Consider the following 56,097-nt stretch of genomic DNA (forward strand, 5'->3'; position numbering starts at 1 on the left):
AAGCGCGTGGTCGCGGCGGTGGCGCCGACGGCCGTCAGCGCGCTGGTGCTCACCTGCGGCAAGGCGACGTTGAGCGTCTGCGAATCGGTATTCACCGAGCAGGCGATCACGGTGACATTGCCGCCGCTGAAGGTAAGGCTGGAAAGCGGGCCGACGCTGGCGGTCTTGCCGTAGACGTACCAGTAGAACTGCATCAACTGGATCGAGCCCAGCGCGCCGGGCGTGATCGGGCCGGTCTTGACCAGCTTGGCGGTGAAGGTCGCGGTCGCGCTGTTGCTGCTGGGCGGATAGTTGACCGTCACCGGTTCGAAACCGGCGGTGCTGCCGGGGCCGCAGCGCAGGCAGGATTGCGCATCGGCCTGCACCGGCGTTGCGGTGACCAGCAGCGCCACGCCGGGTACGTTGGTGGCGAAGGAGATGCCGGCACCGGTGGTCGCGTCCGAGGCGTCGCGCGGCGCGAGGTTGCCCGCCTGCATGGTCACCACCTTGCCCTGCGTGGTGTTGTCGTAGGGCATCCCGCTGCAGCTGATGGTGATGCCCGCGTTGCCGGAAGTGCCCAGCACCGTGCCCACCGGCGCGCTGGGCGACACGCTGACGTCGCCGATGGTCAAGGTGTTGTTGGTGATGCTGCAGTTCACCGCCGCGCTGGCGCCCAGCGGCAGCAGGCACAGCAGCAGCGCCAGCAGCAACAGGCCGCCGATGCGTCGGGACCATAGGCAGGTGCGCATCACGGGTGACTCCCGTTGCCCGCCGCCGCCGTGCAGGTGGCGTCGAGCTTCTCGTAACTGTCCGCCGCGCCCTTGGCGGTCGCGGGCAACTGATAGGGGAACTGGCAGCGCAGCGCCGTCTCGTCGGCATCCTGCCACTGCACGCTCAGCACGCCGCGGTCACCGCCGACGCGGACCAGCATACGCCCGGCCTGGCCGACCACGCCCACGCTCTTGCCCTGCTCGTCCACCACTTCGGCGCCGAACGGCACCACGCGGCCGTCGGCCTGCTTCACGCGCACGATCATCGAGCGGCCGCTTTCGGTCTTGTAGTGCAGCATCACCACCGCGCCGGCATGCGGCGCCACCTGGGCGCTGGTGCTGTCCATCTGCACCGACAGCGGCAGGCCCTTCGGATCGATCTGCACGGTGTTGAGGTTGTACGGCGTGAGGTAGGGCACCAGCGCGTAACCGGCACCGTTGATGCGCACGCCGGCGGCGTTGAGCACGCGCGCGCCCTTGGCGTCCGGCGCGGAGACGATCGCCACCGTGTCGCCCATCGGCTGGCCGAAGGTCACGCCGCCGGGATGCGCCACCACCGAGCCGGCGACGGTGATCGAGCCCTGCGAATAACCGCTGCCCTTGCCATAGCTGGCGTTGAACTGCGCGAACGGGCTGCGGTAGCCGCCGTACACGGTGCCGGCATTGCTCGAGTCCGCGCCGTTGCCGCCGTTGTCATGCGTGGCGGTGGCGCCGTAGCTGTATTCGTTGTCGACGCCGGCGGTGCCGCTGAGCGTGCCCTGCGCCAGCGAATGCCCGTTGCTGTCGTGGCTCACCGTGGCGCCGAAGGTCGGCGCATGCACGCTGTCGCCCAGCGGCACCGAGATGCTGGCGAAGAACTGGTTGCCGAAGCGGCCGTTGACGTCGCGCACGCGGGTGGCCGATACGTTGTAGCTCAGGCGGCGGAACACGTTGTTGTAGCCCACCTGGAACTGCACGTCGGTGCCGCTGCGGCTCCAGTAATCGACCGCGGAGCCGGTGACGTAGACCGTGCCGCCGGACTGGCCCAGGCGCTGGTTGACGTTGATGTCGAAGCGGCTGCGCTGGCGGTCGAGCTGGCGGGTGAAGTTGCTGAAGTTGTTCGACACGCCCTGCAGCGCCTGGCGCTGCTCGGGCGTGAGCAGGTCGTTGGTGGTTACGCCGTTCACCGTGGTGAGCGTGGTCGGATCGACGTAGCGGTAGCCGCGCGCGATGTCGCGGGTCAGCAGCGCATCGCGCAGGCCCAGGTAGCCGCTGGTCGAATAGCGGTACGTGGCCACGCTGAAGGACGTGTTGCTCTCCGGGATGATCTTGCTGTAGCTCAGCCGCACGCTCTGGCCGTCCTGGCTGGATTGGCCGGGGATCTCGGTGCGCGCCGCGGTGACGTCCAGCGCCACGGCGCCGTAATGCGTGTTGAACGCGCCGCCGACCTGCACCGCGCCGTAGCCGGAGGTGCCGACGATGCCGGCATAACCGGTCAGCAGGTTGGTGAAGCCGTGCTGGACGGTCGCCTGCGCGATCGCCGGCTTGGCATGGATGGAGGTGTCGTGCAGCTCGCCGGCCACCACCGAGAAGCGCGTGACACCAGGGCGCAGCAGCTGCGGCACCGAGGCATACGGCACGGTGAAGTTGCGCATGCGGCCGTCGGCCTCGGTAACGGTGACGTTGAGGTCGCCGCCGTAGCCGGTCGAATACAGGTCCGAGATCACGAACGGGCCGGGCGCCACCGTGGTTTCGTACAGCACGATGCCGTTCTGGCGCACCGTCACCTTGGCGTTGGACTCGGCCACGCCGCGCACGGTCGGCGCGTAGCCGCGCAGCGAGTCGGGCAGCATGCGGTCGTCGGTGGCGATCTGCACGCCGCGGACGCTGACGCTGTCGAACAGCTCGCCGCCGGTGTACGAATCGCCGATGGTCATCTGCGCGCGCAGCGAAGGCAGGTCGCGGCGCAGGTAGGTATCGATGTTCTGCCAGTGGCGGCGCGACGGTGCGCCGGCGGCGCCGGACTGCATCATCAGCGTCGAGTCGTGGCGCAGCTGCCAGCCGCCGAGGTTGATGCCGGTGTTGAGGCCGAGGAACGACGAGGTCTGGCTGACCCCGCCGTTGCGCGTGCGGTAGCTGTTGAAGTTGTAGTTGAGCAGCGCCGCGTTGACGCCGCGGTCCCAGTTTTCCGGGTTCACGTAGCCGCGCGCGCGGGTGCCCAGCCAGGCCTGCGGCACGCTCACGTCCAGGCGCAGGTTCGGCTGGTCGAACGTCATCGTCGCCGCGTCGATCAGGCTGCCGATGTCGAGGCAGCCCTGCGCGTCGGCAAGCTTCGCCTGCTGCTCGGCGGAGAGCTTCTGCAGCGGCAGGCCGAGCCGGTCGAACAGTTCCTTGGACAGGCAGGGGATGGCGTTGGCGTTTGGCGCCGGGGTCGCGAAGCGCACGTCGCCGCGCGCCACCCAGGCGCCATTGAGAAAGATGTCGGTGCGATAGACGCCCGGCACGATCACCGCGCCGCGCTCGAAGCGCGACAGGTCGCCGGTATTGCGGCCGGCGCCGGACAACAGGTTGCGGTCGAAGCTCGCTTCCACCGGCGCGGCGGCTTCGGCACCGGAGGCGGCCGCGCCGTTGGCAGCGGGAGCCGCAGCCCATGCGGCCAGGCTCCAGCCACCGAGCACACCGGCAATCGCCATGCACAGCAACGCACGCCGGGCCGGCTGGCCGGAGGCGGGGCTGCGCTGCATGGCGCGCACGAAGCTCACGGCGCGACCGCGCCCGTGTAGCTGTCGGCGGCGCCGAAGTCGTTGATCGCGGTGAACTTCACCACGCTGCCGGCGGCCGGCTTCGGCGCGCCGTCATGCAGCGGCAGGCGCAGATCCGACAGCGGCGCGACCATGCCCAGCTCCGCCGCGACGGACTTGCCGCCGACGCTGACGCTGAGCTCGGAAATGGTGACGTGGTACGGCGTGGGGTTGTGCGCGACCAGCGCCTTGCCGTCGGCGTCGACCTTCCAGCTCAGCTGCGCCGGCGCCTTCAGCGGATCGCCCTGCAGGCCGGCCGGACGGTAAAACAGCTTTAGCCGCGAGCGCAGCGCGAGCTGCAGCAGGTTCTGGCCTTCGGCCTGTGCACCGGTGGGCTTGGGCGGCACTTCGAGCACGTTGAGCCAGAACAGCGACTCGCGGTCGGCCGGCAACTGCTCGTGCGTGTAGACGATGCGCAGGCTCTGCTCTTTCTTCGCTTCCATGCGGAACAGCGGAGGCGTGAGCAGGAACGGCACATCGACGGATTCGGGGGTGGAATGCGCATCGCCGCGATCGATCCACGACTCGACCAGCACGGGGTGGTCGTTGTCGTTGGTCAGGCGTACGGTGACCTCGCCATCCTTTGCCGGAAAGACCACGCGGGTGCCGCCGATCAGGACATTGGCGTGCGCGGCCGGAGCGCCGAGACACAGGGCCAGCAGGCCCGCGCCCAGGGCGCAGACAAACTTCCTCATGGATTTCCCTCGCTGCGAACTGACTACTGCCGCCTTGCGGCGGAGATGCGCCGGAACCTCATGGGGTTCCGGCGCTGACTTGCCTCTTGCAACACCGCTTATTGCGAGCGGGTCTTACTGGTACATCATGGTGAACTGCACGGTCGTGCTCACGGTGCCGGCGCCAGCGGCGGCGGTCGCGAAGTACTGCGCGTAGTAGTTCAGGTTGCCGGCGCCGCTGGCGAGGGCGATCTGCTGCGAAGCCTGGGTGGAGGCCGTGCCGGCCAGGTTGATCGCGCTGAAGTCGTTGTTGAGCAGCTGCACTTCGACGCCGGTTGCGGTGCCCGACGAGTTCTTCAGATTGCCGTCGGCCATGATGGTCGGACCCGGCTCGAAGTAGGTCTGGGCCTTGGTCAGCGAACCGCAGGCGCTCAGGTTCAGGGCGAACGCGGTGCGGCCGGCGATGGCGCCAGCGGTGCCGAGCGAGGTGGTCGACACGGTCGGCAGGGTCACGTTGACCGTGGCCGGGCTGTTGGCGCCGTTGATCTTGCAGGTGGAGGCGGTGACGCTGCCGGTGATGTTGATGGTGCCATCGGCGGCGGAGGCCTGGTTCGGGGCCAGGGCGGCAAAGCCCAGGGCGGCGATCAGGGCGGTGGCGAGCACATTCTTCATGGTATGCCTTTGTCCTTAACGGGTTTTTGGTTGGGTACGGCAGTTGGCGTTGCGGACGCGGGCTTAGCTGTCTCGTCCCCCTGCGTCTTGTCTCCGAGGTGCGGCGCTGCCGGCGCTTGCCTCGATGGCGCGGGTCTCCTGCAGGAGCCGTGCCAATAAACGTGATGTAGAGCACATTCTATTTTGAGAACTATCTCACGGAATCTGCCCCCTCCAGATTAAGCAACGTCAAAATTTTGTCGAGGTCATTGAAGGTCAAAAAGTGACCTTTGGGGGCCAAGTGCTTGCCTTAATTCGCAAAATATCGTCCGGATAAAGTGTTACACCCGAGCGTTGTCAAGCAAGCTTGACATACGTCCCGGCGCTGCCTAGCATGCTGTCAAGCTTGCTTGACATGGCGAGTGTCCGATCGAAGGGGAACGGGCGTATGGAGGGGGCAATGGAACATCTGACCAAGCGCATGGCGAGCTGGCCGGCCTGGGGTCGGCGGCTCTTGCTGGCGCTGATCATGCTGGGGTTCTTCGGCACCATCGGCCTGATGACGCGGCTGCATGGCGTGGCGGGGCGCGTGCTGCTCCTGCTGCTGCTGACGGGGCTGAGCTGGCTGATGGCCTATGTGTCGCGCGCCGCCGCCTGCTCGGAGGCCGAAGGCGAGATGCGTCGGGAGGATCGCCGTTACCTTGCCGAGTTCGTGCCGTCCATGACGATGTACTTCGCGCTGATGCTGTTCGTCTGGCCGCTGCACAAGACGGTTGAGGCGATCTGGCTGAAAACGCTGATCGCCGTATTGCCGGCCTTGCCGATAGCGGCCATGGCGTTCTCCCTGTTCCGCTACGTGACCGCGACCGATGAGTTCATGCAGCGCCTGCACCTGCAGGCCCTGGCGATCGCTGCCTGGGTGGTAGCGGTGACCAGCATTGCCGTCGGTTTTCTCGCCGCGGCCAAGGTGGTCGACCTCGATGGGACCGCGCTGTTGCTGGTGGCGCCGGGCCTGATGCTGGTCTACGGCCCGACGCTGGCCTGGGCCAAGCGCCGCTACCGCGACTGAGCGATGCAGAACCGGGTACGCGAACTGCGCGCCGAGCGCGGCTGGTCACAGGCTGACCTGGCCACGCGCCTGGATGTGTCGCGCCAGACGGTGAACGCCGTCGAGACCGGCAAGTACGACCCCAGCCTGCCGCTGGCTTTCAAGATCGCCCGGCTGTTCGAGCAGCCGATCGAAGCGATCTTCCAGCCGGACGGCGCGGCGGGAACTTAAGAATTCACTGGGACGAAAGCGGCCACCTGGCCGCCCGAGCGAGGGGAACACAAGCAATGGCTATCAAGGGACGCACCGTGGTGCGCATCGCCGCCGTCGCGCTGGGGTTGGGCGCGCTGGCCTGGAACCAGTTCCATGCACGCGGCGGCAACGCTGCCGGCGCCGGGGAAGACAGCGCGCCGGTCGCCGCCGCGCCGGCCGCACCGGCCAAGCCGGAAACCTGGCGGCTCGGCTCGCTCACGCTGACACCGTGCGAGCTGGGCCAGCCCAACAGCGGGCTGACGACCGCCGCGTGGTGCGCGCCGTTCGAGGTGCCGGAGAACCGCGACGATCCGCACAGCCGCAAGATCGCCCTGAAATTCGGCGTGATCCGCAGCAACGCGCAGGTCGCCAGCGACGACATGGTCGTGCTGCTCGCCGGCGGCCCCGGCCAGGCGGCCACCGAAACCTGGTCCGGCGTGGCGCCCGCGCTGCAACCGCTGCTGGCGCATCGCCACGTGCTGCTGCTGGACCAGCGCGGCACCGGCGGCTCCCATCCGCTGACCTGCAAGCCAGCCGAGAGCAAGACGCCGAACGCGAAAACCACTGGCGAGGAAGAGATCGGCTTCGATCCCGCCAAGCTGCGCGCCGAGACCGCCGACTGCCTCAAGCAGCTCGAAGGCAAGGCCGATCCGCGCTACTACACCACCACCGTCGCGGTGCAGGACCTGGAAGACGTGCGCCATGCGCTCGGTTCGCCCAGCCTCGACCTGGTCGGCGTCTCCTACGGCACGCGCATGGCACAGCAGTACCTGATGCGCCATCCGGACGCGGTGCGCTCGGTGGTGCTGGACGGCGTGGTGCCGAACCAACTGGTGCTGGGCGAGGACTTCGCGCAGAACCTGGAGAGCGCGCTGAAGGCGCAGTTCGCCCGCTGCGTGGCCGACAAGGCCTGCCACGAGCGCTTCGGCGATCCCTACCAGACGCTGTACCAGCTGCGCGACGCGCTGCGCGCCAACCCGCACCAGGTCAGCTTCCGCGATCCGCAGAACTACCAGACCGTGCAGCGCGTGCTGAGCGAATACTCGCTGGCCAGTGTGGTGCGCATGTTCGCCTACTCGCCGATCACCGCGGCGCTGCTGCCGGTGTCGATCGACGCGGCCGCGCACGGCGACGTCGGCCCGCTGCTGGGCCAGGCCAAGCTGCTGTCGGGCGATCTGTCCGACACCATGAACGGCGGCATGCAATCGTCGGTGATCTGCAGCGAAGACGCCGACCTGTTCACGCCGCGCCCGCAGGACGCGCACTCCATGCTCGGCACGCGCGTGCTCGATACCTTGCAGGCGGTGTGCTCGGTGTGGCCCAAGGGCACGCGCCCGGCCGACTTCCACCAGCCGGTGAAGAGCGACAAGCCCACCTTGCTGTTTTCCGGCGAGTACGACCCGGTGACGCCGCCGGCCTACGGCGACGAAGTGCTGAAGGGCTTCTCCAACGGCCGCCACTTCGTGCTGAAGGGACAGGGCCACAACGTGGTGACGGCCGGCTGCGCGCCGGACCTGCTCAAGCATTTCGTGGAAGACCTCGCGCCCGCCAAGCTCGACGCCAAGTGCCTGGACCGCCTGCACGCCACCCCGCAATTCATCGATTTCAACGGAGCCGCGCCATGATCGAGGTGAAGGACCTGCACAAGGCATTCGGCAAGGTCAAAGCCGTGGACGGCGTGGGTTTCAGCGCGCGCGACGGCGAGATCACCGGCCTGCTCGGCCCCAACGGCGCCGGCAAGACCACCACGCTGCGCATGCTGTACACGCTGATGAAGCCGGACCGCGGCCAGATCCTGGTCGACGGCATCGACGCCGCCGCCGATCCGCTGGCGGTGCGCCGCCAGCTCGGCGTGCTGCCGGATGCGCGCGGTCTCTACAAGCGCCTGAGCGTGCGCGAGAACATCGACTACTTCGCGCGCCTGCACGGCCTGCCCGAAGGCGAGCTGGCCACGCGCCGCGAAGCGCTGATCAAGGCGCTGGAGATGGAAGAGATCGCGGACCGGCGCACCGAGGGCTTCTCGCAGGGCCAGCGCGTGAAGACCGCGATCGCCCGCGCGCTGATCCACGACCCGCGCAACGTGATCCTGGACGAACCCACCAACGGCCTGGACGTGATGGCCACCCGCGCGCTGCGCCAGTTCATGCTGAAACTCAAGGCGGAAGGGCGCTGCGTGCTGTTTTCCAGCCACATCATGCAGGAGGTCGCCGCGCTGTGCGATCGCATCGTGGTGATCGCGCACGGCCGCGTGGTGGCCGACGAAACTCCGCAGGCGCTGCGCGAGCAGACCGGCGCGGCGAACCTGGAGGATGCCTTCGTGAAGATCATCGGCAGCGAGGAGGGCCTCGCCGCATGAACACCGTTACCGCCAATACCAAGCGCGCCAGCGCCTTCGTCACCGTCTTCCTGAAAGAAGTGCGCGAGAACCTGCGCGATCGCCGCACCATCGTCACCGCCCTGGTCACCGGTCCGCTGCTGGGGCCGATGATCTTCGCGCTGCTGCTCGGCTCCATGCTCAGCCGCGAACTGGACAAGGCCGAGCAGCCGCTGAAAGTGCCGGTGATCGGCGCCGAGCGCGCGCCCAACCTGATCGACGCGCTCAAGGCCGGCGGCATCGTGCCGCAGCCGGCGATCGCCAACCCCGAACAGGCCGTGCGCCGGCAGGACACCGACGTGGTGGTGCGCATCGGTACCGACTACGCCGAGACCTGGCGCAAGGGCGAGCCGGTGCAGGTCGAGGTGATCTTCGATTCCTCGCAGCGCGACGCGAACACCTCGGTGGAGCGCGTCAGCCGGCTGGTGGAAGGCTATGCGCGGCAGCAGGGCGCGATGCGCCTGGTGGCGCGCGGCCTCTCGCCCGGCACCGCGTGGCCGATCAGCGTGGCGCGGCGCGACCAGGCCACCGCGCAGGCGCGCGGCGTGCTGATGTTCAACATGCTGCCGTACTTCTTCGTGATCACCATCTTCCTCGGCGGCATGTACCTGGCGATCGACCTCACCGCCGGCGAGCGCGAACGGCAATCGCTGGAGCCGCTGTTCGCCAACCCGGTGTCGCGCTGGAAGATCCTGGCCGGCAAGCTGGCGGCGATCTGCACTTTCTCCTGCGCCAGCCTGCTGATCACCCTGGCGGCCTTCGCGGTGCTCGGTCCGTTCGTGCCGGTGGACAAGCTCGGCATGGAACTGAATCTCGGCCCGCATTTCGCCGGCACCGTGTTCCTGCTGATGCTGCCGCTGGTGATGCTGATCGCCGCGCTGCAGACCCTGGTGGCCGCGTTCGCCAAGAGCTACCGCGAGGCGCAGATGTATGTGTCGCTGCTGATGTTCGTGCCGATCGTGCCGAGCCTGCTGATGGTAGCGTTCCCGATCAAGGCCAAGGCCTGGATGTTCGCGGTGCCGCTGCTGGGCCAGCACCTGGGCGTGATGGGCGCGCTGCGCGGCGACGGCGTCGACCTGCAGCAGGTGCTGTATTGCCTGGGCGGGACGTTCGCCGCGGCGCTGGTGGCGACCTTGATCACCGCGCACCTGTACCGCTCGGAGCGCCTGGCGATCTCCAGCTGATGCGATTACACCGGCCCGGGGCCAGCGAGCCCCGGGCCATATAACCCCGGGCCGTATACCCCAGGCCATATAACCCCAGGCGATATAACATCGTGACTTCCGCTCCGTGAGGAAGTCCCCATGCGTTACCGCCTGCTCGCCCTGAGCCTCGCCGTCGCTCTCGCCGGCTGCAATTCCTCCCACCAGGACGCCGCCGCACCGGCGGAGCCGAAGCCGGCCTCGCCTGCTTCCGCCGCACCGGCCCAGCCGGCATCGGCGTCGACCGACGCGGACCTGGCCAGGCAGCGCATGGGCGACTACGCCACGGTGAAGCTGAGCGCGGACCTGTCCGGTTTCGACGACAAGCAGAAGCGCATGCTGGCCCTGCTGGTGCAGGCGGCCGAGGTCACCAACAGCCTGTACTGGCAGCAGTCCTGGGGCGACAAGGCGGCGCTGATGCAGCGCATTCCCGACGAGGACACGCGCCGCTACGCCGAGATCAACTATGGCCCCTGGGACCGCCTGCACGAGGACCAGCCCTTCGTCGCCGGCGTCGGCCCGCGCCCGGCCGGCGTGCAGTTCTATCCGGCCGACATGGGCAAGGACGAATTCGAGAAAGCCGACCTGAAGGACAAGACCTCGCTCTACACCCTGCTGCGCCGCGATGCGCAGGGGAAGCTGGTCACCGTGCCCTTCCACGAGGCCTACAAGGCCGACCTGGAGAAGGCCGCCGGCCTGCTGCGCGAAGCGGCCGAGCTTTCCGCCGACAAGGACTTCGCCAATTACCTGAAGCTGCGCGCCGATGCGCTGCTCAGCGACGAATACCGCAAGAGCGACTTCGCCTGGATGGCGATGAAGAAGAACCCGGTCGACATCGTGATCGGCCCGATCGAAACCTACGAAGACCAGCTGTTCGGCTACAAGGCCAGCTATGAGAGCTACGTGCTGGTGAAGGACCAGGCCTGGAGCGAGAAGCTGTCGCGCTTCGTCAAATACCTGCCGGAACTGCAGCGCGAACTGCCGGTGGACGCCAGGTACAAGGCTGAAAAGCCCGGCTCCGACGCCGACCTCAATGCCTACTTCGCCGTGTACTACGCCGGCGACGCCAACGTCGGCGCCAAGACCATCGCGATCAACCTGCCCAACGACGAGGAAGTCCAGCTCAAGAAAGGCACGCGCCGCCTGCAGCTGGAGAACGTGATGCAGGCGAAGTTCGACAAGATCATGCTGCCGATCGCCAAGGAGCTGATCGCCACCGACCAGCAGTCGCACCTCACCTTCGACGCGTTCTTCGAAAACACCATGTTCCACGAGGTGGCGCATGGCCTCGGCATCAAGAACACACTCACCGACAAGGGCCTGGTGCGTGCGGCGCTGAAGGACCAGGCGTCGAGCTTCGAGGAAGGCAAGGCCGACATCCTGGGCCTGTACATGGTCAGCAAGCTGGCCGAGAAGGGCGAGCTGGACAAGGCCAAGCTGATGGACAACTACGTCACCTTCCTCGCCGGCATCCTGCGCTCGGTGCGTTTCGGCGCCAGCGACGCGCATGCGAAGGCGAACATGGTGCGCTTCAACTTCTTCAAGCAGCAGGGTGCGTTCAGTCGCGATGCGGCGAGCGGTCGTTACCGCGTGGATTTCGACAAGATGACCGCGGCGATGAATGCGTTGTCGGCGAAGCTGCTCACCATCCAGGGCGATGGCGACTACGCCACCGCCAGGCAGCTCACCGACAGCATGGGCAGCGTCGATGCCGAGCTGGCGGGCGATCTGAAGAAGCTGGAGAGTGCGAAGATCCCGGTGGATATCGTGTTCGAGCAGGGCCTGGATGTGCTGGGTCTGCGCTGACTCGATGGCGCAGGTTGGGGTGAGCCGCAGGCGAACCCCAACGTTGCAGCACTCGTGCAGGCCCTGAGGTTAGGGTTCGCTGCGGGCGCCCCGACCCTACGCCAGCCTTGCCCCATACGCGAGATACCCCAACACCTCGCGCATGCTCGAGTACACATCGCGCGCATACAGCCGCCGCGTGTATGCCCCACCCGCATCGACCAGCCCTTCCTGCCGTATCGCCAGCCGCGCCCGCGGCAGATGGAAGTATTGCGACACCACCACCACGCTGCGCTGTCCGTGCGCATCCAGCCATGCGCGCGCGTTGCGCGCGGAAGCACGGGTGTTGTCGCCATGGCGGTCCTCGACGATCGCCTCCGCGGGCACGCCTTGTTCGATCAGCCACTGCTTCATGCCGGCCGCTTCGTCACGCCCGTCTTCTTCGACGCCGCCACTGACCATCAGCATGCGGCAGCCGCCGCGCCGGTACAGCGCGAGCGCCGCTTCGAGCCTGCTACGCAGGCGGGGCAGGGGCCGGTTGCCGGGGCCGACGGTATTGCCCAGCACCAGTGCGAGGTCGGCCGGTGCGACGGGCCGCGTCGACAGGCCGGCGAAGGCAAGCGCCAGGGCGGCGGCGAACCAGAGCAGCACGCCGAGGCCGCCCAGGCGCAAGGCGAGACGAAGCGGCGGGCGCGCTCGGCGCGTGGCGGAAAGACGCATGTCCATGCGGTCGGCAGCTCCATGGGAGAGGCCGCGAGTCTGCTGCTGCGAGATGGAGCGATGCGGGCGCCTTGCTGGCAGCTCGCTGGCGCGAAATGGAATCGATCCGATGGCCGGGACCGTTCCGGCGAGCGCCGCCGTCAGGCGTCGAGGTCGGGAATCAGCCGGCTTTCCAGCCGGGCGATCGCGTCTTTCAAGAGCAATTTGCGCTTTTTCATCCGCGTGAGCTGCAGCTCGTCGCGGCCCATCGCGGTCGCCAGCGCCTCGATGGCGACGTCCAGATCGCGGTGCTCGACGCGCAGTTCGGCCAGCAGATGGGCAATCTCGGCGGGATCCTGAACCTGCATGGGCGGCGGCTGCGGCTGGCGAAAGGACGATATCCGAGTGTACTCCGCCGGGCCGCAGGCGGTGGAGTGGCCGGAAGGCTGCGGTCATGGCGGGGCAGGGCCGCTACAATGGGCGGCCTTCTGGTTTTCCATCGACGCCCCGCCCATGTCCGCCCCGCCCGACGCCACCCGCAAGCAGCAGTACGAGGCCGCCAAGCTGGCCAAGCGCCTGCGTCACCAGGTCGGCCAGGCGATCGCCGACTTCAACATGATCGAGGCCGGCGACAAGGTGATGGTGTGCCTGTCCGGCGGCAAGGACTCGTACACCTTGCTGGACATCCTGCTGTCGCTGCAGGCGAAGGCGCCGGTGCGCTTCGAGCTGATCGCGGTCAATCTCGACCAGAAGCAGCCGGACTTTCCCGAGCACGTGCTGCCGGATTACCTCAGCGCGCGCGGCGTGCCGTTCCACATCATCGAGCAGGACACCTACAGCACGGTGACCCGCGTAGTCCCGCAGGGCAAGACCATGTGCAGCCTGTGCTCGCGCCTGCGGCGCGGCGCACTGTACGCCTGGGCCGCGGCCAACGGCATCAGCAAGATCGCCCTGGGCCATCATCGCGACGACATCCTCGGCACCTTCTTTCTCAATCTGTTCCACCAGGGCAGCCTCAAGGCGATGCCGCCGAAGCTGCGCTCGGACGACGGCCGCCACGTGGTGATCCGCCCGCTGGCGTACTGCCGGGAAGACGACATCGCCGAGTACGCGCAGCAACAGCAGTTCCCGATCATCCCGTGCAATCTGTGCGGCTCCCAGGAAAACCTGCAGCGCAAGGTGGTCAGGCGCATGCTGGAAGATTGGGAGAAGCAATACCCCGGCCGCAGCGAAACCATGTTCCGCGCGCTGGGCGCGGTCGCGCCTTCGCAACTGGCCGACCGCAACCTGTTCGATTTCACCTCGCTCGGTTCGCGCGAAAGCGCGGCCCGCGCGGATGCGCACCAGTGGCTTGCCGGCATGCCGGAAGAAGCCGAAGCCTGATCCCTCCTCTCACCTATCTGCGAGTAACGCCGTGTCGCACTTTGCATCCGTTGAAATGACCCCGGGCGATCCGATCCTGGGACTCACCGAGGCCTACCTGGCCGACGCGCGCCCGGGCAAGGTCAACCTTGGCGTGGGCATCTACTACGACGAACAGGGACGGATCCCGCTGCTGCGTGCCGTGCACGAAGTGGAGCTGCGCCTGGCGCAGGAAGCGAAACCGCGCGGCTACCTGCCGATCGACGGCCTGCCGGCCTATACCCAGGGCACGCAGAAGCTGGTGTTCGGTCCCGAGTCGCCGCTGCTGGCGGCCGGCCGCGTGGCCACCTCGCAGACCGTCGGTGGCAGCGGCGCGCTGCGCGTCGGCGCGGACGTGCTGAAGAAGGCGCTGCCCAAGGCGAAGATCGCCATCAGCAACCCGAGCTGGGAAAACCATCGCGTGGTGTTCCTGGCCGCCGGCTTCGAGGTGGAGGAATACACCTACTACGACCCGCAGACCCACGGCCTGGATTTCCCCGGCATGCTGGCGGACCTCGGCAAGCTGGAACCCGGCACCGTGGTGCTGCTGCACGCCTGCTGCCACAACCCGACCGGCGTCGATCTCAACGCCGAGCAATGGCAGCAGGTGGTGGGCGTGGTGAAGGAGCGCAAGCTGCTGCCCTTCATCGACATGGCCTACCAGGGCTTCGACCAGGGCATCGATGCGGATGCCACGGCGGTGCGCCTGTTCGCCGCCTCGGGCATCGAGTCCTTCGTGGTGACCAGCTCGTACGCCAAGTCGTTCTCGCTGTACGGCGAGCGCGCGGGCGCGCTGACCTTCGTCGCCGCGGATCGCGACGAGGCGCTGCGCGTGCAGTCGCTGGTCAAGCGCACCATCCGCTCGATCTACTCCAGCCCGTCCACCCATGGCGGCGCCCTGGTCGCCGGCGTGCTCGGCAGCCCCGAGCTGCGCGCGATGTGGGAGCAGGAGCTGGGCGAGATGCGCGAGCGCATCCACGCGATGCGCGCCGGCATGGTGGAGAAGCTGGCGGCGCACGGTGCGCCGCAGTTCGGCTTTATCCAGCGGCAGGCGGGCATGTTCTCGTACTCGGGCCTGAGCAAGGCCCAGGTCGATCGCCTGCGCGACGAGTACGCCATCTACGCGATCGGCACCGGCCGCATCTGCGTGGCGGCACTCAACCGTTCCAACCTCGACACGGTGGCTTCGGCGGTGGCGTCAGTCAGCAAGAACTGAGCGCAAGAACGCACGTCACATCGGCGTCACGCGCGATCGCTTGAATTCGGGTTCGACCCAAGGCGCGGCTTAGGCCGCGCCTTTTTTCTTGCCCCAAGGAAGACATCGTGAACAAGACCGTCTTGAACAAAGCCGTGATGAAAAAAACATGGATCGTCCTGTCGGCCGCCGGCCTGCTGTGTGCGTCCGTTGCGCAGGCCGCCAGCACGCGCACCAGCTGGGTGGTGTCGCAGGTGTATGGCTACAACCATCCGTTCGCCGCCACCGACAGCGCCGAGCTGGGAACGAAGATGTCGACCATGGCGGTCAGCGCGTCTAATTTCTATCGCGGCACCGCGCATATCTTCTACCAGGACATGCAGACGCTGCCGGTGTCCAGCTATGCCACCACGCAGACCGGCTACACCTGGATCGGCGGCGACGCGCATCTCGGCAACTTCGGCGCCTGGCAGGACAGCAGCGGCAGCACGGTGTTCTCTGTCGACGATTTCGACGAGGGCTATCTCGGCCAGTACGTGTGGGATCTGCGCCGGCTCGCCACCAGCATGGTGCTGGCCGGCCGCGCCAATGGCCTGTCCGACAGCGATATCAAGACCGCGATCAACACCATGGTCGGCGCTTATGTCGACAAGATGGACGACTTCATGGGCAGCAGCGCCGAGCTCAGCTTCCAGTTGAAGAACGGCAATACCTCCGGCGTGGTGAATGACACCATCGGCAAGTCGAAGGGCGATGCGCGTTCCGACCTGCTGGCCAAGTACACCCAGCTCAGCGGCAGCACGCGGACATTCCAGACCACCGCCGGCACGCTCGCCGCCGTCGACAGCACCACTTACAACAACATCGTTGCCGCGGTCAGTGGCTATACCAACACCATCGCCTCGTCCAAGCGCTACGCCGCCAGCTATTACCAGGTGAAGGACATCCGCCAGAAGCTCGGCTCGGGTATCGGCAGCCTGGGGCGGCTGCGTTATTACGTGCTGGTCGAAGGTCCGTCGTCGTCCAGCTCCGATGACGTGATCCTCGAGCTGAAGCAGGAAGTCACCAGCGCCGTCGCGGAAGTGGACAACGGCCAGCTCCCGGCTGCCGACTACAACAGCCACGAGGGCGATCGCGTGGCGATGACGGCCAAGGCGCAGACCTTGAACGCCGACGTGCTGGTCGGCTACGCCAGCATCAACGGCCTGCCGTACTACGTGCACGAGAAGTCGCCGTATGCGGAAGACTTCGATCCCACCAAGCTCAGCAGCGCCGGCAAGTTGAATACCGCCGCGACGTATCTGGGCCAGGCGCTGGCATCCGCGCACGCCATCTCCGACCAGGATTACGACAGCAATATCGTGCCATACAGCATCGACAAGCAGGTCACCAATGCGGTGAGCAGCAAGAGCGGGCTGGAGTCGGAGATCGCCACGTTCGCGTTCGGCTATGCCGACCAGGTGAATCTCGACTGGCAGTCCTTCGTCGGTGCCTACAACGCGGGAACGCCGCTGTACTGATTGCTGCGCCGCCGATTACATCCGAGGTAATTGGCGCGCGCCAAGCGCAGGCCTAGATTGAGCCTCCACCCCGCCAGTTCCGGCGGGGTGTCTTGAAGAGAATCAATCATGTCAACCTTCCCCATCCATACGATCGCCTCCGCACCGGAACTGTCCCAGCCGTCGCTGGAAGCGTTGCAAAGCGCGTTTGGCATCGTCCCGAATATCGCCGCTGCGATGTCCACCTCTCCGGTGCTGATCGGCAGCCTGGTCGGGCTGTTCGGCAAGGTCCATGGCGGTAGTTTTTCCGAGCAGCAGGTCCAGGTCGTTCTGCTTACCAATGCGGTGACCAATGCATGCTCGTGGGCCGTGGCCTTTCATTCCTTCCTGGCCGTGAAAGAAGGTGTCGAAGAAACGGATGTCGACGCCATTCGCGAGCGCCGCTTGCCGGACGATCCGCGTAACGCCGCGCTCTCCCTGCTCGCTCGCAGCTTCATCGAGAAGCGCGGGCATCTCGACGATCACGACATGTCGGCGTTCCTGCAGGCGGGCTTTGGCAAGGATCACCTGCTGGAGGTGATCGGCATCGTGGCCGCATCGACCATCACCAACTACACCGGCAATGTCACCCGGCCGCCGCTGGAGCCAGCCTTCGAAGCCTATCGCTGGGATGCATGGCCTGCCTGATGGCGACTGTCGTTAATATCGCCGGCAGGCTTGCTCGGGAGAGCCCTATGGCTTCGGTTCGTACAGATCGGGCGAGTTCATCCAGTGATCTGGGGCGCCTGCTGCGCCACTGGCGCGACGTACGCGGCGCCAGCCAGCTGGGGCTGGCGCTCGATGCCGGCATGTCCCAGCGGCATGTGAGCTTTATCGAAAGCGGCCGCAGCATGCCGAGCCGCCAGGCGCTGACCAGCATCGTGCAGGCGCTGGATGTGCCATTGCGCGAGCGCAACGCCGTGTTCCTCGCGGCCGGTTACGCGCCGGTCTATTCGGAGGCGTCCTGGGATGCCGCCGAGATGCAGGGCATTACGCGCGCGCTCGATCGCATGCTTCGCCAGCACGATCCTTATCCCGCCGTAGTAATGGATCGCTATTGGAACGTGCTGACTGCCAATGCGTCGTCGCCACGCTTCTTCGGCTCGTTTATCGACATGGCGGCGCGCACGGGACCGCGCAACATGCTGCACCTGCTGTTCGACCCCGCCGGCATGCGGCCCTTCGTGGTGAACTGGGAAGCCGTGGCCAGCAGTTTGATCCAGCGCGTCTACCGCGAAGCCATCGGCGGCGTGCTGGACGAGCAGACCCAGGCCTTGCTGGACGAGCTGTTTGCTTATCCTGGCGTCGATGCGTCGTGGCGCTTGCGCGGGTCGGTCGCTTCCACTTCGAATCTGCCGATGATCCCGATGGGCTTCGCGAAGGACGGCAAGGTGCTCCGCTATTTTTCGATGGTCACCACGGTGGGCACGCCGCAAAGCGTGGCCGCGCAGGAGTTGCGCATCGAATCCATGTTTCCCGCGGACGAGGAAACGGAGGCGTTCCATGCCAGCGCGTTTCCTGCTGTCGCACCCGCCCCGCGGTAGCTGAGTCACCGCGGGGCGGGTACCCGCGACCTCAGTAGTCGTAACTCACGCTCAGGCGCACATAGCGCGGCAACTGCCGCGAGGTCGGCGTGCCGTACAAAGGATTGGCCTTGTTCGGCGAGGACTCCCCGTTCGGGAAGATCGCCAGCACCCGCTGTTCGTTGAGCGCGTTGAACACGTTCGCGTTGAACGCCAGGCGGCTCGCCGCGAACGCCGGTCGATAGCTCACGCCCAGATCGAGCTGGCGGATCCACGGCAGGCGTCCCTGGCTGCCGGGCGGCGAGGGTTCGCCGAAGCAGAAGTGGTAGCTGTTGCCATAGCCGGCCGGGTCGGCGCGGTCCGGGCCGTAATAGCCCAGGCAGGGTTTGGGCGCGCCGGCGATCAGGCTGAGATTGGCCGACACCAGCCATTCCGGGGTGAGCTGGTAATAGCCGAAGAACTTCAGCTGGTGCTTGTGATCGTTGTTCTGCGCACCGTTGCTGTAGTCCATGATCCAGGAGTTGTCCCAGTCCTGCGTGGTCGATACCGCGGTCTGGCCGGTGCCACGCGATTCGCGGTACAGGTCCGAGCGCAACTGGCCTTCGGTATTGCCATAGCTGCGCGAGAACACGTAGGTGAGCTTGCCGTACCAGCGTCCGTCGAACGGGTGCTCCAGGAAGGTCTCCAGTCCGTAGTACTTGCGCTTGAGCGTGGAGAAGCCGAATTCCTTGTTGCTGAGCGGCACGCTGACGTAGTGCCCCGAGGTATCGACCAGGGTGAAGGTGTTGGCTTTGCCCGGATTGAACAGCCAGCAGCTCACCGGATTGCTGGCGGTGGTGACGTCGTAGCCCAGCGACTGCGCCTTGGCCAGCACGCGGTCGATATCGCAGTAGTCGTCGATCGCGCTGCGCAGCACGCGCTGGGTCAGCTTGGCGCCGTACACCCAGTCGGAACCGGCGGTCTTGGTGAAGCCGAGGATGAACTCGTCCTGGTATTCGGACTTCAGGTTCTGCGTGCTCACCGTCTTCGGATCGGGCAGGATGCCGAACGCGTTGTTGGCCGACACCGGCCCGGACATCGCGGTCAGACCGGTCGGCGTGCCGTCGGCGGCGATGCCGCCATAGGTGTAGTACTGCGAGGTGCTGACATAGGCGCCTGCCGCATTGAGCGAAGGGTTCAACGGCAGGCCGAGGTAGTAGCGGCCGGCATTGCCGTAGATCTTGAAGCTGGAATCGCCATTGACGTCCCAGGCGAAGCCCAGGCGCGGCGCCCACTGCGGCTTGTGCTGGGTGATGTAGGCCTGGCCGTCGGCGTTGTAGTTGCGGAACTGGTCGTTGCGCAGGCCGATGGAGAGCAGCCAGCGGTCGCTGACCTGCCATTTGTCCTCGATGTATTGCGCGCGCTGGCTGGAGCGCACGGTGGCCAGGCTGTTGGCCACGGTCTTGACTACGTAGTAGCCCTGCGCGCCATTGGGAAAGCCTGCTGTCGCCGGCACGCCCAGGCCGGTGGACAGTGGCGTATTCGGATCGGCCTGGTCGTAGGCCCAGTAATAGCCGGGGCCGGAACTGTTGGAGCCCTGGTTGAGCGCCTTCGCGGTCTGGTTGTCGATGCCCGCACTGAGCGTGTGGTCGCCCAGCTTGTAGCTCAGGTCGATGCGCGTATTGGTGGTGCGGTTGCCGCGGCCGGGATCGACCAGCGAGACGATGGTCTGGCGGTTGCCGCGGCCGACGCCGCCGTTGAGCGCGGGGTTCTGGTTGGTGACGCCGTCGACGTAGGTGAGCGAGGGATCGTAGCCGCCCGGCACGTCGTAGTCGGAGGTCTTCATGCGGCCGTACTGCGCGGTAAGCGTGAGCGCGTCTGTGAGGTAGCCGGTGTACTTGGCCGTATACACGTCGCCGCCGCTCTTGATGTCGTCGTCCGCGCCGATGCGCGCGCCCTGTACGCGGTTGGCGTAGTCGTAGCGGTAGATGGTGCCGGAGCTGTCGTATTTGTCGGAGGCGCCGGTGACTTCGAGGATATGGTTGTCGGTGATGTTCCAGTCCAGCTTGGCGTACCAGCGCGGATCGTTCTGGCGGTACGCCACGTAGGGCTTGCCGGAAAGAAAGCCGCTGACCGGGTTCACCGTATTGCCTTCCTGCCGCTCGTACTCGCCGGCGACGAACAGGAACAGCTTGTCCTTCACCAGCGGACCGCCGGCGTAGGCGCTGACCGTGGTGGTCCAGCTGCGGTCTTCGCTGTCGGCCGCATAGAGATTGCCCGCGACTGGCGTGGCCGGCAGGCCGCTCTCGTAGAAGCGGTCGCGCTGGCGTGCGCGTGCAAAGGCCGGCTCCCACAGCACCTGGGTACCGAAGTGCCATTGGTTGGTGCCGCGCTTGCCGACCACGTTGATGACACCGCCGTCGGAGCGGCCGTACGCCGCGCCGTAGCCGCCGGTGTACACCTCCTGCTGGTCGATCGCGCCGTAGGGCAGGGTGAGGCCGCCGAAGCCGCGCAACGGGTCGGTGGTGTTGAAGCCGTTGACGTAGTACGCGTTCTCGCTCGCCGACGAACCGCCGAAGCTGACCAGCGATTGCCCGGTCGGCCCGCTGAAGCTGCCGCCGTTGTTGACCACGCCGGGCGCCAGCAGGGCGATGGCTTCGGAGCTGCGGCCCAGCGGCACCTTGGCCAGCTGGTCGGCGGTGACCACGGTGCGCGAATCGACGCTGGATACGTCGATCGCCGGCAATGCGTTGGCGGTGACGCTGATGCCGCTGAGGTTCTGTGCTGCCACCGCGCCGGTGAACGACACCTCGGTGCCTGCGCCCACCCTGATCGCGATGTTGTCGCGCGTTTCCACCGCCTGGCCTTGTCGCTGCAGCGTCACCGTATAGGTGCCCAGCGGCAGCTGCGCGATGCTGTAGCGGCCCTTGTCGTCCAGTGGCACTTCGCGGCTCAGGCCGCTGCCGCTCTTGATCGACACGCTGTCGCCCTGTCCGGCCGCCACCTGGCCGAAGATGCCGCCGGTAGTGGCCTGCGCCAGCACGCCGCCGCTCACGCACAGGCCGATGGCCAGCGCCAGGATTCGTTTGCCGTTCGAGTTGCCGTTGGTCATCGCGTCGTGCTCTCCCCGTTGAGCGGGCGCAGCGGCTCCCCGCGGGCATGGCGCGCCGCGGCGAAGCCTGCGGTGCCCGCAGTGCCTGGATGGTGCTTTTCAATCCTGTGGATGGTCGAAAGCGACGCCGCCGGAAGCCGCTGACGCGGCCGGTGCTTTTCGCCCGAGACATGACCGCGCAACGTTCTCCCAGAATGTTGCGTTGCGGCATGCGAGTCCGTTATAGCGAAAAGTTTTTTGGATGTATAGATGTCCAAACACATTCGTGTGCGCTGTGTCGATGCATGGACGCAACGGGACGCAGCGCGGCGAACGCGGCCGCCAGGCGGCATGTCGATATGCCCCGGGCGGCATGAGCGAGGGCCTGGGCGGCCTCATCCGGTATGATTGTGGTTTCGTGCGCCCCGGTCCGGGGCCGCCAGACCGCCCGGATACCCAGCCCCGCCATGTTTTTCCGCAATCTGACGCTGTTCCGCTTTTCTCCCGCCGTTGCCGAAGACCTCAACCGACTCGAAGAAGCCCTGGCCGAGCACCGCCTGCGGCCCTGCGGCCCGCTGGAAATGGGCACCAAGGGCTTCGTGCCGCCGGTGGGGCGGGGCGAGGAGGCGCCGCTGATCCATGCGGTGAAGGCCTGCACCCTGGTCAGCGTGGGCAGCGAGGACAAGCTGCTGCCGTCCGCCGTGGTCAACGACGAGCTGCAGCGCAAGGTGCAGAAGATCGCCGAGGAAGAAGGCCGCAAGGTCGGCGGTCGCGAGCGCAAGCGCCTGAAGGAAGACCTGCTCACCGAACTGCTGCCGCGCGCCTTCGTGCGCAGCTCGCGGCTGTCCGCCTATGTGGACAAGCGCCACGGCTGGCTGGTGCTGGACACCTCCAGCCGCAAGTCCGCCGAGAACGGCCTGACCCAGATGCGCGAAGCCCTGGGCAGCTTCCCCGCGGTGCCGCTGGCGCCGGAGGAAGGCCCGCGCGTGCTGATGACCGACTGGCTGGCCACCGGCAACCTGCCCGGCGGCCTGACCCTGGGCGACGAATGCGAGCTGCGCGACCCGGCCACCGCCACCGGCGCCATCGCCCGCTGCCGCCGGCAGGAGCTGGACAGCGAGGAAGTGAAGGAGCATCTGCGCAACGGCAAGCAGGTGTTCCAGCTCGGCCTGGTGTTCGACGACCGCATGAGCTTCGTGCTGGGCGAGGACCTGGTGGTGCGCAAGCTGAAGTTCCTCGACGTGGTCACCGACGAGATGGGCGACAGCCACCAGGACGCCGCGGCCGAGATGGACGCCAGTTTTGCCCTGCTCACGCTGGAGCTGGAACGCCTGCTCGGCAAGCTGGAGGAGTGGTTCGGCCTGCCCCGCCCGGCCGACGGCTGAGCCCGTCTGGCTGAACGCACCTCGAAAGCTTCGAGGTGCCGCCCGCCGGGCCGCGCGGTTATGCGGCCAATGCTCCGAAACCCGCGCCCTGCCTGGATTTTTCCCCGCCGAACCCCATCTATGCTGGTTCCCGGCGCCCCTGCGCCGGGCGTCACCCGGCCGTCTTGCATAGCCTGCATGCTCTCCGCACAGTGGCAGGCGGACAATGGCGGGACAGGGCGGCCGGGAGCAGCATTACGGCAAGGTGGGGTAGTAGCGATGACGCAGCATCTGGAAGGCGACTGGCTGGAGCTATCGACGACGAGCGGCGGGACCATCCGCGTGCTCAAGTCCGCACATCCGCGTGCGCGCCGCCTGCGCCTCACCGTCACGCCGAAGGGCGCGCGCGTGTCGTATCCGCACGGCACCCATCCGGCGCAGGTCAGCGCCTTCCTGCGCAGCCATGTCGACTGGCTGGAGAAGAAGCTCGACGAGTTGAACCTGGTGACCAAGCCGCTGCCGCCGCTGCGCCTGGGCTATGCCACCGAATTCCCGCTGCGCGGCGAAACCACCTTGCTGGACTGGGCCGAGGGCCCGTATCCGAAAGTGGAGCCGTACGAAGGCGGCCTGACCCTGGTGATCCCGCGTCCGCATACGCGTGCCCTGCCGGTGGCGCGCGGCCTGCTCGCCTCGTATTTCGAAACGCTGATCCGCCGCGACGTCGCGCGCTGGATGGCCGGCTACGTGCCGCAGCTCGGGCTCGCGCCCACCGCGCTGCGTATCCGCTCGATGAAGAGCCTGTGGGGCAGTCTCGATACGCGCGACCGCATCAACCTCGATCTCGCGCTCGCCCTGGCGCCGCCCGCGGCCTTGCGCTACGTGCTCGCCCACGAGCTGTGCCACCTGAAGGTGCGCAGCCATTCGCCGCGCTTCTGGACGCAGGTGGAGCATCTGTTTCCGGAATGGCGCGAGCAGCGCGACTGGCTGCGGCAGAACGGCGCGATCCTGAAGGCGGAACTCGACCGGCTGGTCGCCGACGTCGCGGATTAAGCTGAAAAGCCGGCGTAGGTTGGGGTGAGCGCAGCGAACCCCAACAGCCCAAGCTCCATGGCCACCGCATTGTTGGGGTTCGCTGCGCTCACCCCAACCTACGACTAGGCGGTTCGGCGGCCATAGCGCAGATAAAGCCACCCGGTCAGCCCGATCGCGATCACCGAGAACGAAGCCGCGGTGGCGAACAGCGGCCCATAGCGTCCGCCCGACACCAGCCATCCGCCGAGCGGTCCGGCCACGCCCAGCGCCAGATCGGTAAACACCGAATACGCGCCTAGGGCCGAACCGCGATTGCTCAGCGTCACCCGCTGCACCGCCTCCACGCCCAGCGCCGGGAAAATCAGCGAGAACCCGATGCCGGTCAGCGCGCCGCCGAACATCGCCATCGCCGAACTGCCCGCGGCGGCCAGCACGATCAAGCCCACGCATTCCACCGTGAACGACAGCAGCGCCACGCGATAACCGCCGAAGCGCGAGATCGCCCCGCCCAGCACCAGCCGCACGCCGACGAAGCACGCGCCGAACACGCTCAGCGTCGCCGCCGCGCCGCTCCAGCCCATCGCTGCGTAGTACAGCGTGACGAAGGTGGCGAGCGCGCCGAAGCCCACCGCGCCTAAAGCCAGGCCCATGCCGTAGGGGAATACGCGGCGGAACACGTGATGCATCGGCAGGCGTTCGCCCGATTCCACTTTCGCCGCGGGCCGACGCCATCCCAGCAGCAAGCCCATCGCCATCAGCAGCGCGCCGGCCACGCCGATCGCGACGAAACCGAACGCGCTGGTGAGCAGTACGCCCAGCGGCGCGCCGGCGGCGAGCGCGCCATACGTCGCCACGCCGTTCCACGAAATCACCTTGGCCGTATGCGCCGGACCGACCCGCCCGATGCCCCACATGATGCAGCCCGTGCCCACGCAGCTCTCGCCCACGCCCAGCGCCAGGCGCCCCACCAGCAGCAGCGCGAACGAAGCCGGCGGCCACGGACGCAGCAGCGCGGCAAGGATCATCAGCACGGCGCTGATGCCGCAGGCTGTCATGCCGATCAGTGCTGCGCGCTTGGGGCCTGCGGTATCCGAGGTGCGGCCGGCGAAGCCGCGGCTGAAAAACGTGGCGACGTATTGCGTGCTGATCACCAGGCCGGCCAGCACCGCGCCGTAGCCGAGATCGTTGTGCACGAACGGCGGCAGCACGGCGAGCTGCAGGCCGATCACCAGATAGGCGAAGAAGGTGAAGCTGACGATCTGGACGATGCGCCAGGTCAGCCGCAAGCCTTGGGGCTCGTCGTGGATAGCGGTATTCATGGATTTCTTTCAGGCAGGCCGCGGCAGAGGCGAGGTGCGGCGCCGGCTATTGTCGCAGAGCAGCATGGCCCGGGCGACTAAAGAAATCTTAATCCGGAGCTCAGCCGTCGGCTGCGGGGAAGTCTACCTGGCCGATCCAGTTGCGCTGGCGCCGCGCGAGGCGGTCGCCAACCTCTTCGCCGTCCAGTGTGCTGGAGCTGTGCTGCAGGCGGGACGGGTCGACGTTCTCGAAGGTGTTGACGTTGACCACCGCGTACAGCCGCCCATCGATGCGGCTGGTCACCAGCGGCACCACGCCGCAGGTCATGCAGACCTGGAACGCGGCGGTTTCGGTGCCGAAGGAGTAGCGCGAGACGCGCGTCGGATCGGCCACGCGCACTTGCAGCTTTCCTTGCGGGTACGAGGTCCACACGCCGCCGTGGCGCGTGCAGAAGGTGCAGGTGCACGCGCGCGCGGGGATCGTGTCAGGGTCGGGCTGCCAGTCCAGGGCAAACGTGATGTTGCCGCAATGGCAGCGTCCGTTGATCAGCATGCGAGGTTCCTAGAAAGCCCCTCTCCCGTCGGGAGAGGGGTTGGGGTGAGGGTACGGGCGGAGCGCAAGAGTGATATGCACCGCTCCGGCCGGACCCTCATCCGGCTGCCGCCACCTTCCTCGCTCCTCCACGCGAAGAGGGCACAGGGATGTGCCCGGCTTTGATGAGCGAGGAGAGCCGCGCACATCCCTGTGCGCTCCCCGCGTGCCCCCGGAGGGGGGAAGGATTCGACCTGGATTGCTGAGACTGAATCAGCCGCCCAGCGGCATGTGCTGCACGGCGAAGGCACCGAGTATCCGCGCCGTCTCTTCAGGCTTTTCCAGCACCGGCATGTGATTGCAGCCGGTGAGCACGGAGGAGCTGATCGCGCTGGCATGCGACAAGCCATTGCGCAGGCTGTCCAGCGACGAGATGTCGATGATCTTGTCGTCGTGGCACCACAGCCCCAGCACCGGCATGGTCAGGCGATCCAGGCGGCTCTGCACCGACAGGTATTGCGAGGGATCGAGCAGCTCGTGGAAGGTGCGGTCGACAAACGGACGTTCGCGCTGGTTCTTCTCGATCAGCACATCGACGAAGCGGCCCGGGATGCTGGGCATCTTCTCGAAGGCGAGCAAGGTGGCGCGTTCGAAGCCGGCGCGGTCGTCGTAGTTGAAGAGATTCTTGCCGGCCAGCGACTGGCGCTCGAAGTCGTTCTCGTTGGCCTTCAGGCCGAACGCGTCGATCAGGGCCAGTGCGGCCACGTGTTCGGGATGATCGGCTGCGTAGGTGCCGGCGATCGCGCCGCCCATCGAGTGGCCGACCAGCACCACGCGCTGCAGCCGCAGCGCGGCGACGAAGCCCTGCAGGCGCGCGGCCTGCGCATCGATGTTGTAGCTGGCGCCGTCGACGCGGGTGGATTCGCCCCAGCCCGGCAGGTCCGGTGCGATCACATGGAAGTTCGGGGTGAGCAGGCGCAGCTGTTCCAGCCACACGTTCTTGTCGGCGCCGAAGCCGTGCAGCAGCAACAGGGTGGGGCCCTTGCCGCCTTCGTAGTAGACCCACTTGGTGTCGCCCACCTGCACCGAGTGCGTTTCCACGTGTGCGGCCATCGCCTTGCGCGCCACTTCCGCGCGCAGCAGCCATTGCGGCGCGAACAGATAGCAGCCGCCCAGGCCCAGGCCGAGCACCAGCGCCACGATGGCCAGGAACTTCAGGCGGCGGATCAGCAAGCGCTGCCACAAGGGACGCTGCTTGCCCTGGCCGGTGGCGGGAAGGGAGGACTTGGTCATCGTGACGATCCGCGCAAAAGGAAGAAAAGCAAGAGGAAGAAAAGCATGAGGAAGCAAAGCATGTCGGGTCGCACGGCGCGCCGATCAAGCCCGGCGCGCCGTGCGGCGGCGATCACTTGGCCGGCTTCTTGGCTGCCGGGTGCTTGGCCTTGTCGATGATCCGCTGGACGGCGTCCTGGGTCATCGGGTGATAGCCGGCCCTGGCCTTCGCATACACCTGCTCGGCGTAGGCCAGGCCTTCCGGCGTCTTGACGAAGGCGCGGTACAGTGGCGTGGTCAGGTACAGGCGGCCGATGCGGGTCATATGCTCGGCGGCGGCGCTCCACACGGCCTTGTCGCCGGCGGCGATGGCGTGGCTATACCAGCGCATGCCGATCTCGGCATTCGGCGTGCCGGTCAGATGCCAGGCGGCGTCGAGCTGCTGCAGCTTGTCCAGCGGCGCGGCGTCCGGCAGGCCGTCGAGGAAGTACATCCATTCCTGCGTGTTCCAGCCCTTGGCGTCGAGCTTGTCGGCAGCCAGCGAGCCGCCGAGGAAGCCGGCGCGCTCCTTGTCGATCGCGTCGAAGCGCGGCGAGGCCGGCAGCGGCGCGTTCTTCGGGATGCCGGGTTCGTACACCCATGCCTTCACTTCGGCCCAGTCCATCTTGCCCGGGTTCTTGTCGAACAGATTGGCCTTGAGGTACTCGAGCATCTGCTCGGTATCGATGCTCTGGAACGCGAAGTGCGCGAAATAACCCTTCAGGTACGTATCGAAGGTGCTGCGGCCGAAGCGCTGCTCCAGCGTGCGCAGGAACCACGAGCCCTTGGTGTAGGCCACGTCGGACAAGGTGTCGTCGGCGTCGACGCCGTGCGGTTCCGGCGCCAGCTTCTGCGAGTTCTCCGGCATCTCGCCGATATGCTTCTGCAGGTCGCGCGCGGACAGCAGCGCTTCCTCGTCGGCCAGCGCCTTGCCATAGACGGCCTCGGTAATGCGGCCCTGCACGTAAGTGGTGAAACCCTCGTTGAGCCAGATATCGCGCCACGCGGCGCTGGTCACCAGGTTGCCCGACCAGGAATGCGCCAGCTCATGCGAGACCAGCGAAACCAGGCTCTTGTCGCCCACCAGCACGGTCGGCGTGGCGAAGGTCATGTTCGGGTTTTCCATGCCGCCGAACGGGAACGAAGGCGGCAGCACCAGCAGGTCGTAGCGGCCCCACGCGTAGGGGCCGTAGAGCTGTTCGGTGGCGGCGATCAGCTTCTCGGTGTCCTCGAATTCCTTGGCCGCCTTGCCGACCACGCTGGGCTCGGCATACACGGCCGAACGCGGGCCGGTTTCCTGCACCGCGATATCGCCGGCGGCGACGGCCAGCAGGTAGGACGGAATCGGATGCGGCTGGTCGAAGCGGAAATCGCCGTCCAGTGCGTGCTTGGCGTCATTGAGCGCGCTCATGGCCACGCGCACGTTCTTCGGCGCGGTGACGTGGGCGCTGTAGGTGAAGCGGATCGCCGGCGAATCCTGCAGCGGCACCCATGAGCGCGCGTGGATCGACTCCGACTGCGAGAACATGAAGGGCGCTTTCTTGTCCGCGGTCTGCGCCGGCGCCAGCCACTGCAGGCCCGACGCGGTGGGCGCCGTGACGTAAGCGATGCGCACCTGCGCCGGATGCTGCGGCGCCTGGATGGTGAGCTTGCTGCCGAGCTGCTTGTCGGCCGGCGCCAGCGCGTACTTCAGCACGCTGGCCTTGCCCGCGCCGTCGACCGCTTCGACCTTGGCGATCTTCAGGTCGCGCGTATCCAGCACCAGCGCCTGCGCCTTGGGGTCTTTCCAGTCCAGCTTCAGCGTGGCGACGCCGTCGAGCTGCTTGTGCGGGAAGTCGATCTTCAGGTCCAGGTCCAGATGGGTGACGCGCACCTGGTCGGGCTGGGCGTAGGAGTGAGGATCGGTGGCATAGGCGGCCAGGGGCAGGGCAAAACTGCCGATGGCAAGGGCGCAGAGAAGGCGCATGGGTGGCTCCGGCGTAACGGGAGCGCCGAGTATGCCATTGCGTCGGCGGGGTGGCCCGTGGCTGGGGTCATTGCGAGACGCCGGGTATAGCCTGAGATGGCGGCCTTGTAGAGGCACTCATATCCGGAACCCTTCTCCCTCCGGGAGCACGCGGGGAGCGCACAGGGATGTGCGCGGTTCTCCTCGCTCATCAAAGCCGGGCACATCCCCGTGCCCTCTTCGCGTGGAGGAGCGAGGAAGGTGGCGGCAGCCGGATGAGGGTACGGCCGGAGCGGTGCACATCACTCTTGCGCTCCACCCGCACCCGCACCCTCACCCCAACCCCTCTCTCCCACAGGGACTACCTTCGGGTCGCCGATGGGAGAAGGGCTTACCGTGAAGCCGGTGCGTGCGGATCGATCGTGTACGGGAACCGCTCGCTCAGATGCCCCGGTTGCGCTTCCACCCGCGTCATCCATGCACGCAGGTGCGCGTAAGGCTCAAGCTCCAGCCCCGCGTCTTCCGCCAGCCTGGTGTAGGCGAACAGTGCGATATCGGCGATGCCGTAGTGGTCGCTCGCGACGAAGGGGCGGCTGGCCAGTTCCGCATCGAGGATAGCCAGCGCGCGCAGCCCGGCCGCGCGCTTCAGTTCCACCAAGGCCGGCGGCCGCTTCGGCAACTGCCCGGTCAAGGTCCAGTAGCGCAGCGAGCCGATCACCGACTCCACCCGCTCCTGCTCGAAGTTGAGCCACTGCAGCACCTTGGCGCGGCCGTAGGCATCGCCTGGCAGATAGGGCGTGCCTTCGGCGAGGTAGGCGAGGATGGCGTTCGACTCGGCCAGCGTGCGGCCGTCGTCCAGTTGCAGCGCCGGCACGGTGCCGGTGGGGTTGATGCGCAGGAAATCGGGCTGGCGGCCTTCGCCTTCGAAGATGCTCACCGGCACGGTGCGGTAGGGCAGGTCCAGGTGGCGCAGCAGTTGGCGCACTTTCCAGCCGTTCTGCGAGGGCAGGTAGTCGTACAGGGTGAGCATTGGGTATTCCACGTTTGGGTTGCGCGCACTATGGCGCGAACGCGAAGTCCGGTCCCTCCGTTTCTTGCGATGTGTCAGCGCCATGTCAACCGCGGCCCGGCTCGCGCGTCATCCATCCTTACGCCCACCCAGGGGTGACTGACGGTTGCATGTATGGCCCGGAGCTTTCGCCGCCGCCACGGCTTTCTCTTGCTGCTTCTGCAGCTGACGATTCTCGGTGCGGTCGCGCTGATTGCCAGCGACCTGCATGCCGATCAGGCGCAGACGGTGAACTTCAGGCGCAGCTATGTGGGGTTGCCGTAGCGTCGTGCGTCAGGCAGCACGCATGAAAGTCATGGCGAGCCAGCAGGAGGCCATTGCTGCGCGGCATGCAGGATGCGAAGGATCGCTATGACATTACGCAACTCCGCGTAGACCACCACATAGTTCGGCCGCACGACCATCTCTCGCGTGCCTGCCACACGGCCAGAGCGATAGAGCCTTGGTTGTGCAGGGAGCCCGGCTACCCGCGCTTCGATGTCATCCTTGAGCCGTTGCGCGGCGTCTGGGTTGTCGTCGGAGATGTAGTCGATGATAGCGAGCAAATCCGCTCGCGCTGTCTGTCGCCATTCAACGTCGGGCACGCCTTTTCCTTTCGATCAGCGCTTGAGCATCGTCCATGACTTGCTGATGCGACGAGGGCGGTCGCTTATCTTCGAGAGCTTCGTGCACTTTGGCGCGGAACCATGCGTCGTACGCATTCGAGTCGACGGCCAGGCCAGCGGGGAGACCGCCTTCCTTGACGATACGAGTCAGCAGAATGCGCACCGCATCGGAGACGGTGAGCCCGATGTCGGCGAGCTTCTCCGTCGCGATGGCCTTGAGTTCGTCATCTACGCGGACGTGGAGCATCGAAGTGTGAGTCATGGGGATAGCTTTGAGGGACCGGGTTAGTCCATATTGTATCTCAATAGAGATACATTCAAGTCCCCAGGGCTTCGAAACGCAGCTATTCAGGCCGCGTACTTATCCGCCAGCCCATCCGTGGCCCGCACCAACACATCCACGATCTCCGTCTCATACGCCGCATGCCCTGCGGTCACCACATGGAAATCCGCCTCCGGCCACGCCTCGGCGAGGTCGTACGCGTTCTTCACCGGGCAGATCAGGTCGTAGCGGCCATGCACGATCGTCGCGGGAATACGGCGGATCTTGTCCACGTCGCGCAGCAACTGCCCGGGTTCGAGAAAAGCGCGATGGCGGAAGTAATGCACTTCCGCGCGCGCCTTGCTGATCGCCGATTCCTGCGTGCCCGCATCGGCGGGATCGTAGGGCGTGTCGGCCAGCGCGATGCAGCTGCTTTCCCATGCATCCCACGCCAATGCGGCGCTCAGGCGGACTTGCGCATCGGCATGGTCCAGGCGGCGCCAATACGCTTCCACCATGTCGCCGCGTTCGGCTTCGGGAATGTGGGCGAGATAGCGGTTCCATTCGACCGGACGCACGAAGGCCGCGCCGCCGCCCAGTTCGTTGAACCAGCGGATTTCCTCATCGCGCACCAGCCAGATACCGCGCAGCACCAGGCCCAGCGCGCGCTCCGGATGCGCCTGCGCATAGGCCAGCGCCAGGGTCGAACCCCAGGAGCCGCCGAACACCACCCAGCGCTCGATGCCCAGCGCCTCGCGGATGGTTTCGATGTCGGCCACCAGATGCCAGGTGGTGTTGTCGCGCAACTCCGCGAACGGCGTGGAACGTCCCGCGCCGCGCTGGTCGAACAGCACGATGCGGTAGCGCTGGGGATCGAAGAAGCGGCGGTGATACGGCGACACGCCTGCGCCCGGTCCGCCATGCAGGAAGATCACCGGCAAGCCGTCGGGATTGCCGCATTCCTCCACGAACAAGGTGTGCAGCCCATCCATCGCGATGCGCTGGGTCTTGTACGGCTCGATCTGCGGATACAGCTCGCGCATGCGCTTGTCTCCTTGGCAACCGCGCGAGCATAACCCGCGCGATCGGCGTGCATTCAACCCAGGGTGGCGTTGGCCGCGTTGCGCATGGCCTGCGTGATCGGCCGGTTGGCATGCGAAGTCTGCAATACCACCAGGGTGGTGGTGCTGATGCTCGGGTGGATCTTCAGCAGCCGGTCCAGCACGTTTTCCAGGTGCGGCACCGACATCGCCACCACGCGCAGCAGGGCCGAGTCCTCGCCCGCCAGGCGGCGGCAATCGAGTACTTCGGGGATGCCTGCCACCAGTGCGCCGACACGTGCGCAGGTACCGCCGTCGCAGCGCACCCGGATCATCGCTTCCATGTCGTAGCCGAGCCGGCGCGGATCGATCTGGGCGCGGTAGCCGGTGATCACGCCGGCTTCTTCCAGGCGCTTGACCCGTTCGGCCACGGCCGGCGCGGACAGGCGCACCTTGCGGCCGAGCTCGGCGTAGCCCAGGCGGGCGTCCTGTTGCAGGGCCTCCAGGATCTGCCAGTCCTTGGTGTCCCAGGAGGGTTTCGATTCGAAGGTCAGAGCGTTCATGGGATAGTTCGATCGTTAGCGAAACATGACTATCGTACGCTGATTCATCATTCCGGGGTGACCGGCTCCGATCTACGATTTCCACTTGTTTCCGCCCCAGGAATCACCCCCATGAGCACCCCGGAACGCCTCGATGGGCGCGCCTTGACCTATATCGGCATCGCCCTGCTTACCTGGTCCTCGGCCTATGCCGCGATCGCCCATGCGCTGGGCTCGTTTACCCCGGGCGAAGTGGCTTTCGCTCGCTTAGGAATCGGCGCGCTGTGCTTCGCCGTACTGCTGCTGGTCAAGCGCGTGCCGCTGCCGGCGCGCAAGGACTGGCCGCAGCTCGCGGTACTCGGCGTGCTTGGACTCACCGCTTATCACCTGTGCCTCAACACCGCCGAAACCCGCGTCGCCAGCGGCACGGCGGCGATCATCATCTCGCTGATCCCGGCCGCCACCGCGGCGCTGTCCGCGGTGTGGCTGCGCGAGCGGTTGTCGCCGCGCACGCTCACCGGCCTGGGCATCGCCCTGGTCGGCGTGGTGGTGGTGGTGCTGGCCAGCGGCAAGGGCGTGAAGTTCGAGCCGATGGCGGCGCTGGTGCTGGTCAGCGTGATCTGTTCGGCGCTGCTGTTCGTCGGCCAGAAGCCGCTGTTCGCGCGCAACAGCATGCTGGGCGTCACCGGGTTCACCTTCTTCGCCGGCGCGCTGGCCGCGCTGCCGTTCGGCCTGGGCTTGCCGCACGCGCTGGCCCATGCGCCGATGGCGCATATCGGCTCGCTGCTGTGGCTGGGCATCGCGCCCACCTTTATCGGCTATATCGCCTGGAACGCCGCGCTGCAGCGCGCCTCCGCCTCGCAGGTGAGCAGCTTCATCTACTTCTCGCCGCCGATCGCGGTGTTGATCGGCTGGGTATGGCTCGGCGAACGCCCGGCGCTGCTCACCGTCGTTGGCGGTGCGATCACCGTCGGCGGCGTGATCCTGGCCAATGCGCGCAAGCGCCAGGCCGTGCCGGCGCCCACCGCATCGATGCCGGCGACACCGGCCAAGCCGTGCTGAGGCAGGCATGACGCTGATCGCACTGGCCGAGGCCGCCGGCGCGCTGCCGCAGGCGTGGCAGTCGCAAGTGCTGGCGCGCTTCGGCGATGCCAACCTGAAAGTGGTGCGGATGGATGAGGCGGCGTATCCGGACGAGTGCCACGACTATCCGGAAGGCTTGCTGGTGCTCGACGGGCAGATGCTGCTGGAGATCGGCGGCGAAGTCGTGCGCGTTGGCGCGGGCGAGTTGTACGTGGTGCCGGCGGGCGTGCCGCATGCGGTGGCCGCAGGAAGCTGCGGTACCTTGTTGATCCTCGACACCTGAGACAAGCCATCGGATAGCTGCGAAGCGTTCCGAACGACGCTACCCTTTCGGTTCTGACATGGGTCGCGGGGAGGCGGGCATGTACACCCTCTACATCGCCAACAAGAACTACTCATCCTGGTCGATGCGACCCTGGGTGCTGCTGCAGGAACTGGGCATCCCCTTCGTGGAAGCGCTGGTGCGCTTCGAGGGCAGCCACAATTGGGACAATTTCCGGCGCTTCGCACCGAACGGCAAGGTGCCGTGCCTGCACGATGGCGACGCGGTGTTGTGGGATTCGATGGGCATTGCCGAATACCTGGCCGAGCGGCATCCCGGCGTGTGGCCGGAAGATTCGACGGCCCGTGCCTGGGCGCGTTGCGCGGCGGCGGAGATGCACGCGGGCTTCGGTGCGCTGCGCGAGAACGCATCCATGAGTTGCGGTATTCGGGTGCGCCTGTTCCATCAGCCGGAGGCGCTGAAGGCGGACCTGGCGCGGCTCGACGAGCTGTGGACGGAGGGCTTGCAGCGTTTCGGCGGTCCTTTCCTTGCCGGCGCACGCTTTACCGCCGTGGATGCGTTCTACGCACCCGTGGCGTATCGGATCCAGACCTATGACCTGCCGGTGCAGCCGGCGTCAGCCGCCTATGCGGAACGTCTTCGCGCCCTGCCTTCCTGCCGCCGCTGGTACGAAGACGCCTTGCGCGAACCCTGGCGCGACACGGATCACGAAGACCAGACCCACCTCATGGGCGAATGGCTCGAGGATCGGCGCACGGCTGGGTGATCGGCCTACTTCTTCGTGCGCCCCAGTGAGGCCATGGCTTGTACGGGGGCATCCGGCGAGACGGCGGTGGTAAGCGTGAACAGTAGCTCGCTCTCATCGCCTGGGCGGGACCAGGTGTAGCTCAGTGTATGGATCGGGCCGGTCGGCGACATCTCGTGCTCGTCTTTATCGACGGCGGCGGCCAGCGGTGGCGGGCTGGTGGAGACCAGATCCTTGAAACGTCGTTCCACATTCGCGTCGTCGGCGTGTTGCGCGAACACCGCGCAGATGCCGTCATCGCGCAACGACACCACGAAGCGACCTTCGCCCGGCCCTCGCTGCGGCCATGCCTTGCCCGGCGCGCCGCCGAGGAAGAAGTTGGCGGTATTGGCCGGCAGTTCCGGTGTCTTCGCCGCCTCGAACTCAGCCTTTAGCGCCATGGGCTTGGCGTAATGCTTCATGCACTTTTCCGCATACAGCTTGACGAAGAACGCCGCGGCATCGCCATCCTGGGCGAGCGCGGGCGCGGCGGTGAGCAGCAGGGCGAGGCCGATCGGCAAGATACGCATGGTGGTCCGCTGGCGAGGTTTGCGTGCGCGCATTCTGCCGCAAGCGCGTGACGGAAGCGTCAGGCCGGCTGGGCCGTCGCCTGTGCGGCGCGGCGTGCCTGCCAGCGCGCCAGCGCCACCAGTGCCAACGCCACGGCGATAAAGAACAGCAGTACCAGCAGCGCATTCACCACCACCTGCAGATAGCCCAGGCTGGTGACGTCGAGGAAGGGATACGGATACCAGTGGTTCACCGCGCCGCGCGCCAACGCATAGGCGAAGTAGGCCGCCGGATAGCCCAGCCAGGCCGGGATCTGCCGCCGGCTCACCGCGGTCTTCGGCACCGCGAACCACCAGTAGGCGAGGAAAGCCAGCGGCATGACGTCGTGCAGCGTGGCGTCGGCGAACAGTTGCCAACCCTGCGGATGCCACAGCTGCCGCAGCATCACGTTGTAGACCGCGCTCACCACCACGATGCTCATCGCCACCGCCGTGCAGGTGCCAGGACGGTTGAAAAAGCGCGTGACGCTTCCGCGAGGCCCGAGCGCGCAGGCGGTGAACGCCAGCGCCACCAGGATATTGGTCAGGATCGTGTAGAAGCCAAAGTAGATCCACGTGCCCGCCAGCGCGCTCTGTCCCTTCTCGATCGACAACTGGATCGAGAACAGCCACTGCAGGATCAGCGCGAGCCATCCCAGCGCGGCGGCCGTGGCAGCAAACAGGCGAACACGTGTGGACATGCCAGCTCCGAACCGAACGATCAGGCGCCCTCGGCTGCCTGCTGGCGCAATGCGTGGCGCCGACCCGCCGCAGCATACAGCCGCACCAGGAGCGGAATAAGCAGCAGCAGGAAATTGTTCCAGCCCGGCAGGAACCACGCACCGATAAAGGCCAGTGCACTGGCCGTCGGCAGTCCCCACGAGCGCCAGCGCGCGGCGGTCACTTCTTCCGGGGGCACGTCGGTGCGCACGTGCGGTGCGCGCAGTGCGATGGAGAACAGCCGGCGCTGAAACAGGCCGGCCACCAGCAGGGTGCCCGAGTAAACCAGCTCCGGCACGCGCGCCCGCGGATTCGAACTCATCAACGCCGTGGCGAACGGCATGAACGCCATCGACATCAGCAAGAACATGTTCGGCCACATCACCTTCGGGCTGTAGTCGTGCAGCAGGCCGAACACGCGGTGATGCGACATCCACAGGGCGCCGATCACCAGGAAGCTCACCATGAAGCCGAGCAGGCTCGGACCCAGCTCGGCCAGGGCGTGCCAGTAGGTCGCATCGTCGATGCTGCTGACGTGCGGCACGTGCACTTCGATGATCAGCAGGGTGATCGCGATGGCGAAGACGGCATCGGAAAAAAAGGTGAGGCGTTCGAGTTGCGAGGTGTTGTGGCTCATGCGCTGCGGTTCCCCTGGATCGGGCGGGATGCTGCGGGAGGTATAGGGGCTTGTCCAGCGGAGAGAATGAGTGCGCTGCCGCTAGACGAGTCAGAGTTTTGGACCGCGCGAGTCAGGCCGCCTGATACTGCGTAGTCGCTACGATCTATCCCCATGAAAAAAATGAATATTTAGGACTATTTGGCGTTTCTTGCCACCCCGGGGCGCCCTAAGATGGGAGTCGAGGGATCCGTGCAGGATAAGCTTGATAAGGAGAATAAGATGGGGCATCATGCGTACAGGGCCATCTACCCGATGGCTGGACGGAGAGGCGACATGAGCATCCATGGCCACGTGGCGATCATGGAAATTCCCGCCGACGGTGACATCCGTTTCGGCAGCCGGCCGCTGACTTCTTTCATCCATACTCCGCACGCCGCCTCGCTCGACGTCGCCAGGCACGACTACAAGGGCGTGCTGCGCGTGTTTCGTCCTGACAGCGATGCCGAGTGGCTGACCAAGTCCGAGATCGCCGAGCTGGAGAGCCTGGCGAAAAAGCTCCTGGACGCCTCGCACCGCATCGGCGCGCTGGATCAACTGCTGCCCGCGCGCAAGTCGCCCAGGCAGCGTCAGGAAGTGCGCTACTTCGAACTGTTTGCCGACCTTGCCGTGCACGAGGTGCGTGCCGCCGAGGTGGCCGAGCGCGCCGGTCGCATGCTGAAGCGCGCGGACCAGGCCGGCTCGTCGCACGGGGTGCTGTTCGAGATCGAGCAGTACGACCCCGACGTCACGCTGCCGGCACTGCTCGAGGGATTCAGCCGCAGCCTGTCCGCCGAGATCGTCACCGAGATGACGATCGAGCCGGTCCTGGTCGCCGCCCCCACGCACACGCCCGCACAGGCGTCGGCCGCACTGCGCGACGAACTGCTGGGTCTGGGCTGGCCGACGTCGGCGGAAGTGGGCGAACGCCATGGCAGCAAGGCGGGCAACAAGGGCCAATGGGCGAAGGACCGCAGGGACCGCGGCGAGCTCTTCGGCGTGTGGTCCGCCAACGAGCGCACGTTCCGCCATCCCGACTTCCAGTTCGACGAGACCGGCGCCATCCGCCCGCTGGTCAAGGATCTGATCGCGGCCTTGTCGGTCAATCCGCAGTTCACGCCGGAGGCCGACAAGGGCGGCTGGCGGCGCGCCTTCTGGCTGCATGGCGCCACCCTGGCCCTGGCCGGCGCGAACGGCGCCGCGCGTGCGCCGGCGGATGTCTTCGTCACCGAGCCTGGCGCGGTGATCCATGCTGCGCGCGCCACGGCGGAGGCGGACACGCATGACGCATGGTGAGGACGCCTTGCTCGAACAGGTCGCGTTCGACGCGATGCCCGCCACGATCTACGGCCGCGTGCATCCCGCGCGGCTGCAGGACGGCACGCCGGTCGATCCGCTGAGTTCCAACCCGCGTTCCACCGCGCGCATGGCGATCCAGCCGGCGCTGGTGGCCAAGGCCCCGGCGCTCGGCATGTTCTACGCGGCCACCACCTCGGCCGGTGCGCTGTTCGAGGCGCTGCTGCGCCATGCCAGCATCTATCCGAAGCGCCAGGTCTACCTGCCGCGCAACAAGTTGAAGGGACAGCGGCTGGCGCTGGTGGAACTGCGGCGTCCGCTGGACATCATTCCGCTCGGGCTGCCGGACCGGCGCATCGTGGTTCCGGATGAGAATTCATGGCGTGAGACGCGCTGGCGCGAGCTGATCAGCACCGCCGATCATCGCGACACTCACGCGGCTGCCCTGGCCGTTTACGAGCAGGTTCGCGCCGCGGGCTTCCAGCATCACGGACTGAGCTGGCCGTCGATCCAGGCACCGCATGCCCTGGTCTACCTGCTTTACGACCCGCCGTTTCAGCGGGCCGACTGGTCGCTGATCAAGACGATCGAGCTGGATACCGCGGAAGGCGAGACATTCATTGCCGACGCATTGGCCACGGCCGGATACGCGTGGCTCGCCGATCCTGCCGGCGGCGCCTACGATCCTGACCCCGATGCGATCTGAGCCGGAGCCCATCGCCCTGACGTATGTCATGTCGTCGGAATGATGCTGGCGATTGGTGGGCCAGGTGTCGGCGTGATGAGATACACGCCATCACCAGCACGGTGGGCCGGCCTTAAGCGAATGCCACGTGTAAGGCACGGCACGAACGCCTGATCGCCCTTGTGGGCCATCGCGGTGCATGGTGAAGTTGCACGGCTCCACCCTATCGACGCTCATCGGCGTGCATGCAGGGCCGGAGATCCAAGGGGAACAACAGACAAACCGTCGACTACGCGGGCCTGACCGGCCTCGCGCGGCTGCTGGCGGCCATCGTTCGATCGACGACAACAGGAAGGGGAAGGCGGCATGGGTTTTTGGGGCGCGATGATCATGAGTTTCTGGGGCACGGTGTTCGCCATCGCCGGCATCGTCCAGCTCGACGGTGCGCGCAGCCCGTATCTGGCGATACCGGTGGCCGTGTTCGCGGCGTTCGCGGTCTATGCGCGCAGCGTGCATCAGGCTATTTCCAAGGACGGCCAGATCCGCAAGCTCACGCAGCGTGCGGAGAAGGTGGTGCAGTGGGCCACCATCGGCGAAGGCATCGGCATCCTGATCGCGATCAACGTGGCCAATAACGTCGGCCATCCGGAGCTCAAGCTCGCGGCCATCGCGCTGGTGGTCGGCCTGCATTTCCTGCCGATGGCGTATGGGATTCCGTTCTGGCAGTTCTACGTGCTCGGCGCGGCGCTGATCTTTACCTCGATCCTGGGCATGTACCTGCCGCAGCCGATGGGCAACGCCTTTGCCGTGTTGATGGCCTGCGTGGGGCTGTGGATGGCGGCGCTGTTCGCCATGCGGCGCGAGCTGCGCGGTGCGTTGACGGTGTCGACGAAGCCGTAAGCAGCTTGGGTCCGGTACGGGCAGGCGCCGATGTGAATCCGTTCGCGCTCGCCGCCGTTGCATGACACGGCGGCGGGTTCTAAGGTCGGCGGTGGCCCCTTCTGCTGGTTATTGAAATAACTTGCGATGGGTTTTCGATCGCAAGCTGTTGCTGCTTCCCATGAGCTACGCATCCATCGATTTCGTCACCCTGCTCGCGGATTCCGTCGCCGGCGCAAAGTCGCTGGAGGAGCTGGTCCGTCCACTGCTGGAACTGCTGCAGGCGGTGACCGGCCTGGAGTCCACCTACCTCACGCGGATCGATACCGCCGCCGGCATCCAGCACGTGGTGTACGCGCGCAACAGCTTGCGCCTGCAGATTCCCGAGGGCCTGGAAGTGCCCTGGGAAGGCACCTTGTGCAAGCGCGCGCTGGAGGAAGGGCGGCTCTATACGGACGACGTGGCCAATTGCTGGGCCGACTCGGAAGCCGCGATGGCGCTGGGCATTGCCACCTATACCAGCACGCCGGTGCGGATCGAGGACGGCACACTGTATGGCACGCTCTGCGCCGCCAGCGGCGAGCGCAAGCCGCTGGCCGATGGTGCGCAGAAGATCCTGTACATGTTCTCGCGGCTGATCGGCCAGCAGATCGAGCGCGAGCGCCTGGTGTATGCGCTGCGCCAGGCCAACGATTCGCTGGCGGTCAGCGCGCTCACCGACGCCATCACCCATCTGCCCAACCGGCGTGCATTGATGGAAGACATGCGGCGGCGCCTGGCGGCGCTGGAACGGGAGGGCGGCGCGCTGGCGGTGGCCTTCGTCGATCTGGACCAGTTCAAGGCGATCAACGACCACTATGGCCACGAGGTCGGCGACCAGTTCCTGGCCGCGATCGGCGGCCGCCTGCAGGGCGCGCTGCGCGCGGGGGATTTCGTGGCGCGGCTGGGTGGCGACGAATTCGTGGTGTTGTCGCATACACCGCACGACGGCGATGCCGAGGTTGCCGCGATGGCGCTGCGTACGCGTCTGCAGATCGCCACCACCGGGCACTTCGCACTGCTTGGCGCGGCGATCGACTACGCCGGTCCCAGCATCGGCATGATCGTCGCCACGCCGCAGGCGCACGACGCCGAAGCGCTGATCGCGCAGGCCGACGCGGCGATGTATGCGGACAAACGCTTGCGCAAGAGCATGGCGGCAGGCGTCGCCTGACCGCCGGGGCGGACCTTACAGCTTGTACGCCTTGTGGATCGCCACGATCCCGTTGGTGAGGTTGCGCACCTCCACCTTGCCGAAGCCCGCGCGCTCCATCATGTCTTTCAGCGTCTGCTGGTCCGGATGCTTGCGGATCGATTCGGCCAGGTACTGGTAGCTGTCCGCGTCGCCGGCGAACAGTTGCCCCAGCTTCGGCAGCACCTTGAACGAGTGGAAGTCATAAAGCTTGGCGAACAGCTCGCTCTGCACCTTGGAGAACTCCAGCACCAGCGCACGGCCGCCGGGCTTGAGCACGCGGCAGATATCGGCCAGCGCCTTGTCCTTGTCGGTGACGTTGCGCAGGCCGAAGGCCATGGTCACGGCATCGAAGCTGTTGTCGGGGAAGGGCAGGCATTCGGCGTTGAGCTGGGCCCAGCGCAGGCCGCCGACCAGGCCGCGGTCGGTGAGGCGGTCGCGGCCGACACTGAGCATGGCGGCGTTGATGTCGCCCACCACCACCTCGCCCTCGGCGCCGACCACGGGCTTGAGCAGCGCGGCGATATCGCCGGTGCCGCCGGCCAGGTCCAGCACGCGGTCGCCCTTGCGCACGCCGCTGATGGCGACGAAGTGGCGCTTCCACAGGCGGTGCACGCCGAACGACATCAGGTCGTTCATCAGGTCGTAGCTGCCGGCCACCGAAGTGAACACGCGGCCGACGAGCTTCTGCTTGTCGTCGACCGGGACGTCGCGGAAACCGAAATGGGTGGTCTTGGGCTGCTGTTCGCTCATCCGCCTATGCTACAGGATGGCCCCGCGCGGCGCCCCGGCCACGGCCTTATCGGTCGAGCGCCTGGCCGTCCTGCTTGTAGATCACGCCGTCCTTCATGACGAAGCTCACCCGCTGCATGGTGGTGATGTCGTCCAGCGGGTTGCCGGGCACGGCGATCACGTCGGCATGGCGGCCCGCGGCGATCTGGCCCAGTTCGCCGGGCTTGTGCAGCAGCTCGGCGGCGTGGGTGGTGGCGGCCTGCAGGGCGACCATGGGTGGGATGCCGGCCTCCACCATGTACTGGAATTCGCGCGCGTTCTGGCCATGCGGGTAAACAGCGGCATCGGTACCGAAGGCGATCTTCACGCCGGCCTTGTAGGCCTTGCCGGCAGTGGCCTGGATGATCGGGCCGACCAGCTTGGCCTTGGCCGCGACCTGGGGCGGGTAGTAGCCGGGTTTTTCCGCCATCTGCTGCACGTACTTGCCGGCGGTGATGGTGGGCACGTACCAGGTGCCGTGCTCCTTCATCAGCTTCATGTCTTCGTCGTTCATGAAGGTGCCGTGTTCGATCGAATCGACGCCGGCCAGCACGGCCCGGCGAATCGCTTCGGCGCCGTGCGCGTGCGCGGCGACGGTGTAGCCGTAGTCGTGCGCGGCGGTGACCACCGCCTTGATCTCCTCGATGGTCATCTGCGCGTTGTCCACGCTGGCGCTTTCGTCGAGCACGCCGCCGGAGGGCATGATCTTCAGCAGGTCCACGCCGTCCTTGTAATGCTGGCGCACGGCTTTGATCGCGTCTTCCGGGCTGTTGATGATGCCGTCCTTGGTGCCGGGGTCGCCGGCCAGATCCATGCGATAGCCGTCCGTGGGGTCGGCGTGGCCGCCGGTGGAGCCGATCGGCTTGCCGGCGGTGAAGATGCGCGGGCCCGGCACCACGCCGGCATTGATCGCGTTGCGCAGCGCGATGGACTCGTTCTGGTTGTCGCCGAGGTTGCGCACCGTGGTGAAGCCGGCCAGCAAGGTGCGCCGCGCATAGACGGTGGAGCGGACGGCGTAGTCGGCGATGTTCCAGCGGAACTGATCGGTGAAACCGGTGGCGCTGGTCTGCGAGGTCAGGTGGGTATGCGAGTCGATCAGGCCGGGCAGGCAGGTGCCATCGGCGACATCGACATAAGCGAAGTGCCCGCCCGCGGCGGCCTGGCGATACGGCTCGGGGTCGACCGCGCCGGCACGGATTTCCTTGATGCGATCGCCCTCGACGATCACCGTGGACACGCCAAGCATCTTGCCGGCCGCCGGGTCGAACAGGCGCGCGCAACGCAGCACGCTGATGTCATGGCCGCTGCTTGCGGCATCCGCACTCTGCGCGGCAATGGGGACGATGGCGGCGGCGAGTGCGAAGGCGAGACGGACGGGCATGGCGACCTCCTTGGCGGAAGCCGCATCCTAGGCAGACTCGAGGCCCGCCGTCATCCGCCCCTGCCGTCATCCACCTATGGATGCGGCTTGTGGTGCTCCTGCCGTTCCGCTTCCAGGTGGCGCTCGTGCAGGGTTTCGCTGGTGGTGGGCTCTTCGGTGGCGGGCGGCTCGGCGACCGGCGGCTGCGCGATCGGCAGCTCGGCGGTCGGCGTCGCCTCATCGGCCGCCGTCGCGGTGCGATGTTCTTCCTTCTCGATGTCGCCGCCGGGCGTCATCTTGAGGATCGAATGGCGCACTTCGCGCGCCAGGATCACACGCGCATCGCGCACCATCACTTCCAGCGCCCGGTCGTAATCGAGCTTGCCGTTCTCGTCGGTCCAGATGATGCGGCTCTCGCGCAGCTTCTGGATGAAGCCGCGGAACAGCGCCTTGTCGAAGAACTCCGGCGCGGACAACTCGTTGAGCAGGGCCAGGCGCTGCGCGGTGAGCGTGCAGGCGTTCTCCAGCTCCGCGGGAGTGAGCACGTGCGGGCCGTTCTTCACCAGCGCGGCGATGGTGATGTAGTAGCGCTCGAAGGCCTGGATCAGGCTGCGCGCGATGGCGCGCAACTGATAGGCCGCATCGTCCTGGCCGGGGCCGCGTTCCAGCACGCGGCCTTCGCTGGTCGCTTCGAGCAGGCCGCGGCGCACGAAGAAATCGATGGTGGCCTGTACCTGCTGGCCGAAGCCGTCGGCATCCCACGGCAGGAACAGCTCGCCCTGGATAAACGGGTAGATGATGCGGCCCAGGCGCAGCACCGAAGCGCGCGTCATGCGGCGGTTGTTGAGGAAGCAGCAGGCCACCCAGGCGGCCGTGGCCATCAGGTGCAGCACGTTGTTGCGGAAGTAGCTGAGCAGCACCGCCTGCTCGCCTTCGGTCATCAGCACGTCGCCGAGCGGATGGCGCACGCGGCTGATCCAGCCCATCTGCTCGCCGTAGGCGATGATGCCGGCCGGGTCCATCGGGGTGAGCGTCATGCGGTCGGAGTAGGGCAGCTCTTCCAGCAAAGCCTTCATCAGCTCGAGCTGGGCGAGCAGGTCGTTCTCCGCCATCGCGTGCTTGGGCGTGGACAGCAGGGCCAGCGCCAGCAGGTTGATCGGATTGACGTCGGCGGCGCGGTTGATATTGACGTGGATCTTCTCGGCCAGATCGTCGACCACGCTGTTGAGCCATTCCGGCTTCACGTCCGGATCGCCGCCGGCGGTGCGCCAGTCGGGGCTGGCGGCATCGAGCAGCGGATTGAGTTCGATCGGTTCGCCGAAGTTGAGCGCGACGTGGCCATAGCGCTGGCGCAGCACCTTCAGGCCGCGCAGCAGGCCGATCAGCGATTCCTTTTCCTTGGACTTGCCGGAGAGCTCGCCGACGTAGCTCTTGCCTTCCATCAGCTTCTCGTAGCCGATGTACACCGGCTGGAACAGCACCGGGCGGCGCGGCGCGCGCAGGAAGGCGCGCACCGTCATCACCAGCATGCCGGCACGCGGTGCCAGCAGACGGCCGGTGCGGGAGCGGCCGCCTTCGATGAAGTATTCGATCGGCACGCCGCGGTCGATCAGCTGCGCCAGGTATTCGTTGAACACCACCGAGTACAGCGCATTGCCCTTGAAGCTGCGGCGCAGGAAGAATGCGCCGCCACGGCGCAGCAGCGGGCCGATCACCGGCAGGTTGAGGTTCACGCCCGCGGCGATGTGCGGCACCACCACGCCGGCCTGGTGCAGCTGATAGCTCAGCAGCAGGTAGTCGGCATGGCTGCGGTGGCAGGGCACGTACACCACTTCGTGGCCCGGCGCGGCGGCGCGGACCTTGTCGAAGTGGTGCATGGCGATGCCGTCGTACAGCTTGTTCCAGAAATTGGAGAGCAGGAACGACACCGAGCGCACCACCGGGTGCGAGTAGTCGGCGGCGACTTCCATCGCCATGTCGTGCGCCTTGCGCCAGGCCTTGGCAGGGCTGATGTTCTCGCGCGCCGCGGTGGCCGCGATGGCATCGCGCACCGGCTCGGCGTTGAGCACGGAATCGACCACGGTACGGCGGTGCGAAAGGTCAGGCCCGATCACCGCCGCGCGGATGCGGCGGAAATGCGTGCGCAGCACGCGGGCGATCTTGCGCGCGAAACGCTCCGGCTGCTGGATGTCGCCCGCTTCGGTCATCACCGAGCGCAGCGACACCGGGGTGGAGAAATGCACCACCGTGTCGCGGCCGTTGAGCAGCAGGGCGATCAGGCGGCGGAAGCGGCCGACCATCACCCAGTTCTCGGAGAACAGCACGCTGAACCAGCCCGATTCGCGGTTCGGCGCGCGGCCGACATAGATGGAGACGGGCACGATCTGGATGTCGCGCTCCGGGTCGGCTTCCAGCGTGCGTACCAGCTGGCTCAGCGTCTCGGTCGGCGCGCGGTGGCGATTGCGGCCGAACAGCCAGCCGTCGCGGCGCACCAGCGCAAACATCGAGCGCCGCCGGCGCGCGCCCTGCAGCGGCTGCATCGGGCTGGGCAGGCCGGCTTCGCGGCAGGCGCGCTCCAGGATCAGCGCATCGGAAAAACCATCGCGCTCCACCACGTAGCACACCGGCAGGCCGGGCTTGAGCAGGGTCGCAGGTTCGGCCGGGTCGCGCCGCAGGCGCAACCAGGGTTCGAGCAGTTGCCCGGCCAGGTTGAACCACCAGGGCGCGCGGCTGCGGGCGGGAAGTTCCGCGGTCGACATGTTCGGCATCCACGTATTGTACTGGGTGAACCCGCCCGTTCCGGTAGGGCCGAGCGTTGAGCGCCTCTCCCTCCGGGAGAAGGGTTGGGGTGAGGGTACGGGCGAAGTGGTGCGTTGCGCTCCGGCCGAACCCTCATCCGGCTGCCGCCACCTTCTCCCGCAGGGAGAAGGAATTAGCTTTGGGAGGGTAACGCGTGTTTAACGCCTGCTTGGTGCGAGTGCGTGAGGCGCGCTGCTCGCAGGTGCCGGCGCACTCGCCGCAGTTGCGGGCACGCTCAGGCGCTGATGCGCATCGCGCACGTTCTTCAGCAAGTCTTCGCTGTACCAGCGGCCGTCCTGCTGCATCAGGCTGGACTCGGTGCTGAGCGGCTTGCCCAGCAGCACGTAGTCGATCTTCACCCGCGCGTAGCCGTAGGCATTTTCCAGCGTGGTCACCTTGACCGAGTCCAGCGCCTGGTCCAGCGACAGGCCGTAGATGGCGAGCACGTCCCTGAGGCCGAGATAGCCGGTGCTGTACTTCTGCATCGCGGTATCGAAATCCATCGCCTGCAGCTGATCGGCGTTCTTGATGTCCAGCTTGCGCGCGGTGGCCACCAGCGAGGCGATCGACTGTTTGGCCTTGGCCTGGTCGAACCACGCCTGCTGCTGCGCCCAGGGCACGACCACGTCGAGGATGTCGTTGGCCTGCTGCTTCTGCACCGCCGTCATGCCGTGGCTCTGGTCGAGCGCGGTGCGTGCGATGCCTTGCCCGATGCCGAGCATCACCGGCAACTGGTCGCTGTACTGATGCTGCAGCTGGGCGAGCTTGGGCTTGGCCTGGGCGTAGAGCTTGTCCTCGGCGCCGGGCTCGGTGAGCTCCTTCATCTTCGCCTCGAACTGCGCGCGGTCCTCCGCGCTGGGCGCTTCGACGGCGTGCTCGCGTGGCCAATCGGCGCGCAGGGTGGCGTAGTCAGCAGCGGGCAGGGAGTGCTTCCAGAGGCCGGCGAAATCGCCGGCGCGGATCAGCTTCACCTCGTCCTGGATCGCCGCCTCCGGCGTGGCGGCGCCGGTGAGCTCGGCTTCCTTCTGCTTGTCCTTGTCGTGGCAGGCCGCCATTGCGGCCAGGGCCAGCAGCCCGGGCAGTAGAAGACGGAGCGGAGGAAGACGCATCGGAAGGATCTCGCACAGTGGCTTGCCGCACCCAAGCAGGCGCGACGATGAGCCGGGGAGCGTAAGGGCGCCCGCTTTGGATAGACAAGGGCAGGTAGTCCCACTTTCAAGCTCGTCATTCCGGCGCAGGCCGGAATCCAGTGGCGTCATGGCTTGATTGTCGCGATGTCATTCCCCAGCCGCCTGCAATCAAGCAAACAAGCTGCGCTGCCGCGACAATCGACCGCTGTCGCTACTGGACTCCGGCCTGCGCCGGAATGACGAGCTGCAAAAAAGAAAACCCCGCGGGCGTTGGGCCTCGCGGGGTAATCCGGCAGAGCCGGAAGGGAAATGGCCTTGCCCGCAGAATCTGTGGTCAGCAGCAGGGTCGGCGCGGCGATCTTAACCGCATCCTGAAAGCTAAGGCAACACCTTCGTTTGATGCGCTAACTCATTGATTCTACGCAATCGAATTCTCAGTCCACGCGCAAGGCATTGACTTTCAAGCGATGCCGCTCCTCGCGCGGGGAGCTCCAGTCGTTGTTGAACAGGGCCGGCTCCCACGAGCCATAGGTGGCGTTCGGCAGCACGAACCAGCGCGTGCCGACCCAGCTCATATAGGGTGCCATGGCCTTGTTGCGGCCCTCGGCGTTGTTGGCCAGTACGGTGACAAAATCGCCGATCTGGTCGCCAAATTGCATCAATACGCGGTATTTGCGGCTGATTTGCTGGCGCCGGCAGCCCTTTTCGGTGCCGATCTGCTCGCAGTCCTGCACAAAAGTGCCCAGGCCCAGGAAGGCCTCCGGACCGGACACCGGCAGGCCGGCCTTGCGCAGATTGCCCAGGGTGGCCTCGTCCAGGTCCTTGGCGCGGTTGGAGACGTAGAGCACCGCCACGCCATGCTTGGCGGCGAACTGGGTGAACTCCACCACGCCGGGCAGGGCGTGGGCGTTCTGCTCCTTGCACCAGGCGGCCCAGTCGGCCTCGTTGAACTCGCCGCCGCTGCGGATCAGGCGCGCCTGGTAAGGCGAGTTGTCCAGCACGGTTTCGTCGATATCCAGCACCACCGCCGGCTTCAGGCCCTTGAGCGGCGCGGCGCGGTCTTCCTTGCTCAGCGCGTCCCAGCTCTTGTCCTTGAGCGCGGCGGGCAGGCGGGCCTGGGCGTCGCGATAGGTCTGCAGGTAGATCAGGTCGTGTTCGATCGCGGTCTGGGACCAGGCCACGGCGTTCAGGTTGTCGTCCGCGACGGGCTTGGCGGTTGCGGCGGCGGAAGGTTTGGCGGCGTGCTGGGCCGAGCAGCCGGCGAGCAGGACGAGGGCGGCGAAGGACGCCGTCAGACGAATACGCATGGGTTCCCCTGTAGATCGAGCGAACGGACAGAATCGCGGCAGTTTACGCCAGGGGGAAGACCCCACCGGGCACGCACCACATAGAAGCGTGTGCGCGGCAGTTCCTGAAGCGTTGCTCTTACCCAGGCCTTCCCGGGGTGGCGACCGCCATGCGCTGCTGACAGACTGCGGGCTCCCCTGGACTGCCCCACGCCCGCATGGAAACCAGCCTGCCCCAGCCCCGTCAGCCCAGCCTGCCGATCCGCATCACCACCTATGTGCTGGCCGGCGCCGCCCTGCTGCTGGTGCTGTGCCTGCGCCTGCTGCCGGCGCTGTTCGCCGGATTGCTGGTGTACGAGATCGTGCAATCCAGCGCGCCGCTGCTCGGCAAGCGCATTCCCGGCGACCGTGCGCGCGTACTGGTGGTGGCCTTGCTGGCAGCGATCGTGGTCGGCTTGTTGATCCTGCTGATCCTCGGCGCGCTGAGCTTCTTCCGCACCGAACTGGGCAACCCCGAACTGCTGTGGCAGGACCAGCTGATGCCGCTGGTGGAGAAGGCCCGCCAGCAGCTGCCCGCCGCGGTGGTGGGCTGGCTGCCGGACAGCGTGGACGAACTGCGCGTGATGGCGCTGGAACTCACCCATAAGCATTCCGTAAGCCTGCAGTCGCTGGGCAAGGAAACCGCGCGCGTGCTGGTGCACATCATCATCGGCATGGTGCTGGGCGGGATCGTCGCGCTCAGCCGCACGCGTCCCGCGCACCAGGTCGGCCCGCTGGCCGCGGCGCTCGGCCTGCGCTGCCAGCGCCTGGCCGAGGCTTTCCACAACATCGTGTTCGCGCAGATCAAGATCTCGCTGATCAACACGATGTTCACCGCGATCTTCCTGCTCGGCGTGATGCCGCTGATGGGCTACCACATCCCGCTGGCCAAGACCCTGGTGGTGCTCACCTTCATCGTCGGCCTGCTGCCGGTGATCGGCAACCTGATCTCCAACACCGCCATCACCATCGCCGGCCTGTCGGTGTCGCTGGGCGTGGGCGTGGCGGCGCTGGGTTTCCTGATCCTGATCCACAAGCTGGAGTACTTCCTCAACGCACGCATCGTCGGCACGCAGATCCGTTCGCGTGCCTGGGAATTGCTGGTGGCGATGTTGCTGGTAGAGGCGGCGTTCGGTTTGCCGGGGTTGGTGGCGGCGCCGATTTACTACGCGTATTTGAAGAGTGAGTTGGAAGCGGAGCGGTTGATCTGAGGGTATCGCCCACGGCTCCGCTGCCGACATGGTTGTTCAGGCTGCCGCAGCGCGCCGCAGCTTCGCGTAGAGTACGCGCGTCCATAGCCACTGGAAGCCGAGCATGCCCAGCAGCGGAAGCAGGCCAAGGATGACCAGGATCGTAATGGCGACGGCGTTGTCCGTGCGGCCGGTGCCGCCGAAGATCAGGACCATCACCACCACGCCGACGCCGATCGTCAGGATGTAGGCGCATACGAACGTGAGCAGGCCCGTGCTGAGCAGCCGGCCCGTGCGCACCAGCGACAAGTGACGCGGCAAGCCGAGCCATGCGCCGCCGAAAGCAAGTGCGCCAGCCAGCACTGCCCCGATCCAGGTGGCGATCAAGGTTACCGGCGAATAGGCGTCGTATGCGTTGAACAGCGGATACACCAGCGATACGCCGACCACCACCGCCGCTGCCTGGATCCATCCGGCGAGGCCCGCCGCACGCGTACGCTGCCCCGAAGGTGGCGGCATCGCGATCCGATCGTCGCGGCATACCAGCACGGCCAACCACCACGACGACCACACGCCGAGCACGGCGAGCGCCAGGCCGGATACGAAGATCCCGGCCTGCATCCCATGCTCCATCATCGCCGTGCCCAGCAGCTGGAACATCCCCCGATACAGCACCATCGCCAGCACATCCCAGGCCAGCAATCCGCCGGCGAACACGGCCATCAGCAGCAATGGCCGCCGATAGGCCCACTCCTGGTGGCGCTCACCGCGCCATTGCGCGATCAGGAAAGCCAGCCCGCCTTGCACCAGCAGCCCTTCGCCGATCGTCCTGAGCGTCATCGTTACGTAGATGAGGATCTGCTCGTTATCCGACGGCGCGCGCAGCACCATCAAGCCGAAGGTGACGCAATGCCACAGCACCACCACCAGCATGGCGGTGACGGCGGCGAGCCAGGGGAGATTGGAGCGTTGGGCGGGGTGGTTCATGCGACGTCCTTGTGCATCGGGGCGCCGGGTGGAAGCGGGCGCCGCGTGGGAGTGCACAAGCTAGCGGGAGCGGGGCGGGGATGCCAGTGCGTCGATGATCGACCCGGTGGCTCAGGGGCGCTGCTCGAGCGCGGCAATGCGCGCCATGGCTTCCTGGAGAAGATCGTCCGTATGCTTCCATGCGGCGATGACATAAGGCACCAGGCCGACGTAGTTGACGTTCTGAAGTGCCGGCTCTTCGTACGCAACCTGTGTCGGCGGCTTATAGCCCGCGGGTTCCGTCCCTGGCATATAAGGAGTGGTGTCGCCTTTGAGACGAACCGATCGGCGTACCGCATCCTTGTTGCCCTCGACGAGCAGCGGGAACGATTGCGCGAGTTCGTGAGCGATCATGCCGGCGCGACGCGACGCGTCTTGCGCTTCGCGATTATCCGAGTACTCGACCGGTCGGACGGACCGCAGGTTCGATGCGGCTACGGCGGGATCGATGCCGACGACATCCTTCTTGATTCGATAGTCCGAGTTCTGCGTCAGCGTGCCGGCGAAGATCGCGTTGCCGCCCTCCAGGAACTGGAAGGCATTCTGCGATCCGCCGACGTGAAAGTGCAGCTGTGGCGTGGAGGTGGCCGATCCGCCCTCGTAGACGTCGATAGCCGCCAGATGGCGCGCACCCCAGCGGGTGACGCGGGCCAGCATATACGCGGAGACATTGCTCATAGCATCCAGTTGGATGACTGGCGTGCGGCCCTGCGTCCACTCTCCCCACGATCCGCCGATGCCACGGTCGGTGCCGATATTCGATACGCGGTAACAGTATTCGTAGGGCACGCCAATCTTGCCGATGCTTCCGGTGAATAGCGGGCTGGCGTTCGGCAGCGCCCGATCGGCGGTGGCCTTGGCAGCGTCAGCCGTTGATTTGGCTGTTCCGGCCAGCTGATTGGCACTGTCGGCGGTGGCTTGAGCGGTAGTGGCGCGGCTGTCGAGGTTGGTGAAGTTGTCGTTGCATTTGTTGTGGGCGGTGCGATTGGTGTCGCCGTCTTCACCCTTCGGCGGGGTGCCGAGGTTGATCAGTTGGATGGCCATGTCGGCTCCTGGAAAAAAATGCCAGGCACCTGATGTGCCCGGACAACGAGTCAGCTCGCGAGAGCAAATGGCCGCGCGGTCTCAGTACTCAGCTCGGAAAAGAAAAACCTGCGGAAGGTTGAGCTGCGCCATGGCGCCGGCCGAAGGCGTGCCTCCACTGATCGTGCCCGTGACGTCCACGAAAAAACGCCGACTGTCGCCGATGGCCTGGGTGATCTGTGCGCTATTGATCGTATAGATGGCGACTTGCGTAGCCTCGGCCTGGAACGCATTGGTCAGCAGCGAGCAGCTTGGCGCGCGCCGCATGGGCACTTCAAAGTCGTTGTAGAAGCGGACGCTGGTGGCGGTACCCCAGCGTCCGACCAGGAAGGTCCTGCTGGTCGTGCAGTAACGTTTGCACAGCAGTTCCTCGACGGCGAAAGGGCGCGCATCGAAATCGGTGGCGATGCTGCCCGCTTCGAGCTGCATGGTGGCGAAGTCGAGATAGATGCCGGTCGCCCAGGAGCCGAGTGGCGCGAAGGTCGTGTTGTCCGAGTTGTCCTGCTTGTAGAGATACAGGCTGAGGGAGAGGTTGTGACTGTCGCCGAGCGTCTTTCCCGCGATGGATGGCAACTGGAAGGTGAAGGTGAAACGCTGCCAGGTCGCCGTGACGGCGAAAGTCGTCTGCGCGGCCATGACGGACGCCGATCCGCCGCTGCCGAAATTCTGCTGAAGCGCGAAGCCGATGTTGCGTGGAGAGTCGGCCTTAAGCCAGACCGAGAAGGTAGCCATGCCGCCAGCCATGCTCGAGACGTCTTCGATATATTGAAGCGTTCGTATCATCGAGCCCGTGCCACCCTGTGGGCCGACAGCAGTGGCCTGCAGGCGGGCGAAGGATCTCGGATTGCCAGGCACCACGTCCTGACCGACCGCAAAGGACTGCTGGTTGAGCGTGATCGTCGACGTGCCGGTGCCGGCGGAGCCGTTATAGGCCTGGCCCAGATAACGATCCGGACCCCATGCGATCGCATTGACCGAAGTGGCCGTCGCGGTGCTGCCCGCCTGCCAGATATCCAGCTTGCCGTTGATCAGTTTGTTCTTCATCGCCTGCACGGACATGGCGCCGCCATACAGGTCGTTGAAGTTGTGCTCGGTCTTCGCCCATGCCGCGCGATTGGTATCGCCGTCCTTGCCGTCGGATTGGGTGCCGAGGTTGATGTGTTGTTGTGACATTGGGGCATCCAAATAAAAAAGCCGCTTGAAGCGGCTTTGGGGAAGCGTCAGATACATGCCGCTTGGCAGCGGAATCAAAGTTCCGCGTCAAGCAGAAGAATGTTCGCGCCCACGTTATTGATGAGTACGGGTTGACCGGCGGTAAGTCCGGTGAATCCGGTCATCGCAGCTATGATGCTCTGCGGGGTGGTGCCTGGATTGGAAAGCACACAATTGGAGCCCCCTATCCAACCCTGCCCGGCCAAGAGCTCGTAAGTCGATGCGGAAAAGCTGGTCTTCAGCAGAGTCGCCGTAGGGCCCGCGCGCATGGTGGGCCAGTGGGCAGCGAAAAGAATGCTGCTCGCACCGAGCGTAATGCCGGTGAGCCCGCCGCCATTGACGAGTCGAGCGTACCGCTGGCAAAGGCCCAACTCGATGCCTTGAGGACGGATGTCATAGTTCGTTGCATATGGACCAAGCTCCACCTGGACCTGGGCGATGTCGAATACACCGGACTGCTGGCCGATGTTGCCCGATCGTGCGTTGAACGTACCGCCTGCATCCAGCCAGAAGTTCAACGATGTCGAGTCATTGCCATTGGTACCCAGCGCAAGGCCTGCAATGGACGGAAGCGCGAACGTCAGGACGAATTTCTGCCAAGCGGTCGATAGCTGCACGGCTTGCCCCGCACCGGCAATCTGCGCACTCGCCGATCCGCCGTTGCCCGGGTTCTGATCGAAGCTGATACCAATCTTCCGCGGAGCATCGGCTTTTGCCCAGAACGATACGGTGACCACTTGACCGCTCATTCTCGATACGTCTTCGATGAACTGGGCCAGGGCGCAACAGTTGCTCGCCCCCGCGACAGATGTGACGGAGCTTCTGATGAAGTACCTCGGATTATTTGGAACATCGAGCTGGCCGCCTTGAAACTGCTGACGGCTGACGCTTGTCGATGACCCGGGGCTCAGCACCTTCCAGCGGTCCGCGGTATATCCATAGCCTGTGCTGGCGAAGCCGCTAGTACCGCGCTGCCAAATGTCGAAGTTGCCGTTGATCAGCAAATTCTTGAATGAGGGCGAATTTAATGCTCCGCCATAGAGCTCGCTGAAGTTCGACTCTGCTTTATCCCAGGCGGCGCGATTGGTGTCGCCATCTTTACCGTCGGATTGATTGCCAAGCTTGATGTGTTGCTGCGTCATTGGTAATCCTAAGAAAGACGTCGTCCATGGTGGAAAGATCGTGCGTCATTCTTCCCATGGCTGCGCCTTGATTGAGTGTTGAGGTAGATGGTGAAAACTCCAGCGGCGACTAAACAGATCCGCGGTGATCTACATACTTGAGACGTCGGCGACGATCACCATGGCGGGGGCGGCAGCCACTCTGGTGTTGACGTGCGCATCCCCCGAAAGCGCCAGGCTATCCACCTCCTGGAACTGAGCCAATTCCAGGTTGGATCCGTTGATACGCATTCCGCATCTTGCGACGGTTCTGTAGGTCAGTCCGCCGGAGACGGTGCTCCCAGTGATTACTTGGAATTGTCCTCCAGGATCGGAGAAGCAAACCGCGGGCCGCGCTCCGGGCAGAGGAAACGAAAGTGCAGTTCCGACACCTCCCCCGTCCGGGAAGTACATGGATCCTTTGGTCGTTACCGTGCCAAGGATGCGCAGATACTTTTGTTGAGCATCGAAACAGAGCTTCCCATCGGATCCGAAGACCTGTAAGCCGACGTTTCCGCTCAGGGATTGCGGAGGCGCGAAAGCGTAGTAGTCAAATGTTGTTACGCCTTTAGCCAATCGCCAATCAAAGCGACCGTTTGTTGCACTTATGATGGAAACCAGGCCGGCACTTCGTACGAAGATGAGTGGAACGCCGGTCGCCGGAATCGTCGTCGATCCGAAATAGCCTCCAGCTGATGAGTTCGATCCGATGGAGATCGATCCGCTTGATATGAGTGCCAGATTCTGGAAATTCTGATCGATCAGTATCGACTGGGAGTCGTTGATTACTTCGAAGCCGGCGCTCATTAGTAAGATCCGTAGTAGATCGTTATCGAGTCGTAGATTGGACTGCCGAAGGTGAAATTCCATTTGATGGTAGTGCCATCAAAAGAAAGGTCACCCCACACAAATGCCGTTCCAAACTGACCGGACGAATAAGGCCGGGGCCAACTAGTCACTATCAAGAACGGTGTGCCAACAACGGTGGGGACAATCACAGATCCCGTATCGCCAGAGGTTGCTATCGAACCGAGTATGCGTCCTGTGCGCATGCTGGTGTCGAGTACGACGGCGCCTTGAGCATCATTGATCTGCAGGCCAATGCTCATCACCAGATTCCTAGGCGGACGCGCATGACGCCGTTTCCATCAAAGACTTGCACCAGCGTGTTGGTGATAAGCAACCGTCCACCGCCGCCGCTTCCATTTAACTCGAAGCTGTTGCCGCTCTTACTGATCTTCCAGCCCCGCTGACTCGGAACGTAATCTGATGACTGGATGTAATCACCAATCATGGCGTTATTGATCCAACCATCACCAATCAACGCCTGCCGAATGTACGTCTGCCCATTCTGGATGACGAAAGGCGCAGTGACATTATTGTTGGCGGTGTTGATCACCGCAAACCTGTCCGCCTGAAACAACGCCTGCGACTGATACGAACCGTCGGGCTGCTGCTCGACGCCCAAGCCCATACCCGCGCCATAGATGCGGCCATCCGAAGAGACCTGGCACTTCACCGTCCAGGTCGCACTCACCTTCCCGTTGAGATCGACCACCGCCTGCGACGTCTGCTGCACGGCGGCACTCGTGTTATCCACAGTGGCTTGCACCAAGTCCACACGCTTGGCCATGGACCGATCGCCGTCCTGCACGGCATCAAGCAGTGTCCAGGTGCCCGCGAAGTGCGCGCTGTCGCCCGCCCATTCCCCGGCATCACCGGCCATGTCCGAAGTCGCGAGATCGACGCCTTCGAGAATCTGCTGACCCAGTTCGGTCTGCTCGATCAACCCGGCGATTACCGGCTCGTAGTCCGCCTGATTGCTGCTCGACTGACCGGGCAAGCCTGCTCCGTTGGGATAGAACGCACCGACATTGCCGGTCCTGTCCACCAGCCGCACCCAGAAGTAGAACGACACGCCCGCTGCCAGGCCGTCGATCTCAAGCGAGTTCTGTGGGTACGCCAGGTCCGCCATTTTTGCGGCGTCCTGCAGGTTTGGCGTTTTAGAACGCCACACTTCGGTGCGCTGAGTGTCATCAGTACCGGCGGGGAAGCTCCAATCCAGATGGATGCCCCACACTTTCGATGTGGCCTTCAACGTGGCGACCACCGGTGGCGCACCAGTCTTGCCCAGCACTTCCGTCGCCGCCGACAGCGCTGGCAACGACACCACACCACCGGGGCTGACCGCACGAACACGAGCGATATAGGTACCGGTGTAGATGCCCTCGATATCGATGGACAACCCGGGCGTGCGCCCGGCACTCACCCATTCGCCATCATTGCGCCGCCATTCGACCTGATAGCTGGTCGCGCCGGAAGCCGCATCCCAAGCAATCGTCACCACATTGGTGGCAATGCCCTGCATGATCACCACATGTCCGTTGAGCTGGACATTCGCCGGCGGTGTCTGCGTCGAAGCGGGCAGCGAGCTGATCGGCGGGATCTGGATGATTGCGCCGTTGTCGATTGCCGCGAACTTGCCCGGCACGTGCTGCAGCGCCGTGATGGTGTAGCTGATGTCGCTGGAGGATTTGTCTTCGGTTACCGACAGCACGCGATAGGTCTGCGCGGCCAGCGTGTCGCTCTCTACCACCCATGCGGCTTCCGTTTCCGGCTGCACCGAGAAGCCGGGCGCGGCGACGGTCAGTTGCGTGCCGTTGATGGCGGTGATCGCCTGCGTCTCCGACACACCGGTGGACAGCATCACGGTGAGGCGATCGCCCACCGCCGCCTGCTCCGGTGCCTTGTCCACGGTCACCACGGTGCGCGTGGCTAGATGGATGCGGCCACCCTGCCGCTTGCCCGCGCGCGCCGGGTCAGTGATGCGGACGATCTGCCCCGGCGCGGCGATCGTGCCATCCAGGCCGACCTTGAAAGTCACCGTGTCGGTTTCCAGCCGCGAAGTGAGCAGCACCCATTGGCCTGCACGCTGC

53 protein-coding genes (2 of these 53 running past the window's edge) are annotated in these 56,097 nt (G+C 65.9%); 22 read left to right on the forward strand and 31 right to left on the reverse strand.

What is annotated here, in order from left to right:
- From AB4083_RS10175 to AB4083_RS10190, 4 genes are all read right to left on the reverse strand, one after another.
- Window positions 1–728 carry the 5' portion of a fimbrial protein gene (locus AB4083_RS10175; RefSeq protein ID WP_441607680.1) on the reverse strand. 301 nt of this gene lie to the left of the window's left edge, so 728 of the gene's 1,029 nt are visible here — the first part of the coding sequence; it begins with the start codon at window positions 726–728; its stop codon lies off the left edge, out of view.
- A complete protein-coding gene (locus AB4083_RS10180; RefSeq protein ID WP_441607681.1) occupies window positions 728–3,490 on the reverse strand; it encodes a fimbria/pilus outer membrane usher protein in 2,763 nt (920 codons plus the stop codon). Before AB4083_RS10180 ends, AB4083_RS10175 begins: the two co-directional genes overlap by 1 nt.
- A complete protein-coding gene (locus AB4083_RS10185) occupies window positions 3,487–4,224 on the reverse strand; it encodes a fimbrial biogenesis chaperone (RefSeq protein WP_441607682.1) in 738 nt (245 codons plus the stop codon). Before AB4083_RS10185 ends, AB4083_RS10180 begins: the two co-directional genes overlap by 4 nt.
- A gap of 114 nt (window positions 4,225–4,338) precedes the next feature.
- Window positions 4,339–4,875 (reverse strand): fimbrial protein, encoded by a 537-nt coding sequence (locus tag AB4083_RS10190; RefSeq protein WP_441607683.1) that lies wholly within the window; start codon window positions 4,873–4,875, stop codon window positions 4,339–4,341.
- Window positions 4,876–5,314: 439 nt separating this feature from the next.
- Between AB4083_RS10190 and AB4083_RS10195 the strand changes: the two genes are divergently transcribed.
- From AB4083_RS10195 to AB4083_RS10220, 6 genes are all read left to right on the forward strand, one after another.
- Window positions 5,315–5,923 carry a hypothetical protein gene (locus AB4083_RS10195; protein ID WP_441607684.1) on the forward strand — a complete coding sequence of 203 codons (609 nt, stop codon included), beginning with the start codon at window positions 5,315–5,317 and terminating at the stop codon, window positions 5,921–5,923.
- A 3-nt stretch (window positions 5,924–5,926) separates the two neighbouring features.
- Window positions 5,927–6,133: a helix-turn-helix transcriptional regulator gene (locus AB4083_RS10200; protein WP_441607685.1), complete on the forward strand. Its 207-nt coding sequence runs from the start codon at window positions 5,927–5,929 to the stop codon at window positions 6,131–6,133.
- A gap of 56 nt (window positions 6,134–6,189) precedes the next feature.
- A complete protein-coding gene (locus AB4083_RS10205; protein WP_441607686.1) occupies window positions 6,190–7,779 on the forward strand; it encodes an alpha/beta hydrolase in 1,590 nt (529 codons plus the stop codon).
- Window positions 7,776–8,510, forward strand: coding sequence for an ABC transporter ATP-binding protein (locus AB4083_RS10210; RefSeq protein WP_441607687.1), 735 nt, complete (start codon window positions 7,776–7,778; stop codon window positions 8,508–8,510). The genes AB4083_RS10205 and AB4083_RS10210 overlap by 4 nt, the downstream gene beginning before the upstream one ends.
- Window positions 8,507–9,712, forward strand: a complete 1,206-nt coding sequence (locus AB4083_RS10215; protein ID WP_441607688.1) for an ABC transporter permease — start codon at window positions 8,507–8,509, stop codon at window positions 9,710–9,712. The genes AB4083_RS10210 and AB4083_RS10215 overlap by 4 nt, the downstream gene beginning before the upstream one ends.
- A gap of 120 nt (window positions 9,713–9,832) precedes the next feature.
- Window positions 9,833–11,536, forward strand: coding sequence for a dipeptidyl-peptidase 3 family protein (locus tag AB4083_RS10220; RefSeq protein WP_441607689.1), 1,704 nt, complete (start codon window positions 9,833–9,835; stop codon window positions 11,534–11,536).
- A gap of 96 nt (window positions 11,537–11,632) precedes the next feature.
- Here AB4083_RS10220 and AB4083_RS10225 read toward each other — a convergent pair whose 3' ends face one another.
- Entirely contained in the window at window positions 11,633–12,241 is a 609-nt protein-coding gene (locus AB4083_RS10225) for a YdcF family protein (protein ID WP_441607690.1), read from the reverse strand.
- A gap of 134 nt (window positions 12,242–12,375) precedes the next feature.
- Window positions 12,376–12,582 (reverse strand): YdcH family protein, encoded by a 207-nt coding sequence (locus tag AB4083_RS10230; RefSeq protein WP_441607691.1) that lies wholly within the window; start codon window positions 12,580–12,582, stop codon window positions 12,376–12,378.
- 145 nt (window positions 12,583–12,727) lie between these two features.
- On the opposite strand from AB4083_RS10230, the gene ttcA reads away from it, so the two are divergent.
- The 5 genes from ttcA (at window position 12,728) to AB4083_RS10255 (ending at window position 17,892) form a co-directional block, all read left to right on the forward strand.
- Entirely contained in the window at window positions 12,728–13,597 is an 870-nt protein-coding gene (gene ttcA, locus AB4083_RS10235) for a tRNA 2-thiocytidine(32) synthetase TtcA (protein WP_441607692.1), read from the forward strand.
- A gap of 31 nt (window positions 13,598–13,628) precedes the next feature.
- A complete protein-coding gene (locus tag AB4083_RS10240) occupies window positions 13,629–14,831 on the forward strand; it encodes an amino acid aminotransferase (protein ID WP_441607693.1) in 1,203 nt (400 codons plus the stop codon).
- A 107-nt stretch (window positions 14,832–14,938) separates the two neighbouring features.
- Window positions 14,939–16,330: a DUF2252 domain-containing protein gene (locus AB4083_RS10245; RefSeq protein ID WP_441607694.1), complete on the forward strand. Its 1,392-nt coding sequence runs from the start codon at window positions 14,939–14,941 to the stop codon at window positions 16,328–16,330.
- A gap of 108 nt (window positions 16,331–16,438) precedes the next feature.
- Window positions 16,439–16,996, forward strand: a complete 558-nt coding sequence (locus AB4083_RS10250) for a carboxymuconolactone decarboxylase family protein (protein WP_441607695.1) — start codon at window positions 16,439–16,441, stop codon at window positions 16,994–16,996.
- Window positions 16,997–17,043: 47 nt separating this feature from the next.
- A complete protein-coding gene (locus AB4083_RS10255) occupies window positions 17,044–17,892 on the forward strand; it encodes a helix-turn-helix domain-containing protein (RefSeq protein WP_441607696.1) in 849 nt (282 codons plus the stop codon).
- 31 nt (window positions 17,893–17,923) lie between these two features.
- Here AB4083_RS10255 and AB4083_RS10260 read toward each other — a convergent pair whose 3' ends face one another.
- Window positions 17,924–20,962, reverse strand: a complete 3,039-nt coding sequence (locus AB4083_RS10260) for a TonB-dependent receptor (RefSeq protein WP_441607697.1) — start codon at window positions 20,960–20,962, stop codon at window positions 17,924–17,926.
- Between the two features lie 446 nt (window positions 20,963–21,408).
- Between AB4083_RS10260 and AB4083_RS10265 the strand changes: the two genes are divergently transcribed.
- Window positions 21,409–22,326 carry a recombination-associated protein RdgC gene (locus AB4083_RS10265; RefSeq protein ID WP_441607698.1) on the forward strand — a complete coding sequence of 306 codons (918 nt, stop codon included), beginning with the start codon at window positions 21,409–21,411 and terminating at the stop codon, window positions 22,324–22,326.
- Between the two features lie 258 nt (window positions 22,327–22,584).
- Window positions 22,585–23,355, forward strand: coding sequence for a M48 family metallopeptidase (locus AB4083_RS10270; protein WP_441607699.1), 771 nt, complete (start codon window positions 22,585–22,587; stop codon window positions 23,353–23,355).
- 104 nt (window positions 23,356–23,459) lie between these two features.
- Here AB4083_RS10270 and AB4083_RS10275 read toward each other — a convergent pair whose 3' ends face one another.
- The 5 genes from AB4083_RS10275 to AB4083_RS10295 form a co-directional block, all read right to left on the reverse strand.
- Window positions 23,460–24,656, reverse strand: a complete 1,197-nt coding sequence (locus AB4083_RS10275; RefSeq protein ID WP_441607700.1) for an MFS transporter — start codon at window positions 24,654–24,656, stop codon at window positions 23,460–23,462.
- Between the two features lie 100 nt (window positions 24,657–24,756).
- Window positions 24,757–25,188, reverse strand: a complete 432-nt coding sequence (locus AB4083_RS10280; protein WP_441607701.1) for a GFA family protein — start codon at window positions 25,186–25,188, stop codon at window positions 24,757–24,759.
- A 252-nt stretch (window positions 25,189–25,440) separates the two neighbouring features.
- Complete coding sequence (locus tag AB4083_RS10285) at window positions 25,441–26,460, reverse strand: alpha/beta fold hydrolase (protein ID WP_441607702.1); 1,020 nt, start codon at window positions 26,458–26,460, stop codon at window positions 25,441–25,443.
- A gap of 112 nt (window positions 26,461–26,572) precedes the next feature.
- Window positions 26,573–28,444, reverse strand: coding sequence for a M1 family metallopeptidase (locus AB4083_RS10290; protein ID WP_441607703.1), 1,872 nt, complete (start codon window positions 28,442–28,444; stop codon window positions 26,573–26,575).
- A gap of 370 nt (window positions 28,445–28,814) precedes the next feature.
- A complete protein-coding gene (locus tag AB4083_RS10295; RefSeq protein WP_441607704.1) occupies window positions 28,815–29,453 on the reverse strand; it encodes a glutathione S-transferase family protein in 639 nt (212 codons plus the stop codon).
- 153 nt (window positions 29,454–29,606) lie between these two features.
- Between AB4083_RS10295 and AB4083_RS10300 the strand changes: the two genes are divergently transcribed.
- A complete protein-coding gene (locus AB4083_RS10300; RefSeq protein WP_441607705.1) occupies window positions 29,607–29,756 on the forward strand; it encodes a hypothetical protein in 150 nt (49 codons plus the stop codon).
- Window positions 29,757–29,785: 29 nt separating this feature from the next.
- Here AB4083_RS10300 and AB4083_RS10305 read toward each other — a convergent pair whose 3' ends face one another.
- The 4 genes from AB4083_RS10305 to AB4083_RS10320 all read right to left on the reverse strand — a co-directional run bounded on the left by AB4083_RS10305 (window position 29,786) and on the right by AB4083_RS10320 (window position 31,962).
- Window positions 29,786–30,076 (reverse strand): type II toxin-antitoxin system RelE/ParE family toxin, encoded by a 291-nt coding sequence (locus AB4083_RS10305; protein WP_441607706.1) that lies wholly within the window; start codon window positions 30,074–30,076, stop codon window positions 29,786–29,788.
- Window positions 30,063–30,359, reverse strand: a complete 297-nt coding sequence (locus AB4083_RS10310) for a type II toxin-antitoxin system RelB/DinJ family antitoxin (protein WP_441607707.1) — start codon at window positions 30,357–30,359, stop codon at window positions 30,063–30,065. The genes AB4083_RS10305 and AB4083_RS10310 overlap by 14 nt, the downstream gene beginning before the upstream one ends.
- A gap of 86 nt (window positions 30,360–30,445) precedes the next feature.
- Window positions 30,446–31,402, reverse strand: coding sequence for a prolyl aminopeptidase (gene pip, locus AB4083_RS10315; protein WP_441607708.1), 957 nt, complete (start codon window positions 31,400–31,402; stop codon window positions 30,446–30,448).
- A 53-nt stretch (window positions 31,403–31,455) separates the two neighbouring features.
- Window positions 31,456–31,962 carry an Lrp/AsnC family transcriptional regulator gene (locus AB4083_RS10320; protein ID WP_441607709.1) on the reverse strand — a complete coding sequence of 169 codons (507 nt, stop codon included), beginning with the start codon at window positions 31,960–31,962 and terminating at the stop codon, window positions 31,456–31,458.
- A gap of 111 nt (window positions 31,963–32,073) precedes the next feature.
- Here AB4083_RS10320 and AB4083_RS10325 point away from each other — a divergent pair, with 111 nt between their 5' ends.
- The 3 genes from AB4083_RS10325 to AB4083_RS10335 all read left to right on the forward strand — a co-directional run bounded on the left by AB4083_RS10325 (window position 32,074) and on the right by AB4083_RS10335 (window position 34,073).
- Window positions 32,074–33,003 (forward strand): DMT family transporter, encoded by a 930-nt coding sequence (locus AB4083_RS10325; protein WP_441607710.1) that lies wholly within the window; start codon window positions 32,074–32,076, stop codon window positions 33,001–33,003.
- 7 nt (window positions 33,004–33,010) lie between these two features.
- Window positions 33,011–33,307 (forward strand): cupin domain-containing protein, encoded by a 297-nt coding sequence (locus AB4083_RS10330; protein WP_441607711.1) that lies wholly within the window; start codon window positions 33,011–33,013, stop codon window positions 33,305–33,307.
- Window positions 33,308–33,386: 79 nt separating this feature from the next.
- Window positions 33,387–34,073: a glutathione S-transferase family protein gene (locus tag AB4083_RS10335; protein WP_441607712.1), complete on the forward strand. Its 687-nt coding sequence runs from the start codon at window positions 33,387–33,389 to the stop codon at window positions 34,071–34,073.
- Window positions 34,074–34,078: 5 nt separating this feature from the next.
- Here the strand turns inward: AB4083_RS10335 and AB4083_RS10340 are convergent, their stop codons facing one another.
- The 3 genes from AB4083_RS10340 to AB4083_RS10350 form a co-directional block, all read right to left on the reverse strand.
- Entirely contained in the window at window positions 34,079–34,612 is a 534-nt protein-coding gene (locus tag AB4083_RS10340) for an NMCC_0638 family (lipo)protein (protein ID WP_441607713.1), read from the reverse strand.
- A 68-nt stretch (window positions 34,613–34,680) separates the two neighbouring features.
- Window positions 34,681–35,340 carry a Pr6Pr family membrane protein gene (locus AB4083_RS10345; protein ID WP_441607714.1) on the reverse strand — a complete coding sequence of 220 codons (660 nt, stop codon included), beginning with the start codon at window positions 35,338–35,340 and terminating at the stop codon, window positions 34,681–34,683.
- Between the two features lie 20 nt (window positions 35,341–35,360).
- A complete protein-coding gene (locus AB4083_RS10350; protein ID WP_441607715.1) occupies window positions 35,361–35,996 on the reverse strand; it encodes a TMEM175 family protein in 636 nt (211 codons plus the stop codon).
- Between the two features lie 315 nt (window positions 35,997–36,311).
- Here AB4083_RS10350 and AB4083_RS10355 point away from each other — a divergent pair, with 315 nt between their 5' ends.
- From AB4083_RS10355 to AB4083_RS10370, 4 genes are all read left to right on the forward strand, one after another.
- Window positions 36,312–37,310 carry a hypothetical protein gene (locus AB4083_RS10355; protein WP_441607716.1) on the forward strand — a complete coding sequence of 333 codons (999 nt, stop codon included), beginning with the start codon at window positions 36,312–36,314 and terminating at the stop codon, window positions 37,308–37,310.
- A complete protein-coding gene (locus tag AB4083_RS10360) occupies window positions 37,297–38,016 on the forward strand; it encodes an RES domain-containing protein (RefSeq protein WP_441607717.1) in 720 nt (239 codons plus the stop codon). Before AB4083_RS10355 ends, AB4083_RS10360 begins: the two co-directional genes overlap by 14 nt.
- Before the next feature lie 345 nt (window positions 38,017–38,361).
- Complete coding sequence (locus AB4083_RS10365; RefSeq protein WP_441607718.1) at window positions 38,362–38,895, forward strand: hypothetical protein; 534 nt, start codon at window positions 38,362–38,364, stop codon at window positions 38,893–38,895.
- 160 nt (window positions 38,896–39,055) lie between these two features.
- On the forward strand, window positions 39,056–40,087 hold the full coding sequence (locus tag AB4083_RS10370; RefSeq protein WP_441607719.1) for a sensor domain-containing diguanylate cyclase: 1,032 nt from the start codon (window positions 39,056–39,058) through the stop codon (window positions 40,085–40,087).
- Window positions 40,088–40,102: 15 nt separating this feature from the next.
- Here AB4083_RS10370 and ubiE read toward each other — a convergent pair whose 3' ends face one another.
- The 5 genes from ubiE to AB4083_RS10395 form a co-directional block, all read right to left on the reverse strand.
- Window positions 40,103–40,858: a bifunctional demethylmenaquinone methyltransferase/2-methoxy-6-polyprenyl-1,4-benzoquinol methylase UbiE gene (gene ubiE, locus AB4083_RS10375; protein WP_441607720.1), complete on the reverse strand. Its 756-nt coding sequence runs from the start codon at window positions 40,856–40,858 to the stop codon at window positions 40,103–40,105.
- A gap of 46 nt (window positions 40,859–40,904) precedes the next feature.
- Window positions 40,905–42,257, reverse strand: coding sequence for an amidohydrolase family protein (locus AB4083_RS10380; protein WP_441607721.1), 1,353 nt, complete (start codon window positions 42,255–42,257; stop codon window positions 40,905–40,907).
- Window positions 42,258–42,331: 74 nt separating this feature from the next.
- The gene (gene plsB / locus AB4083_RS10385) at window positions 42,332–45,004 is read right to left on the reverse strand and encodes a glycerol-3-phosphate 1-O-acyltransferase PlsB (RefSeq protein WP_441607722.1); all 2,673 of its coding nucleotides are present in this window, start codon (window positions 45,002–45,004) and stop codon (window positions 42,332–42,334) included.
- A 189-nt stretch (window positions 45,005–45,193) separates the two neighbouring features.
- Window positions 45,194–46,144 (reverse strand): hypothetical protein, encoded by a 951-nt coding sequence (locus AB4083_RS10390; RefSeq protein ID WP_441607723.1) that lies wholly within the window; start codon window positions 46,142–46,144, stop codon window positions 45,194–45,196.
- A 455-nt stretch (window positions 46,145–46,599) separates the two neighbouring features.
- The gene (locus AB4083_RS10395; RefSeq protein WP_441607724.1) at window positions 46,600–47,472 is read right to left on the reverse strand and encodes a 5'-nucleotidase, lipoprotein e(P4) family; all 873 of its coding nucleotides are present in this window, start codon (window positions 47,470–47,472) and stop codon (window positions 46,600–46,602) included.
- A gap of 197 nt (window positions 47,473–47,669) precedes the next feature.
- On the opposite strand from AB4083_RS10395, the gene AB4083_RS10400 reads away from it, so the two are divergent.
- Window positions 47,670–48,701: an AI-2E family transporter gene (locus tag AB4083_RS10400; protein ID WP_441607725.1), complete on the forward strand. Its 1,032-nt coding sequence runs from the start codon at window positions 47,670–47,672 to the stop codon at window positions 48,699–48,701.
- A 36-nt stretch (window positions 48,702–48,737) separates the two neighbouring features.
- Here AB4083_RS10400 and AB4083_RS10405 read toward each other — a convergent pair whose 3' ends face one another.
- From AB4083_RS10405 to AB4083_RS10435, 7 genes are all read right to left on the reverse strand, one after another.
- Window positions 48,738–49,667 (reverse strand): hypothetical protein, encoded by a 930-nt coding sequence (locus AB4083_RS10405; protein ID WP_441607726.1) that lies wholly within the window; start codon window positions 49,665–49,667, stop codon window positions 48,738–48,740.
- Window positions 49,668–49,778: 111 nt separating this feature from the next.
- Complete coding sequence (locus AB4083_RS10410) at window positions 49,779–50,750, reverse strand: tail fiber domain-containing protein (RefSeq protein ID WP_441607727.1); 972 nt, start codon at window positions 50,748–50,750, stop codon at window positions 49,779–49,781.
- A gap of 81 nt (window positions 50,751–50,831) precedes the next feature.
- Window positions 50,832–52,019, reverse strand: a complete 1,188-nt coding sequence (locus AB4083_RS10415) for a carbohydrate binding domain-containing protein (RefSeq protein ID WP_441607728.1) — start codon at window positions 52,017–52,019, stop codon at window positions 50,832–50,834.
- A gap of 17 nt (window positions 52,020–52,036) precedes the next feature.
- Entirely contained in the window at window positions 52,037–53,143 is a 1,107-nt protein-coding gene (locus tag AB4083_RS10420) for a hypothetical protein (protein WP_441607729.1), read from the reverse strand.
- Between the two features lie 129 nt (window positions 53,144–53,272).
- Entirely contained in the window at window positions 53,273–53,968 is a 696-nt protein-coding gene (locus AB4083_RS10425; protein ID WP_441607730.1) for a hypothetical protein, read from the reverse strand.
- Entirely contained in the window at window positions 53,968–54,270 is a 303-nt protein-coding gene (locus AB4083_RS10430; protein ID WP_441607731.1) for a hypothetical protein, read from the reverse strand. The genes AB4083_RS10425 and AB4083_RS10430 overlap by 1 nt, the downstream gene beginning before the upstream one ends.
- Window positions 54,270–56,097, reverse strand: partial view of a host specificity protein J gene (locus tag AB4083_RS10435; protein WP_441607732.1) — the 3' portion only. Its footprint extends 1,343 nt past the window's final position; the window shows 1,828 of its 3,171 coding nt (coding positions 1,344–3,171); its start codon lies beyond the right edge, outside the window — the gene reads right to left on this strand; the stop codon is at window positions 54,270–54,272. The genes AB4083_RS10430 and AB4083_RS10435 overlap by 1 nt, the downstream gene beginning before the upstream one ends.

Origin of the sequence: Dyella sp. 2RAB6 (genome assembly GCF_052115385.1) — a bacterium.
In the GTDB taxonomy this organism is placed as follows: domain Bacteria; phylum Pseudomonadota; class Gammaproteobacteria; order Xanthomonadales; family Rhodanobacteraceae; genus Dyella_D.

Coding starts and splice junctions, on each gene's coding strand:
- AB4083_RS10190 (WP_441607683.1), bottom strand. CDS start 4,875: ATGAAGAATGTGCTCGCCACCGCCCTGATCGCCGCCCTGGGCTTTGCC.
- AB4083_RS10320 (WP_441607709.1), bottom strand. CDS start 31,962: ATGAACGCTCTGACCTTCGAATCGAAACCCTCCTGGGACACCAAGGAC.
- AB4083_RS10345 (WP_441607714.1), bottom strand. CDS start 35,340: ATGTCCACACGTGTTCGCCTGTTTGCTGCCACGGCCGCCGCGCTGGGA.
- AB4083_RS10325 (WP_441607710.1), top strand. CDS start 32,074: ATGAGCACCCCGGAACGCCTCGATGGGCGCGCCTTGACCTATATCGGC.
- ubiE (WP_441607720.1), bottom strand. CDS start 40,858: ATGAGCGAACAGCAGCCCAAGACCACCCATTTCGGTTTCCGCGACGTC.
- AB4083_RS10370 (WP_441607719.1), top strand. CDS start 39,056: ATGAGCTACGCATCCATCGATTTCGTCACCCTGCTCGCGGATTCCGTC.
- AB4083_RS10395 (WP_441607724.1), bottom strand. CDS start 47,472: ATGCGTATTCGTCTGACGGCGTCCTTCGCCGCCCTCGTCCTGCTCGCC.
- AB4083_RS10220 (WP_441607689.1), top strand. CDS start 9,833: ATGCGTTACCGCCTGCTCGCCCTGAGCCTCGCCGTCGCTCTCGCCGGC.
- AB4083_RS10215 (WP_441607688.1), top strand. CDS start 8,507: ATGAACACCGTTACCGCCAATACCAAGCGCGCCAGCGCCTTCGTCACC.
- AB4083_RS10380 (WP_441607721.1), bottom strand. CDS start 42,257: ATGCCCGTCCGTCTCGCCTTCGCACTCGCCGCCGCCATCGTCCCCATT.
- AB4083_RS10400 (WP_441607725.1), top strand. CDS start 47,670: ATGGAAACCAGCCTGCCCCAGCCCCGTCAGCCCAGCCTGCCGATCCGC.
- ttcA (WP_441607692.1), top strand. CDS start 12,728: ATGTCCGCCCCGCCCGACGCCACCCGCAAGCAGCAGTACGAGGCCGCC.
- AB4083_RS10195 (WP_441607684.1), top strand. CDS start 5,315: ATGGAACATCTGACCAAGCGCATGGCGAGCTGGCCGGCCTGGGGTCGG.
- AB4083_RS10300 (WP_441607705.1), top strand. CDS start 29,607: ATGGCCCGGAGCTTTCGCCGCCGCCACGGCTTTCTCTTGCTGCTTCTG.
- AB4083_RS10415 (WP_441607728.1), bottom strand. CDS start 52,019: ATGTATCTGACGCTTCCCCAAAGCCGCTTCAAGCGGCTTTTTTATTTG.
- AB4083_RS10335 (WP_441607712.1), top strand. CDS start 33,387: ATGTACACCCTCTACATCGCCAACAAGAACTACTCATCCTGGTCGATG.
- AB4083_RS10230 (WP_441607691.1), bottom strand. CDS start 12,582: ATGCAGGTTCAGGATCCCGCCGAGATTGCCCATCTGCTGGCCGAACTG.
- AB4083_RS10425 (WP_441607730.1), bottom strand. CDS start 53,968: ATGAGCGCCGGCTTCGAAGTAATCAACGACTCCCAGTCGATACTGATC.
- AB4083_RS10225 (WP_441607690.1), bottom strand. CDS start 12,241: ATGGACATGCGTCTTTCCGCCACGCGCCGAGCGCGCCCGCCGCTTCGT.
- AB4083_RS10280 (WP_441607701.1), bottom strand. CDS start 25,188: ATGCTGATCAACGGACGCTGCCATTGCGGCAACATCACGTTTGCCCTG.
- AB4083_RS10285 (WP_441607702.1), bottom strand. CDS start 26,460: ATGACCAAGTCCTCCCTTCCCGCCACCGGCCAGGGCAAGCAGCGTCCC.
- AB4083_RS10290 (WP_441607703.1), bottom strand. CDS start 28,444: ATGCGCCTTCTCTGCGCCCTTGCCATCGGCAGTTTTGCCCTGCCCCTG.
- AB4083_RS10205 (WP_441607686.1), top strand. CDS start 6,190: ATGGCTATCAAGGGACGCACCGTGGTGCGCATCGCCGCCGTCGCGCTG.
- AB4083_RS10330 (WP_441607711.1), top strand. CDS start 33,011: ATGACGCTGATCGCACTGGCCGAGGCCGCCGGCGCGCTGCCGCAGGCG.
- AB4083_RS10390 (WP_441607723.1), bottom strand. CDS start 46,144: ATGCGTCTTCCTCCGCTCCGTCTTCTACTGCCCGGGCTGCTGGCCCTG.
- AB4083_RS10355 (WP_441607716.1), top strand. CDS start 36,312: ATGAGCATCCATGGCCACGTGGCGATCATGGAAATTCCCGCCGACGGT.
- AB4083_RS10210 (WP_441607687.1), top strand. CDS start 7,776: ATGATCGAGGTGAAGGACCTGCACAAGGCATTCGGCAAGGTCAAAGCC.
- AB4083_RS10185 (WP_441607682.1), bottom strand. CDS start 4,224: ATGAGGAAGTTTGTCTGCGCCCTGGGCGCGGGCCTGCTGGCCCTGTGT.
- plsB (WP_441607722.1), bottom strand. CDS start 45,004: ATGCCGAACATGTCGACCGCGGAACTTCCCGCCCGCAGCCGCGCGCCC.
- AB4083_RS10260 (WP_441607697.1), bottom strand. CDS start 20,962: ATGACCAACGGCAACTCGAACGGCAAACGAATCCTGGCGCTGGCCATC.
- AB4083_RS10255 (WP_441607696.1), top strand. CDS start 17,044: ATGGCTTCGGTTCGTACAGATCGGGCGAGTTCATCCAGTGATCTGGGG.
- AB4083_RS10250 (WP_441607695.1), top strand. CDS start 16,439: ATGTCAACCTTCCCCATCCATACGATCGCCTCCGCACCGGAACTGTCC.
- AB4083_RS10295 (WP_441607704.1), bottom strand. CDS start 29,453: ATGCTCACCCTGTACGACTACCTGCCCTCGCAGAACGGCTGGAAAGTG.
- AB4083_RS10265 (WP_441607698.1), top strand. CDS start 21,409: ATGTTTTTCCGCAATCTGACGCTGTTCCGCTTTTCTCCCGCCGTTGCC.
- AB4083_RS10200 (WP_441607685.1), top strand. CDS start 5,927: ATGCAGAACCGGGTACGCGAACTGCGCGCCGAGCGCGGCTGGTCACAG.
- AB4083_RS10270 (WP_441607699.1), top strand. CDS start 22,585: ATGACGCAGCATCTGGAAGGCGACTGGCTGGAGCTATCGACGACGAGC.
- AB4083_RS10310 (WP_441607707.1), bottom strand. CDS start 30,359: ATGACTCACACTTCGATGCTCCACGTCCGCGTAGATGACGAACTCAAG.
- AB4083_RS10350 (WP_441607715.1), bottom strand. CDS start 35,996: ATGAGCCACAACACCTCGCAACTCGAACGCCTCACCTTTTTTTCCGAT.
- AB4083_RS10410 (WP_441607727.1), bottom strand. CDS start 50,750: ATGGCCATCCAACTGATCAACCTCGGCACCCCGCCGAAGGGTGAAGAC.
- AB4083_RS10405 (WP_441607726.1), bottom strand. CDS start 49,667: ATGAACCACCCCGCCCAACGCTCCAATCTCCCCTGGCTCGCCGCCGTC.
- AB4083_RS10430 (WP_441607731.1), bottom strand. CDS start 54,270: ATGAGCATTGGCCTGCAGATCAATGATGCTCAAGGCGCCGTCGTACTC.
- pip (WP_441607708.1), bottom strand. CDS start 31,402: ATGCGCGAGCTGTATCCGCAGATCGAGCCGTACAAGACCCAGCGCATC.
- AB4083_RS10365 (WP_441607718.1), top strand. CDS start 38,362: ATGGGTTTTTGGGGCGCGATGATCATGAGTTTCTGGGGCACGGTGTTC.
- AB4083_RS10360 (WP_441607717.1), top strand. CDS start 37,297: ATGACGCATGGTGAGGACGCCTTGCTCGAACAGGTCGCGTTCGACGCG.
- AB4083_RS10420 (WP_441607729.1), bottom strand. CDS start 53,143: ATGACGCAGCAACACATCAAGCTTGGCAATCAATCCGACGGTAAAGAT.
- AB4083_RS10275 (WP_441607700.1), bottom strand. CDS start 24,656: ATGAATACCGCTATCCACGACGAGCCCCAAGGCTTGCGGCTGACCTGG.